The organism is Vogesella mureinivorans, assembly GCF_007644035.1.
In the GTDB taxonomy this organism is placed as follows: Bacteria; Pseudomonadota; Gammaproteobacteria; order Burkholderiales; family Chromobacteriaceae; genus Vogesella; species Vogesella mureinivorans.
This window is the reverse complement of record NZ_VMTV02000966.1, coordinates 1-56,684: the sequence shown is the minus strand read 5'-3', so window position 1 is coordinate 56,684 and position 56,684 is coordinate 1. Positions and strand designations below refer to the sequence as shown.

At 58.9% G+C, this 56,684-nt stretch carries 53 protein-coding genes and 2 tRNA genes (1 of these 55 running past the window's edge); 22 read left to right on the top strand and 33 right to left on the bottom strand.

Annotated features, from left to right (window positions below; all coding sequences use genetic code 11):
- On the top strand, positions 1-345 hold the 3' portion of the coding sequence (locus FLQ44_RS21625; RefSeq protein WP_147696016.1) for a sulfite exporter TauE/SafE family protein. The gene continues 414 nt to the left of window position 1, outside the view; 345 of the gene's 759 nt are visible here — the last part of the coding sequence; its start codon lies off the left edge, out of view; the stop codon is at positions 343-345.
- Between the two features lie 8 nt (positions 346-353).
- Here the strand turns inward: FLQ44_RS21625 and rtcR are convergent, their stop codons facing one another.
- Positions 354-1,958: an RNA repair transcriptional activator RtcR gene (gene rtcR / locus FLQ44_RS21620; RefSeq protein WP_147696015.1), complete on the bottom strand. Its 1,605-nt coding sequence runs from the start codon at positions 1,956-1,958 to the stop codon at positions 354-356.
- A 337-nt stretch (positions 1,959-2,295) separates the two neighbouring features.
- On the opposite strand from rtcR, the gene FLQ44_RS21615 reads away from it, so the two are divergent.
- The 4 genes from FLQ44_RS21615 (at position 2,296) to FLQ44_RS21600 (ending at position 4,816) form a co-directional block, all read left to right on the top strand.
- A tRNA-Arg gene (locus tag FLQ44_RS21615) sits at positions 2,296-2,360 on the top strand.
- A gap of 212 nt (positions 2,361-2,572) precedes the next feature.
- The gene (locus FLQ44_RS21610) at positions 2,573-3,721 is read left to right on the top strand and encodes a slipin family protein (protein ID WP_206209058.1); all 1,149 of its coding nucleotides are present in this window, start codon (positions 2,573-2,575) and stop codon (positions 3,719-3,721) included.
- Between the two features lie 12 nt (positions 3,722-3,733).
- Positions 3,734-3,928 (top strand): RtcB family protein, encoded by a 195-nt coding sequence (locus tag FLQ44_RS23910; protein WP_170253056.1) that lies wholly within the window; start codon positions 3,734-3,736, stop codon positions 3,926-3,928.
- A 39-nt stretch (positions 3,929-3,967) separates the two neighbouring features.
- Positions 3,968-4,816 (top strand): nucleotidyltransferase domain-containing protein, encoded by an 849-nt coding sequence (locus tag FLQ44_RS21600; protein WP_147696013.1) that lies wholly within the window; start codon positions 3,968-3,970, stop codon positions 4,814-4,816.
- 6 nt (positions 4,817-4,822) lie between these two features.
- Here FLQ44_RS21600 and FLQ44_RS21595 read toward each other — a convergent pair whose 3' ends face one another.
- The gene (locus FLQ44_RS21595; RefSeq protein WP_170253061.1) at positions 4,823-5,311 is read right to left on the bottom strand and encodes an Ivy family c-type lysozyme inhibitor; all 489 of its coding nucleotides are present in this window, start codon (positions 5,309-5,311) and stop codon (positions 4,823-4,825) included.
- A 138-nt stretch (positions 5,312-5,449) separates the two neighbouring features.
- Here FLQ44_RS21595 and FLQ44_RS21590 point away from each other — a divergent pair, with 138 nt between their 5' ends.
- The 3 genes from FLQ44_RS21590 to FLQ44_RS24655 all read left to right on the top strand — a co-directional run bounded on the left by FLQ44_RS21590 (position 5,450) and on the right by FLQ44_RS24655 (position 8,248).
- Positions 5,450-7,501 (top strand): prolyl oligopeptidase family serine peptidase, encoded by a 2,052-nt coding sequence (locus tag FLQ44_RS21590; protein ID WP_147696011.1) that lies wholly within the window; start codon positions 5,450-5,452, stop codon positions 7,499-7,501.
- Positions 7,502-7,505: 4 nt separating this feature from the next.
- A complete protein-coding gene (locus FLQ44_RS21585; RefSeq protein ID WP_147696010.1) occupies positions 7,506-8,045 on the top strand; it encodes a GNAT family N-acetyltransferase in 540 nt (179 codons plus the stop codon).
- Positions 8,046-8,119: 74 nt separating this feature from the next.
- Positions 8,120-8,248: a hypothetical protein gene (locus FLQ44_RS24655; protein ID WP_276607903.1), complete on the top strand. Its 129-nt coding sequence runs from the start codon at positions 8,120-8,122 to the stop codon at positions 8,246-8,248.
- 64 nt (positions 8,249-8,312) lie between these two features.
- Here the strand turns inward: FLQ44_RS24655 and FLQ44_RS21580 are convergent, their stop codons facing one another.
- Positions 8,313-8,657 (bottom strand): zinc ribbon domain-containing protein YjdM, encoded by a 345-nt coding sequence (locus FLQ44_RS21580; protein ID WP_017509463.1) that lies wholly within the window; start codon positions 8,655-8,657, stop codon positions 8,313-8,315.
- Between the two features lie 358 nt (positions 8,658-9,015).
- On the opposite strand from FLQ44_RS21580, the gene FLQ44_RS21575 reads away from it, so the two are divergent.
- A complete protein-coding gene (locus FLQ44_RS21575; protein ID WP_170253060.1) occupies positions 9,016-9,636 on the top strand; it encodes a BPSL1445 family SYLF domain-containing lipoprotein in 621 nt (206 codons plus the stop codon).
- A 218-nt stretch (positions 9,637-9,854) separates the two neighbouring features.
- Here FLQ44_RS21575 and FLQ44_RS21570 read toward each other — a convergent pair whose 3' ends face one another.
- Positions 9,855-10,001 carry a lmo0937 family membrane protein gene (locus FLQ44_RS21570; RefSeq protein WP_147696009.1) on the bottom strand — a complete coding sequence of 49 codons (147 nt, stop codon included), beginning with the start codon at positions 9,999-10,001 and terminating at the stop codon, positions 9,855-9,857.
- 88 nt (positions 10,002-10,089) lie between these two features.
- Positions 10,090-10,500 (bottom strand): PRC-barrel domain-containing protein, encoded by a 411-nt coding sequence (locus FLQ44_RS21565; protein WP_147696008.1) that lies wholly within the window; start codon positions 10,498-10,500, stop codon positions 10,090-10,092.
- A gap of 475 nt (positions 10,501-10,975) precedes the next feature.
- Here FLQ44_RS21565 and FLQ44_RS21560 point away from each other — a divergent pair, with 475 nt between their 5' ends.
- From FLQ44_RS21560 to FLQ44_RS21545, 4 genes are all read left to right on the top strand, one after another.
- Positions 10,976-12,562, top strand: coding sequence for a methyl-accepting chemotaxis protein (locus tag FLQ44_RS21560; protein ID WP_147696007.1), 1,587 nt, complete (start codon positions 10,976-10,978; stop codon positions 12,560-12,562).
- Positions 12,563-12,675: 113 nt separating this feature from the next.
- A complete protein-coding gene (locus FLQ44_RS21555; protein ID WP_147696006.1) occupies positions 12,676-12,990 on the top strand; it encodes a hypothetical protein in 315 nt (104 codons plus the stop codon).
- Positions 12,991-13,081: 91 nt separating this feature from the next.
- Positions 13,082-13,534 carry a disulfide bond formation protein B gene (locus tag FLQ44_RS21550; RefSeq protein ID WP_147696005.1) on the top strand — a complete coding sequence of 151 codons (453 nt, stop codon included), beginning with the start codon at positions 13,082-13,084 and terminating at the stop codon, positions 13,532-13,534.
- Positions 13,531-14,184, top strand: a complete 654-nt coding sequence (locus tag FLQ44_RS21545; RefSeq protein ID WP_147696004.1) for a DsbA family protein — start codon at positions 13,531-13,533, stop codon at positions 14,182-14,184. Before FLQ44_RS21550 ends, FLQ44_RS21545 begins: the two co-directional genes overlap by 4 nt.
- Before the next feature lie 271 nt (positions 14,185-14,455).
- Here the strand turns inward: FLQ44_RS21545 and FLQ44_RS21540 are convergent, their stop codons facing one another.
- The 18 genes from FLQ44_RS21540 to mnmG form a co-directional block, all read right to left on the bottom strand.
- The gene (locus tag FLQ44_RS21540; RefSeq protein WP_147696003.1) at positions 14,456-14,959 is read right to left on the bottom strand and encodes a hypothetical protein; all 504 of its coding nucleotides are present in this window, start codon (positions 14,957-14,959) and stop codon (positions 14,456-14,458) included.
- A 229-nt stretch (positions 14,960-15,188) separates the two neighbouring features.
- Positions 15,189-16,016 (bottom strand): TIR domain-containing protein, encoded by an 828-nt coding sequence (locus tag FLQ44_RS21535; RefSeq protein WP_170253059.1) that lies wholly within the window; start codon positions 16,014-16,016, stop codon positions 15,189-15,191.
- A gap of 477 nt (positions 16,017-16,493) precedes the next feature.
- Positions 16,494-18,323 carry a glutamine--fructose-6-phosphate transaminase (isomerizing) gene (glmS, locus tag FLQ44_RS21530; protein WP_147696001.1) on the bottom strand — a complete coding sequence of 610 codons (1,830 nt, stop codon included), beginning with the start codon at positions 18,321-18,323 and terminating at the stop codon, positions 16,494-16,496.
- Between the two features lie 15 nt (positions 18,324-18,338).
- Positions 18,339-19,115 (bottom strand): DeoR/GlpR family DNA-binding transcription regulator, encoded by a 777-nt coding sequence (locus FLQ44_RS21525; protein WP_147696000.1) that lies wholly within the window; start codon positions 19,113-19,115, stop codon positions 18,339-18,341.
- A gap of 144 nt (positions 19,116-19,259) precedes the next feature.
- Entirely contained in the window at positions 19,260-20,624 is a 1,365-nt protein-coding gene (gene glmU, locus FLQ44_RS21520) for a bifunctional UDP-N-acetylglucosamine diphosphorylase/glucosamine-1-phosphate N-acetyltransferase GlmU (RefSeq protein ID WP_147695999.1), read from the bottom strand.
- Positions 20,625-20,737: 113 nt separating this feature from the next.
- Positions 20,738-21,160, bottom strand: a complete 423-nt coding sequence (locus tag FLQ44_RS21515) for a F0F1 ATP synthase subunit epsilon (RefSeq protein ID WP_147695998.1) — start codon at positions 21,158-21,160, stop codon at positions 20,738-20,740.
- A gap of 15 nt (positions 21,161-21,175) precedes the next feature.
- Positions 21,176-22,570: a F0F1 ATP synthase subunit beta gene (gene atpD / locus FLQ44_RS21510; RefSeq protein ID WP_147695997.1), complete on the bottom strand. Its 1,395-nt coding sequence runs from the start codon at positions 22,568-22,570 to the stop codon at positions 21,176-21,178.
- Between the two features lie 42 nt (positions 22,571-22,612).
- Positions 22,613-23,479, bottom strand: coding sequence for a F0F1 ATP synthase subunit gamma (gene atpG / locus FLQ44_RS21505; RefSeq protein ID WP_017509488.1), 867 nt, complete (start codon positions 23,477-23,479; stop codon positions 22,613-22,615).
- Positions 23,480-23,522: 43 nt separating this feature from the next.
- A complete protein-coding gene (gene atpA / locus FLQ44_RS21500; protein ID WP_147695996.1) occupies positions 23,523-25,064 on the bottom strand; it encodes a F0F1 ATP synthase subunit alpha in 1,542 nt (513 codons plus the stop codon).
- A gap of 8 nt (positions 25,065-25,072) precedes the next feature.
- A complete protein-coding gene (locus FLQ44_RS21495; RefSeq protein WP_147695995.1) occupies positions 25,073-25,609 on the bottom strand; it encodes a F0F1 ATP synthase subunit delta in 537 nt (178 codons plus the stop codon).
- Positions 25,610-25,616: 7 nt separating this feature from the next.
- Positions 25,617-26,087 (bottom strand): F0F1 ATP synthase subunit B, encoded by a 471-nt coding sequence (locus tag FLQ44_RS21490; RefSeq protein ID WP_147685215.1) that lies wholly within the window; start codon positions 26,085-26,087, stop codon positions 25,617-25,619.
- 50 nt (positions 26,088-26,137) lie between these two features.
- A complete protein-coding gene (atpE, locus tag FLQ44_RS21485) occupies positions 26,138-26,425 on the bottom strand; it encodes a F0F1 ATP synthase subunit C (RefSeq protein WP_026108060.1) in 288 nt (95 codons plus the stop codon).
- 63 nt (positions 26,426-26,488) lie between these two features.
- The gene (gene atpB / locus FLQ44_RS21480) at positions 26,489-27,301 is read right to left on the bottom strand and encodes a F0F1 ATP synthase subunit A (protein ID WP_147695994.1); all 813 of its coding nucleotides are present in this window, start codon (positions 27,299-27,301) and stop codon (positions 26,489-26,491) included.
- A gap of 9 nt (positions 27,302-27,310) precedes the next feature.
- Entirely contained in the window at positions 27,311-27,673 is a 363-nt protein-coding gene (locus tag FLQ44_RS21475; protein ID WP_147695993.1) for an ATP synthase subunit I, read from the bottom strand.
- A gap of 90 nt (positions 27,674-27,763) precedes the next feature.
- The gene (locus tag FLQ44_RS21470) at positions 27,764-28,624 is read right to left on the bottom strand and encodes a ParB/RepB/Spo0J family partition protein (protein ID WP_147695992.1); all 861 of its coding nucleotides are present in this window, start codon (positions 28,622-28,624) and stop codon (positions 27,764-27,766) included.
- A gap of 1 nt (position 28,625) precedes the next feature.
- Positions 28,626-29,417 (bottom strand): ParA family protein, encoded by a 792-nt coding sequence (locus FLQ44_RS21465; RefSeq protein ID WP_147695991.1) that lies wholly within the window; start codon positions 29,415-29,417, stop codon positions 28,626-28,628.
- On the bottom strand, positions 29,414-30,043 hold the full coding sequence (rsmG, locus tag FLQ44_RS21460; RefSeq protein WP_017509497.1) for a 16S rRNA (guanine(527)-N(7))-methyltransferase RsmG: 630 nt from the start codon (positions 30,041-30,043) through the stop codon (positions 29,414-29,416). Before rsmG ends, FLQ44_RS21465 begins: the two co-directional genes overlap by 4 nt.
- A gap of 103 nt (positions 30,044-30,146) precedes the next feature.
- The gene (gene mnmG / locus FLQ44_RS21455; RefSeq protein ID WP_147695990.1) at positions 30,147-32,039 is read right to left on the bottom strand and encodes a tRNA uridine-5-carboxymethylaminomethyl(34) synthesis enzyme MnmG; all 1,893 of its coding nucleotides are present in this window, start codon (positions 32,037-32,039) and stop codon (positions 30,147-30,149) included.
- A 197-nt stretch (positions 32,040-32,236) separates the two neighbouring features.
- Here mnmG and FLQ44_RS21450 point away from each other — a divergent pair, with 197 nt between their 5' ends.
- The 3 genes from FLQ44_RS21450 (at position 32,237) to FLQ44_RS21440 (ending at position 34,705) form a co-directional block, all read left to right on the top strand.
- A complete protein-coding gene (locus FLQ44_RS21450; RefSeq protein WP_147695989.1) occupies positions 32,237-32,986 on the top strand; it encodes a GNAT family N-acetyltransferase in 750 nt (249 codons plus the stop codon).
- Between the two features lie 70 nt (positions 32,987-33,056).
- On the top strand, positions 33,057-33,758 hold the full coding sequence (gene tsaA, locus FLQ44_RS21445; RefSeq protein WP_147695988.1) for a tRNA (N6-threonylcarbamoyladenosine(37)-N6)-methyltransferase TrmO: 702 nt from the start codon (positions 33,057-33,059) through the stop codon (positions 33,756-33,758).
- A 68-nt stretch (positions 33,759-33,826) separates the two neighbouring features.
- Complete coding sequence (locus FLQ44_RS21440) at positions 33,827-34,705, top strand: Tim44 domain-containing protein (RefSeq protein WP_147695987.1); 879 nt, start codon at positions 33,827-33,829, stop codon at positions 34,703-34,705.
- 364 nt (positions 34,706-35,069) lie between these two features.
- Here FLQ44_RS21440 and FLQ44_RS21435 read toward each other — a convergent pair whose 3' ends face one another.
- Both FLQ44_RS21435 and FLQ44_RS21430 read right to left on the bottom strand, forming a co-directional pair.
- Entirely contained in the window at positions 35,070-36,983 is a 1,914-nt protein-coding gene (locus tag FLQ44_RS21435; RefSeq protein ID WP_147695986.1) for a bifunctional diguanylate cyclase/phosphodiesterase, read from the bottom strand.
- 8 nt (positions 36,984-36,991) lie between these two features.
- Positions 36,992-37,654: a transglutaminase-like cysteine peptidase gene (locus tag FLQ44_RS21430; protein ID WP_147695985.1), complete on the bottom strand. Its 663-nt coding sequence runs from the start codon at positions 37,652-37,654 to the stop codon at positions 36,992-36,994.
- Positions 37,655-37,857: 203 nt separating this feature from the next.
- Here FLQ44_RS21430 and FLQ44_RS21425 point away from each other — a divergent pair, with 203 nt between their 5' ends.
- Entirely contained in the window at positions 37,858-39,780 is a 1,923-nt protein-coding gene (locus FLQ44_RS21425; protein ID WP_206209054.1) for a TolC family outer membrane protein, read from the top strand.
- Positions 39,781-39,927: 147 nt separating this feature from the next.
- Here the strand turns inward: FLQ44_RS21425 and FLQ44_RS21420 are convergent, their stop codons facing one another.
- On the bottom strand, positions 39,928-41,559 hold the full coding sequence (locus FLQ44_RS21420; RefSeq protein ID WP_170253058.1) for a methyl-accepting chemotaxis protein: 1,632 nt from the start codon (positions 41,557-41,559) through the stop codon (positions 39,928-39,930).
- Between the two features lie 39 nt (positions 41,560-41,598).
- Entirely contained in the window at positions 41,599-42,372 is a 774-nt protein-coding gene (locus FLQ44_RS21415) for a TatD family hydrolase (RefSeq protein ID WP_147695983.1), read from the bottom strand.
- Positions 42,373-43,790: 1,418 nt separating this feature from the next.
- On the opposite strand from FLQ44_RS21415, the gene FLQ44_RS21410 reads away from it, so the two are divergent.
- On the top strand, positions 43,791-47,024 hold the full coding sequence (locus FLQ44_RS21410; RefSeq protein ID WP_147695982.1) for a phosphoribosyltransferase-like protein: 3,234 nt from the start codon (positions 43,791-43,793) through the stop codon (positions 47,022-47,024).
- A 394-nt stretch (positions 47,025-47,418) separates the two neighbouring features.
- Here the strand turns inward: FLQ44_RS21410 and FLQ44_RS23905 are convergent, their stop codons facing one another.
- The 4 genes from FLQ44_RS23905 to rsmI form a co-directional block, all read right to left on the bottom strand.
- Entirely contained in the window at positions 47,419-47,583 is a 165-nt protein-coding gene (locus FLQ44_RS23905) for a tyrosine-type recombinase/integrase (protein ID WP_170253057.1), read from the bottom strand.
- Between the two features lie 33 nt (positions 47,584-47,616).
- Entirely contained in the window at positions 47,617-47,937 is a 321-nt protein-coding gene (locus FLQ44_RS21405) for a hypothetical protein (RefSeq protein WP_147695981.1), read from the bottom strand.
- 117 nt (positions 47,938-48,054) lie between these two features.
- Positions 48,055-48,139 (bottom strand) — tRNA-Leu (locus tag FLQ44_RS21400).
- Between the two features lie 50 nt (positions 48,140-48,189).
- On the bottom strand, positions 48,190-49,062 hold the full coding sequence (gene rsmI / locus FLQ44_RS21395) for a 16S rRNA (cytidine(1402)-2'-O)-methyltransferase (protein ID WP_206209051.1): 873 nt from the start codon (positions 49,060-49,062) through the stop codon (positions 48,190-48,192).
- Positions 49,063-49,185: 123 nt separating this feature from the next.
- Here rsmI and FLQ44_RS21390 point away from each other — a divergent pair, with 123 nt between their 5' ends.
- Genes FLQ44_RS21390 through FLQ44_RS21375 form a run of 4 tightly spaced genes read left to right on the top strand, consistent with a single transcriptional unit; the run spans position 49,186 to position 51,730 of the window.
- Positions 49,186-50,193: a penicillin-binding protein activator gene (locus FLQ44_RS21390; RefSeq protein WP_147695979.1), complete on the top strand. Its 1,008-nt coding sequence runs from the start codon at positions 49,186-49,188 to the stop codon at positions 50,191-50,193.
- Positions 50,193-50,531 carry a YraN family protein gene (locus tag FLQ44_RS21385; RefSeq protein WP_147695978.1) on the top strand — a complete coding sequence of 113 codons (339 nt, stop codon included), beginning with the start codon at positions 50,193-50,195 and terminating at the stop codon, positions 50,529-50,531. The genes FLQ44_RS21390 and FLQ44_RS21385 overlap by 1 nt, the downstream gene beginning before the upstream one ends.
- Positions 50,532-50,563: 32 nt before the next feature.
- Positions 50,564-51,154: an SIS domain-containing protein gene (locus tag FLQ44_RS21380; protein ID WP_147685248.1), complete on the top strand. Its 591-nt coding sequence runs from the start codon at positions 50,564-50,566 to the stop codon at positions 51,152-51,154.
- On the top strand, positions 51,155-51,730 hold the full coding sequence (locus FLQ44_RS21375) for a BON domain-containing protein (protein WP_147695977.1): 576 nt from the start codon (positions 51,155-51,157) through the stop codon (positions 51,728-51,730).
- A 62-nt stretch (positions 51,731-51,792) separates the two neighbouring features.
- On the opposite strand, the gene FLQ44_RS21370 is transcribed toward FLQ44_RS21375, so the two are convergent.
- Together FLQ44_RS21370 and FLQ44_RS21365 are read right to left on the bottom strand one after the other, a co-directional pair.
- Positions 51,793-52,983: a sensor domain-containing phosphodiesterase gene (locus FLQ44_RS21370; protein WP_240801372.1), complete on the bottom strand. Its 1,191-nt coding sequence runs from the start codon at positions 52,981-52,983 to the stop codon at positions 51,793-51,795.
- Between the two features lie 151 nt (positions 52,984-53,134).
- A partial coding sequence (locus tag FLQ44_RS21365; RefSeq protein ID WP_147695976.1) for an Ig-like domain-containing protein occupies positions 53,135-56,684 on the bottom strand: 3,550 nt, incomplete at its 5' end.

Genomic DNA, 56,684 nt, shown 5'->3' with positions numbered 1-56,684 from the left:
CTCATAGGGCAGTTCGTGGTCAGCATCTACGGCGGTTTTTTCGGCGGCGGCATGGGCATCATGATGCTGGCGCTGTACAGCCTGTTTGCGCTGGACACCCTCACCCGCATGAACGCGCTGAAAACCTGGCTGTCGGTGCTGATATCCGGCGTAGCAGTGCTCACCTTCATCGCCGCCGGCCTGGTGCACTGGCCCGCCGCGCTGGTGATGCTGGCCGGCACCGTGCTGGGCGGCGTTGCGGGGGCGCGCCTGGCGCGCCGCCTGCCGGCACTATGGCTAAAGCGGGTGGTGGTCGCGCTGGGCAGCGTGCTCACCGCTGCGTTCTTCTGGAAGGTGTACGGCTAGGGGGCTGCTTACGGCGATAACACCGCCTTCACCCCGACCCAGTCCAGCCCGAAGCGTGCCAGATACTTGCGCAGGCGGTCGGCATCGTTGGCCGTACTGCGTGCCTGGCGCGATATAGCAAACAAGCCGCGGCCAGCCTCGGACAGGCTACCGGCATCACGGCACACCGCCAGCACTGCCTCCAGCTGCGCCTGGTCAAACAGGTCCAGCTGCGTGTCCGGCAATAGCTGCCGCCACAAAACCGGCGCAGCAGCCGCACCGCTTGCCACCGGCACTTGCCAGCCGTCACGCAGACGGGCGATTTCTTCCTCTACCTCAGCCGGCCCGATATTGCCGCCATCAGCCAGCGTGGCCATACGCGTCACCGATGCCGACAGCTCGCGAAAGTTGCCTTGCCAGCTCGCCTCGGCAGACGTGGCAAAAGCAAGGTAAGCCTCGCGCGCCTCGCGGCTGAAACGCACCCGCTCGCCGCTTTCGCTAGCATGGCGCAGCAGTTCGAATTCCAGGTTGGGCGCGATGTCTTCGCGCCGGACAGCCAGGCCAGGCAAGGTAAAACGCCACAAATTGATGCGCGCGTACAAGTCTTCGCGAAAGCGCCCGGCGGCCACCCATTGCTGCAAGTCGCGTACCGTACCGCACACCAGCTGGAAACTACTGCTGACCTCGCGGTCGCTACCGTAGGGGAAGAAGCGCTTTTCCTCGATCGCCTTCAGCAGCATGGCCTGTTCGTCCAGGCCCAGCTCGCCGATTTCATCCAGAAACAGCATGCCGCCGTCAGCACGTTTGAGCAGGCCCTCCCGTGCCTGCAGCGCACCGGTAAATGCTCCCTTCACGTGGCCGAACAGTGCCGACATCGCCCCGTCACCGCGCAGCGTGGCGCAGTTCACTTCCACCAGTGGCCCGGCCAGCTGGTGACGTGCTTTCTTCAACTGGTACAGGCGACGCGCCAGAAAGCTCTTGCCGGCACCGGTCGGCCCGCACAGCAAAACGGGCGCGCCGGAACGCGTCGCCACCCGCTCGATCTGGCCGATCATGCGGTTGAAGGCCTCGTTACGGGTGGCGATACCGCTCTTGAGCAAGGCCAGCGTGTCGTCGCGCTGACGGGCAAAGCGCTGGGCAATCTGGTCGTAACGCGACAGGTCGAGGTCGATCACCTTCACCGTACCGGCGTAGCTGTCGTCGGCGCGGCCGATGGTACTTTGCAACAGCCGCGCCGGGATATGGCGCGACTCGGCCAACAGGAACCAGCATATCTGTGCCACGTGCGTGCCTGTGGTGATGTGCAGCAGGTAGTCCTCTTGCTCGCTGTCGAACGGGTAGGTAGCGGCAAAGTCGTGCAGCGCGGCGTACACCTCCTCGAAATCCCACGGGTCACGCAGGTTGCAGGCCTCCAGCACCACCTCGGTATCGGGCGATACACGGCGGATGTCGTCGGCGGTCAGTTGCGCCAGTTTCAGGCTGTGGTTGTCGTGCAGCAGATGCAGCCGGTGTAACGGCCATTGCGGCTGGCGGCAAATACCGACGCTGGGCCGCCACTTTTTCCAGCGTGCTTCACCAAAACCGCCCTTGTCCAGCACCGTGCCCAGAAACCCGATGGCAATCTGCTTGCGCATAGCGACTATCCCAAAAGATAAACTTACTAGCCAAAAGTATCACATTTCCAATGGCATGTTCAGCACGGCGCGCGAGCAAACCCTGATGCAATAAATTATTACCCTTATAAAACAGTTATTTACAAATTCTCCTTGGCACAAGCACACCGCTGGCACGCTATTGGCAATAACCAATGCACTGCCCAACGCAGCACGGTGCCCACGGGAGGCGGTTTTTACCCGCCCCGGTGCCCGGTACCAGGCCAGCCTGTCGTGGCCGGGTATGCCGCCCGTGTTGCACGGCAGTATGGCGATGGCAGCGGTTGCCACGCCGGGTTCGACTCCCGGCATCGCCTCCTCGGTAGCTCATCTGGTAGAGCAACAGCCTCGTGCTGTCTGTAGCGGGTTCGATTCCCGTCCGAAACGCCCTCTCAAGGCGAGTGTGTCAATGCAGTACCCGAGCCGGTGCGGCCCAGCAGCCGCCACGCCGGTAGCCAGCCAGCGACCCGTTGTCGCAGCAACATCCGGGTGCAGCCCCCGCGCAGTCAGCGGCGCTGCCCACCCGTGATGCCCCTGCCGCACCTCGTCGCCCGCCCGCTACCGGCGTGCCCCCGGCTCACCCGAACAAGGAGCCCATGATGCTGAAGAAACTACTGGTGAAAAAAAACGAGCGTGGCCTGCTGCTGCGCGAAGGTGACTTTGAAGGCCTGCTGCCGCCTGGCCGCTACTACCGCTTCGACCCCTTCGGGCAACTGACGCTGGAAACCGTCAGCCTGCAGCAGGCGCGCTTCGAACACCCGCTGGCCGACTACCTGCGGCTGCACGCGCCCGAGGTGCTAGCCGCCCACTTTCACGAGGTGTCGCTGGGCGACGACGAGGCGGCGCTGCGCTACGAGCGCGACCAACTGGTAGAGATCCTGCCTCCCGGCCACAACGGCCTGTACTGGCAGGACCGTGCGCCAATGCACATCGAACGCGTCAACCTGCGTGATGCCGCCGCCCTGCCTGCCACCTTGCAGGCACGCCTGACGCAAACCCTGCTACGCGGCCGCCAGATCGCTGGTCTCAACGCCATCATGAATGCGCAGGTACCCGCCGGTTTTGTCGGCTTGCTGCGCAGCGAAGGCGACGCGTTGCAGCTACTGGCACCGGGCCGTTACTGCTACTGGCGCTTCAACCGCGACATCGCCGTAGAGCTGGTAGATACCCGGCTACAGGCGCTGGAAGTCAGCGGCCAGGAGATCCTGACCCGCGACAAAGTGAGCCTGCGGCTGAACCTGAATGCCAACTGGCAGTTCCACGACGTACTGCAAGCCTTCAGCCAACTACCCAAACCGGCCGAGCACCTGTACCGCGAGCTGCAGCTGCTGCTGCGCGCCGCCGTGGGTACCCGCACGCTGGACGAACTACTGGAAAACAAGCAGCTGCTGGACCAGGAGCTGCTACACAAGGCGCGCACCCGGCTGGCCGTGTTTGGCATCGACCTGCAGGGGCTGGGTGTGAAAGACATCATCCTGCCGGGCGACATGAAGGCGCTGCTGGCCAAGGTGGTGGAAGCCGAAAAGGCGGCGCAGGCCAATGTGATCCGCCGTCGCGAAGAAACTGGTGCCACCCGCTCGCTGCTGAATACGGCCAAGGTAATGGAAGACAACCCCATCGCGCTGCGGCTGAAAGAACTGGAAACGCTGGAACGCCTGGCAGAACGCATCGACAAGATCTCGGTGGTGGGCGGCCTGGATCAGCTGCTGAACGGCCTGGTCACCCTGCGGCCAACTTCACCATAAGACGGAAACGATATGGATACCCGACAAGACCACGCACTGCTGCAACAAGAAGGCGGCCGCCCCATCAAGATGCGGACCCGTGGCGTGCCGGTAGAGGACAGCGCGCACGCAGCATGCCGCAAGGACATCGACGCGGTGATGCTGGCGCAGCAACACCTGGTGAACCTGGTACATACGCTGCGCCAGGTGGTGTGCGTCAAAAGCTGAGCGCCGTTGCACCACCAGATCGACATACAAGGAAACATCATGTACGACTTTCCCTATCGGCATCCGCTGCCGGACAGTGTGCGCCAACGGGTAGACGCCGAACTGTCGGCGCTGGAAACACGCCACGACATCACCATCCTGTTTGCCTGCGAGTCGGGCAGCCGCGCCTGGGGCTTTGCCTCCCCGGATAGCGACTACGACGTGCGCTTCATCTACGTCCACCAACCAGACTGGTACCTGCGGGTACAGCCACAGCGCGACGTGATCGAGCTGCCGATCGATGCCGAACTGGACATCAGTGGCTGGGAGCTACGCAAGGCGCTGCGGCTGCTGGCCGGTGGCAACCCTACGCTGTTCGAATGGCTGCAGTCGCCTCTGTGCTATCGCGCCGACACCTTGTTCCGCACCGAACTGCAGGCGCTGGCCCAGCACTACCATTCGCCACTGAAAAGCCGCCATCACTACCTGGCCATGGCGCGCAACAACTTCCGGGGCTATCTGCAAGGTGAAACCGTGCGCTGGAAAAAGTACCTGTATGTGTTGCGGCCGCTGATGGCAGCTGCCTGGCTGGATAGCGGGCTAGGCATGGTGCCGATGCGTTTTGCCGACCTGGCCGCCCGCATGGTACCGGACCAGCAGGTAGCCGATGCCCTGCGCACACTGTTACAGCGCAAGATGCTGGCAAACGAGGCGGCACATGGTGCGGCGATCCCGGTGCTGGATCACTACATCCGCCAGCAACTGGAGCTCAGCACGCAGGCGCCGGCGCTGCCGCGCCCAACGCAGGACTGCCACGCACTGGATGCCCTGCTGTACCGCTTTGCCTGCCTGCCGGCGGCGCAGACCACCGCTAGCCGAAACCAGCCGTGTGCTCATCACGCCACGTGACCTTGCCTACGGCAACACCAGCGGCAGCGGTGTGCTGTCGGTAAGCTTGCCGGCCAGCGGCGAGGCGGGGTTGTTTTCGTCCTGCAGCAGCGCCTTTTGTGCGGCAGACGGGCGGCCTAGCCAGGCATCGCTACCGTCTTCACGGGTGTAGCGTGCCACCAGCTGCTGGCGGCGCGGCTGGTAGAGTACCCACAGCTGGTGCGGGCAGTTGTGCGGCTGGCACACGCTGCCACGCAGGTAGAGCTCGCGCCCTTGCTGGATGGGCAGTAGCGGCGACATCACCCCCGCGGCGACCCAACTGGGTGCCTTGTTGCCGCTGCCGCGAAACACGGCCTGCACGGCGGTGCGAAAGGCACGGTCGCCGCTGTAGACATCGCCAAAATAGGCACAGCTGGCCTGCGTCTTGCAGGTGGCAGCCTGGCGGGCGGTAACAGGCTGGGCCCATAGCGGGCTGGCGGCCAGCAGGGTGGCCAGTAACAGGGCGGTTTTTTGCACGGCATGCTCCGGTAGCAACGGGGGTGGCTGCATTATGCCAGCTGCGTGACCGTGCTGCGCGGCCCGCTTCCCTGCCCGTGCAAACTGCCGCACAATCCGCGCATTGCTGCCTTGCGGCCAACCTTTTGCTCTGCCCCGATGACCACACACACCGATGATTTCGCCTGGCTAGAAAGCCTGGACGCCCCTGCCACGCTAGACTGGGTGGCCGCCCAGAACACCGCCACCCGCACCCGCCTGGACAGCGACCCGCGCTTTGCCGGCCTGCAGGCCGAGATCCTGGCCAACCTGCGCGACACGCGGCAGATTCCGTTTTTTGCCGAGCACGACGGCTGGCTGTACAACTTTCATCAGGACGATGCCCACCCGCGCGGCATCTACCGCCGCACCACGCTGGACAGCTACCGCGCCAACGCGCAGGACTGGCAGGTGGTCATCGACATCGACCAGCTGGCCGCCGACGAAGAGGTGGACTGGTACCTGGACGGCGTGTCGCACTACACGCTGCAGCCCACCCGCGTGCTACTGAGCCTTACCCCCGGCGGCAGCGACGCCAGCGTCACCCGCGAATACGACCTGGCCGCCAGTGCCTTTGTGGCGGGCGGCTTTGCCTTCCCCTACGGCAAAAACCACGTGGCCTGGCGCGACCTGGACAACGTGTTTGTGTGCCCGGCGTGGGACGACAGCCAGCTCACCCGCGCCGGCTACCCGCGCGAGGTATGGCTGCAGGCACGCGGGCAAAGCTGGGCCGATGCGCAGCCGCTGCTGCAGCTGGACGAAGACGCCATGATGGCGGCGGCGTGGCGTTTTCTGGATGCGGCCAACCCGCTGGCCCCCGGCAGCATTACTGCGTTCGACATCGTCGAAGCCTCGGACAGCTTTTACAGCAAAACCTATTACCTGCTAAATGGCGATAGCCTGGTGGCACTACCGCTGCCGCCACGCGCCGAGATCGAGGCCTATAGCCACGGCGACCTGATCGTCAAACTGGCCGAAGACTGGCCGTTTGCCGGCCAGCACTACGCCGCCGGCAGCCTGCTGGCGGTAGCCTGCGCCGCCAACAGCGGCAAGGTTGGCCGCATCCAGCCGCTGTGTGTGCCTGGGGCGCGCCAGTCGGTAGAAATGGTAGAAGCCACGCTGGACCTGCTGGCCATTATCGTGATCGACAACGTGAAAAGCCGGCTCGACACCCTGCGCTGGGCCGATGGCGGCTGGCAGCCGCACGCCAACCCGCTGCCGCAGGGCGGCGTGGTGGAGTTTGCCGACCAGCCGTGGCACAGCAACCTGCTGTACTACAGCTACAGCGACTTCCTCACCCCCGCCGGCCTGTACCGGCTAGACCTGCTGGCTGGTGGCGAGCCCGAGGTGCTGCGCCAGCAGCCCGCCGCGTTTGACGCCAGCGGCTACGTGGCTACGCAGTACCACGCAAGCGCGCCGGACGGCACCGCCATCCCGTACTTTGTGGTGCACCGCGCCGGCCTGGCGCTGGATGGCAGCGCGCCCACGCTGCTGTACGGCTACGGTGGTTTCGAGGTACCGATGATGCCCTACTACATGGACAACTTCGGCCCGCAATGGCTGGAAAAAGGCGGCGTCTTCGCCGTAGCCAATATCCGCGGTGGCGGCGAGTTCGGCCCGGCCTGGCACCAGGCCGCGCAGGGCGTAAACCGCCAGGTGAGCTTTGACGACTTCATCGCGGTAGCCGAAGACCTGATCGCCCGTGGCATCACCAGCCCGCGCCGGCTGGGCATAGAAGGCGGCAGCAACGGCGGCCTGCTGGTGGGCGCCTGCCTCACGCAGCGCCCCGAGCTGTTCAATGCTGTGGTGTGCGAGGTGCCGCTGCTGGACATGCTGCGCTACACCGAACTGCTGGCCGGTGCCAGCTGGGTGGACGAATACGGCGACCCGGACGACCCCGCCGAGCGCGCCGCGCTGGCAGCGTACTCGCCTTACCACCACGTGCGTGGCGACGCCGCCTACCCGCTGGCGCTGTTCACCACCAGCAGCAAGGACGACCGCGTGCACCCGGCACACGCGCGCAAGATGGTGGCGCGCCTGCAGGCGCTGGGCCACGACGCACTACTGTTTGAAACCGAGGGCGGCGGCCATGGTGGCAACACCGGCCAGGCGCAAACTGCCGAAGAACTGGCGCGGGTACTGGTGTACCTGTACCGCCAACTGATGGATTAACACCATGACCCCACACACCCCGCAACTGACCCTGCGCCAGGCCGAGCCGCGCGACGCCGCCCGCTGCTACGCCATCGAAAGCAGCGCCTACGAAGGCGACGAGGCCGCCACCGCCGAAAAAATCGCACTGCGCATTGCACAGTACCCAGCCGGTTTTCTGGTGCTGGAATGCGACGGCGAGCTGGTGGGCTTCATCAACAGCGGCTGCGCGCACCAGGTGGAAATGGCCGACGAAGCGTTCAAGGAGCTGATCGGCCACGACCCGGCTGCGGCCAACGTGGTGATCATGTCGGTAGTCGTCGACCCGGCCTGGCAGGGCCATGGCTACGCCGGCCTGCTGATGCGCGCCTTTATCCAGCGTATGCAGGCCGCCGGCAAGCAGGCCATCCACCTGATGTGCAAGCCGCAGCACGTGGCGCTGTACACCCATATGGGCTACCAGTACGTGCAGCCGTCGGCCTCGCTGCACGGCGGCATGCAGTGGCACGAAATGGTGCTGCCGCTGGGCGCCGCAGGCCAGCCGCGCAACAGCACGACGCAATAAAACCGGGCCCTGGCCGGGGCAGGCCTATACTGGCCCTGACCCCGGCACCGCCGGTCGCCGCGAGAGGTGGCACCATGAAATCGCAACAACGCAGCAAGGAAGCCAAAAAGCACGCCGTGCTCAACCCGAAAGAGAAAAAGGCCGCCAAAGCCGCCAAAAAAATGGCCATGCTTCAGCCCGCCATCGTCATCATCCCGCGCTAGCACAACACGCCGGGCAATAAAAAAGCTGCCATCTGGCAGCTTTTTCGCTGATAAGGCCGCTCAATCAGGCCTTCTTCACAAACTCCGACTTCAGGCTCATCTGGCCGATGCCGTCGATCTTGCAGTCGATATCGTGGTCGCCATCCACCAGGCGGATGTTCTTTACCTTGGTACCCACTTTTACCACCAGCGAGCTGCCTTTTACTTTCAGGTCTTTGATCACGGTAACGCTATCGCCGTCTTGCAGCAGGTTACCGTTGGCGTCGCGAATCACGCGGGTTTCTTCTGCTTCCACGGCGGCGGCGCCATCCTGTGGCCACTCGTGCGCGCACTCCGGGCAAACGTAGAGGCTGCCGTCTTCGTAGGTAAATTCGGACTGACAGGCCGGGCAGTTTGGTAGAGCGCTCATGCTATTCCTTTCGGGTTTGCCTTACAGGCAAAAGGGGCATTATCCCCCGTTGGGGGCCCGCGCCGCAAATCGGGCTCATCCTCGTGCCGGTGCTGCTGGCCTGCATCGCCCCGCCGGCACGCGCGGAAATTCTGGCGCCCCGCCACGGTAAACCTGCCATGCGGCCAACCTTTTACCGGCTGCGTGTCGCGCTGCCATCACCCCAGCCGCCGGCCCGCCGCAGCCCTTTTATCGCAGTAGCGCGCAAAACCATAGCAATGTGTGCTGGCGTACCGAACAAAGCCAGCGTTTGCGGGATGCTGTCTGATCTTGCACCGCCCCGCACAAATTCTTGTACGGTTTCACCGGAGGTTTTGTCATGTTCAAACGAACTGTTTGGGTGCTCTCGCTCAGTGTTGCACTGGCCAGCTGCACCACGACCATGCCCGATTATCAGCGCAGCACCCTGTCGCAACGCGCGGCCATTCATGCCAATGTGGACGACACACTGGGCAAGCTCTACCTGCAGGCCAAAGGCTCGCGCGAACTGGTGGCCAAGGCCAAAGGGGTACTGGTGTTTCCATCGGTACTGACGGCAGGCTTTGTGGTGGGCGGTGCGTATGGCGAGGGCGAATTGCGCGTAGGCAATGCGCAGGCTGGCTATTACAAAACCATGACCGGGTCGCTGGGCTTTCAGGCCGGCGCGCAGTCCAAGGCGCTGGTCTTTCTGTTCATGACGCAGGAGGCACTGGACCACTTCCGCCAGGGTAATGGCTGGACAGCGGGTGTGGACGCCAACGTCGCCTTGCTGACCATCGGCGCAGACGGCTCGGTGAATACCGACACCGCCACCGCCCCGGTAGTCGGCTTTGTCATGACCAATGGCGGCTTGATGTTCAATGTGTCATTGCAAGGCACCAAAGTGTCGCGGCTGGACACCAACACCATGTCCTCCCCAGACGAGACCAGCACGTCTAGCGGGCATGAACACGGCAAATAGACACCACCGCGCCCGGCATAGCCTGCCACCGCCGCCCGGATAAGCCACAAGCGCATACCGGGCGGTGCGTCGTAGCTGACACCACGCCCAAGGGGGCAATCATGACCTGGCCGCACACCGCTTACACGGTAGTGCGGCCAGATCATGACTGCGTGCCTACTACGGCGGGGCTGACGGTGCTACGCCCGCTGCAGTAGGCCCAAACCAGCACCGCCCGGCTAGAGCCGCCGGCCGCGCATGATACGCAGTAATACCGCGATCAGAATCAGCACCAGCAATAAATGAATCAGCCCCCCCATGGTGTAAGAAGTCACCATGCCCAAGGCCCACAGTACAAACAGAACCACAATAATGCTTTCCAACATGATGGCACTCCTGCAAACAGGCAGGCAGTAGCGGGGCATGCCAAGACACGCGCCGGACACTGCCCTGCCAGAACCTACCCGCTAGAACCTAATCGACAGACACGTCGGTACCGTAAAAAGTATGGACGGTACTGGCCCAGGCTGGATTGGCCATGTCCGGCCACGCGTCTTTGTCAAAACCAGGGGCATTGGCAAAACGCTCTTTGGTGACATTCAATACAAAACCCTTGTTGGCAGGGTCCAGCACCAGGGCACGCCAAGGCACGGCAAACAGCTTTTCACCCATGGTCATGAAGCCGCCAAAAGCCAGCACGGCATAAGCCACCTGCCCGGTTTTGACATTCAGCATGATTTCCTTGATATCGCCCAGCACCTCACCCTGCCGATTCAGCACCGCATCACCGGTCAGCGTATGGGCACCCATCAGATAGGGGCCCGGCCCGCCGGCACCGTGGTCGGTACCGTGCGTGCCATCACTATTGCGCTGCATCTTGTTCATTACATTCTCCTTTGCCCTAGGCGCAGACCGCCTCTGCCGTAACCACGGATAGCGCTGGCTACCACTCCGGTTTACGCCAGCCGCCCGCCATGGTCTGTTCGGTTGCACACCTAAGGGCCACCGCGGCCAACCACGCGGGCAAAGCACTGCGATCCCAAGCTCAGCACCTGGCGGCATGTGGCACGCCGGGGCCACGCGCAGCCCCCCACGCATACACCCACAGCGCGCCATGGCTAGGCCGGCAGGCTGCCGCACTCACCGTGCCTGCTTAATGGCATAGGGCTAGCAAGTAGCCACCGCTTGAGTTGGCCGCATGCCTGGGCTGCATGGCCGCAGGGTGTGTTGCAGCCATGCTGTACCCGTGACGCAGGATGGCTATGCAATTTGCCTATTTATAGTTTTATTTATAATATATTGTTATCACTTCCTATAAAACAGCACGCACAAGCACGGCCAAGGCCCAAGGACACCCACCATGCGCAGCAACCTGCCCGTCACCCAGACCGAACGCTTTCTGGTGCCCAAGCGCCCCATCGTCACCAAGACCGACCTGCGCGGCATCATCACTTATGCCAACCGTGCTTTCATCGACATCAGCGGCTTTAGTGAGGCAGAGCTAGTAGGCCAGCCGCACAATATCGTGCGCCACCCCGACATGCCGCCCGAGGCTTTCGACGATATGTGGCGCACCATCAAGGCCGGCCACCCCTGGCGCGGCCTGGTCAAGAACCGTAGCAAGAACGGCGACTTCTATTGGGTAGATGCCTACGCCACGCCCATCCGCGAAAACGGCTGTATCACCGGCTACATGTCGGTACGTAACAGCCCGGACCGCCAGCAAGTTGCTGCCACCGAACAGCTATACGCTGATATCCGTGCCAAACGCGTCAGCCTGCCACCCACACGCATAGACAACGGCACCAGCCTGGACCGCCTGCTGCTGTGGCTGCTGCTACCGGCCGTATTGCTGCTACCCCTCAGCCTGTTACTACCCGATGGCGTGGCGGCGGCGGTGAGCCTGCTGCTGTCCGTATGGCTATTGGGCGGGGGGCTGTGGCTGCGGCGTCAGGCCATTGCGCCGCTGGCGCACATCCGCCAGGGCATACACCGCTTGGGCGAAGGTCATTTCGGCGAGCCGTTCCAGCCCGCAGGCTGTGCCGAGATGCGCGACATGGGCCTGGCACTGGAAAGCATGCGCATCAATACCCGCGCCGTTATCGCCGACGTGGTAGGCGGTGCCAACGATGTGGGCAGCATTGCCGCCGCCGTCAACGAGCAGGCCGCCACACTGAAAGGCCGCGGCGAGCAGGCGCTGGACGGCATCAGCCGTGTAGCGGCCGCGCTGGAGCAGCTATCGGTATCCGTCACCGAGATTTCGCACGCCACGCGCAACGGCGCTGGCCATGCCGACGAAGCCCGCCAGCTTACCCTGGCCGGCGAGCAGGCCATGCAGCAGACCGAGCAAGCCACCAGCGTGGCGATGCACGAGTTTCAGGCCTCCCATGACGCCATTGCCGTGCTGCAGCAATCTACCCAGGACATCGGCAATGTCGCGCTGGTGATCAAGGACATTGCCAACCAGACCAACCTGCTGGCCTTGAATGCGGCCATCGAAGCCGCCCGCGCAGGCGAAACCGGCCGTGGTTTTGCCGTAGTCGCCGACGAAGTGCGCAGCCTGGCAGAGCGCACCGCCGGCAACACCAAAGAAATCGAACAATCTATCAGCGTGCTGATGCAGCGCACCAGCGACGTCACGCTCAGCATCCAGCACGCCCTGGCACAAGTCAGCCAGGTCGCCACGGCCGTGCGCGGCGCCAGCGACAGCCTGGGCGCTATCCGCCAGGCCAGCCATGGCGTCTCAACCGCATCGCAAACAGTAGCCGACATGCTGCAACAGCAGTCATCCACCTCCACCGAAGTGGCGCTGAACATGGAGGCCATGAATACGCTAACCGAGCAAAACAGCCACAACATCCACCAGACCCACGCCTATGCCGAACAGCTGCACACCACGGCGGACGACTTGCGCCGCCTGGTGCAGCACTTCGAGCGCCACCTGTAAGGCATCACCCGGCCCGGAACCCTCGCCAGCACGCCGGGTCATAGCGCACGCGGCTGCACACCCTGCAGCCCAGCCTATTCCGACCAAACCGCACCCGAGCTAAGTGCCACCGCATGCGCCTTGTCCGCCTTACCTGTTTGTTACTGGCACTGATGCTGCTATCGCTACAAGCGATGAGCCTGGCCCATAGCGGCGGCAGCTGCGCCGACGCCAGCCTGCGCTGCTGCGTACAAACCTGCGCGGGCAAACACAGTGGCGAGCCGGAACAGCCTGCGTGCGGTGAAGACTGCTGCGCCCTGCACGCCAGCCCGCAGCCGGCAGGCAACGCCCCCTTGGCAGCCGCCTTCATGGCGCCTCAGCAAGGCCATGCCCCACCGGCCCTGGCCATGCGCACCATCGCGCCCCCCATCCGGCCCCCCGCCGCCTGACACCCTTGCGCCGGCCCCAGCCGGCGCCCCCATCCTCACCGTTGCCGGCACGCTGGCAGCGGTGCGTCTGCATTCCGCCCAAGGCACATTCATGACTTTTCTGACCCGTTCCACACCGGTGCGGCCAACCCCTGCGGCCTGGCTACTGGTATTTGCCGCCTGGCTACTGGCCACGCTGGCCACCCTTGGCGCCCTGTTTTTTGGCGAAGTAATGATGCTGACACCCTGCGTGCTGTGCTGGTACCAGCGCATCTTCATGTTTCCGCTGGTACTGCTGCTGCCACTGGGGCTGTTTCCCTACGACCACAAAGTAGCGCGCTACGGGCTGGCCCTGGCCGTGCCCGGCAGCCTGATTGCGTGCTTCCACCTGCTGGTGGCTGCCGGCGTCATCCCCGAGGCCATGCTGCCATGCAGCCAGGGCGTGCCGTGCTCGGTCACCGTCATCGAGTGGTTCGGCTTTGTCACCATCCCGCTGCTATCGGCCGCCGCCTTCCTCACCATTACCGCCTTACTACTGGCAACCCACTTACGAGCATGCAAATGAAACCGAAAACCCTCTTCATCGTGGCCGCCACCGTCTTGCTGTCCGGCTTTCTGGCGGCAAGCGCCTTTTACCAATCGCAGCAGCGCGAACAGGCCGCACAGCAGGCCAGCGTCAACCGCGAGGCACTGGTACGCATGCACTCGCCAGCGCTGGGCAACCCCAATGCCCCGGTGGTATTGGTCGAGTTCTTCGACCCCGCCTGCGAAACCTGCCGCGCCTTTTACCCGCTGATCAAGGACATGATGGCGGCCAACCCCGGCAAGATCCGCCTGGTACTGCGCTACGCCCCCTTCCATGCAGGGTCCGACCAACTGGTCGCCGCGCTGGAAGCCGCCCGCCGGCAAGGCAAGTACTGGGAAGCAATGGACGCCTTACTGGCCGCGCAGGATGAGCTGGCACAAAACCACAGCGTGGATAAAGAACGGATCTGGGCACCGTTGGCCGCAGTGGGGCTGGACATGGCCAAACTGAAAAGCGATATGGCAGCAGCGGACATCGCCAATGTCATCGCGCAGGACCTGGCAGATGCGCAAACCCTGCAAGTGCGCAAAACGCCGGAGTTCTTCGTCAACGGCCGTCCATTACCAAGCTTTGGCCATGCCCAGCTGCAAGCGCTGGTAGCGGAAGAAATCGCCAAAGCCAGCCGCTAAGGCCAGCAAGCGCTAACGACAAAGGCGGGCTGCCAGATGAAGCCCGCCTTTGTCTTGCCTAGCGACAAATTTGAGGTTGATGTATGCCGCAGAAGTAGGAGGCCACCTGAACGGATGCGGCCAACCTTGGGCGTACGGCTCCCCGGATGCGGCTACGCCTTATCCGGGGTTGTTTGTCTTGGCGCGGCCACTTGGTCATCCGGCAGGATGCGGCCAATCTTGGGTATCTGGCTGCACCCCGGATGCGGCTGTGCCTTATCCGGGCTACTTGCTACTTGCTAATTCTCCGCTTCATCTCAGAAGGAATGGCGAATATAGCAATTATCATTATATAGAATGCTATATTGGTTATTATGCCAAAAAAAACAAAAGAAATAACACCACGCCTAATGGCTTCGCAATTGCCATCAACATCCACCACCACAAATGGATAAAATATCACAAAGAATAAAGAAAATATTAAAATTACCAACAACTGCACAGCTGGCATTTCCGCATAACCAGCAAAGCCATCATTAACAATTGATCGCCAATTCATCATTAAGAAATAAAATGAGATTGCAACATTTAATAAAAGTGATATGTTTTTTATCCAATAAATAGATGAATTAAAAAATGCATTCACGCCATTGTCACAATAGAATATATTGTCCGTTTCAATTTCTGGGTCATATATAAATATTAAAAGCGAAACAGCCATGAGAAATGCAGATATGCATATACTTAGCATCAGCCATTTTTTAGCAGCAAACTCGATTGAAGTTTCCGTTGCCATAAATGCATTTCCCCGTTAATTATTCAGCCCGTGGCCCGGATAAGCCAACGGCGCATCCGGGGTTGTTTGTCTTGGCGCGGCCACTTGGTCATCCGACAGGGTGCGGCTAACCTTGGGTATTCGGCTGTTCCCCGGATGGGGCTGTGCCTTATCCGGGCTACTTGCTACTTGCCACTTACTAAAACCCTTCAAATATAGTCGTGCCAATTTAACTATGTCATTGGCAAAATTAGAATGGTATATCAAGATCATTGATAGCCGACTCGAGCTTTGCCATCATTGCCTTTGCCTCCAGTGCCAATTCCTTACTCCTCAAAGCTTTTGTAATTTTCGGCTGAGCTAAATTCAATGATGTTCGCATGCTTTTTAGTGTGCATTTGAGCATTTCCACATCCTTATCTGACAACTCCGAATGGCCTATTTGCGCCATTTGATTTCCAAAATCAGTTAATGTTGTGTACAATACAATCCAATGATTAGCCGAATCCTCCTCCGGCGCATTATTTGCAATCATTCGCACTGTTGATAATATTTCCTCAATCAATTCGACATCAGGCCTTCTCTCAGGGATTTTCGCTTCCACATTGATCTTCAAGGCTTCTTCAATCGCCTTATTAAACTCTGACCAGCAACGGTCAAATGTTCTATTCAGCTGTGCTTCACTGAGCGGCACTGATAAAAACTCATTAATGGAAAACAATAACTTCCGAATTTCTGACTCAGAATATGGAGTAGCCTGAAATTGGCTGAGAGGACCTTGAAGTTGTGCTGGTTCAACCTGAAACAAAAGCGGACATACACTAGACAACTTAGCGTTACTTATCGCCCCAGACTCAAACATTAGCCACGGAGAAATCATACTCTCTGGGGTTACACAAATAATACCAACTTTTGAATCTTTTAGATTCTTTTCGATCTCAGCGGACCATCGCTGCCCTTTCTCAATGTCAGGCGAATAGAATGGCTCTATAGACTGAATGACATCTGGTAACAATTGTTTGAAGGCTTCACCGATTTTCTTACCTCGCTCACCTGACCAAGAAATAAATACTTTCACTTTATTCTCCTCACTGAACTTCGTAAATTTAGTTGAGCTTGCAAGGCACGTAGTCCTGATGCTGCCAACCTCTTGCAACTGGCCCCTACCAGACACAGATGCTTTTGCACCTTATCCGGGCAATAGAAGATGGTGTTTCCTCACAGGCACCGCCCTAAGACCCAAAATTCGATGCCAACAGTATATGAAAGGCCACAACAAGTACAGCCTACTGCTCGCATCTGCGTGCAGCCCCGATAAGCGAATGGTACATCCGGCTTTGCTATACGCAGCTGGAGTACCGCGTGAGCCACAAGGGGGCTGCCAAGCGTGGGGGTCCAATGCCCCCGGATGCGGCTGCGCCTTATCCGGGCTACCGCCAGAAACGGCAATGCCTTATGTGGCGACGGGCAATGGGCGGTAGCAGCAGGCATGAAAAAAGGGGCCCAAGGCCCCTTTGCTGTTGGTACGGCAGCGTGGTGCTGCCTGCGGCCAACCTTATTCCACGGTTACCGATTTGGCCAGGTTGCGTGGTTTGTCCACGTCGGTGCCGCGCGCCAGGGCGACGTGGTAGGCCAGGATCTGCACCGGGATGGAGTGCACGATGGGGCTGAGCACGCCCACGTGGCGCGGGGTGCGGATGACGTGTACGCCGTCGGAATCGACAAAGTGGCTGTCGGCGTCGGCAAACACGAACAGCTCGCCGCCACGGGCGCGCACTTCCTGCATATTGGATTTCACTTTTTCCAGCAGCACGTCGTTGGGGGCGATCACCACCACCGGCATGTTTTCGTCTACCAGCGCCAGCGGGCCGTGCTTCAGCTCGCCGGCCGGGTAGGCTTCGGCGTGGATGTAGGAGATTTCCTTCAGTTTCAGCGCGCCTTCCAGCGCGATGGGGTAATGCAGGCCGCGGCCGAGGAACAGGGCGTCGTTCTTGGCGGCAAACTGGCTGCTCCAGGCTTTGATCTGCGGCTCCAGGTTCAGCGCGTGCTGCACGCTGCCCGGCAGGTGGCGCAGTTCGTCCAGGTATTGCGTTTCTTGTGCTGCACTGACGCGGCCGCGTACCTTGCCCAGCGTTACCGCCAGCGCAAACAGGCTAACCAGCTGGGTGGTGAAGGCCTTGGTGGAGGCCACGCCGATTTCGGCGCCGGCGCGGGTGTAGAACACCAGCTCGGACGCACGCGGGATGGCGGATTCACGCACGTTGCAGATGGACAGCGCGTGCTGGTGGCCCAGGCTCTTGGCGTATTTCAGCGCTTCCATGGTGTCCAGTGTTTCGCCGGACTGCGAGATGGTGACCACCAGGTGGTTCGGGTCGGCGTAGGCGTCGCGGTAGCGGTATTCGCTGGCGATTTCCACGTCGCACACCACACCGGCGATGCTTTCGATCCAGTATTTGGCAGTGAGGCCGGCGTAGTAGCTGGTGCCGCAGGCCAGGATCTTCACGCCGGTGAGCTGTGGCAATACGTTGGCCGCAGCGGGGCCGAACAGCTCGGGCACGAAGCCGTCGTCCAGTACCACTTCGATGGTGTCGGACAGCGCTTTGGGCTGCTCGTGGATTTCTTTTTGCATGAAGTGGCTGTACGGGCCCAGCTCCAGCGAGGCCAGCGACACGTCGGATACGTGCACTTTGCGCTCTACCGGCTGGTCGTCTTTGTCGATCAGCTTCACGCTGTCGCGGGTAAGGTGGCCGATGTCGCCCTCTTCCAGGAAGATCACACGGCGGGTGGCCGACAGCACGGCGGAGACATCGGAGGCGATGAAGTTTTCACCTTCGCCCAGGCCCACCAGCAGCGGGCAGCCCATGCGCGCGCACACCAGTTCGTCGGGCCGGTCCAGCGCGATAACGCCGATGGCGTAGGCGCCAGTGAGCTCGCGGGTGGCGCGGTGCACGGCACGGAACAGGTCTTTTTCTACCACGTAGTACTGGTGTACCAGGTGGGCGATGACTTCGGTGTCGGTTTGCGATTCGAACACGTAGCCGGCGGCTTTCAGGGCTTCGCGCTTTTCTTCGTGGTTTTCGATAATGCCGTTGTGTACCACGGCGATGAGGCCGTGCGACACGTGCGGGTGGGCGTTGTATTCGGTCACACCGCCGTGGGTGGCCCAGCGGGTGTGGCCTATGCCCAGCTCGCCTTGCACATTATCTGCCTGGGCGGCGGCTTCCATTTCGGCCACGCGGCCAACCCGGCGCACGCGGGTGATGTCGCTGCCGACGTGCACGGCGATGCCGGACGAATCGTAGCCACGGTATTCCAGGCGCTTCAGGCCTTCTACCAGCACAGGAACAATATTACGACGCGCAATCGCGCCTACGATGCCGCACATACACTTCTCCTTGTATCAAGCATGGCGAAAGGGGGCACAGATCAGCGTGACCCCTTTGGCCTGAATGGTTTCCCTGGCGTCGAGGGCCAGGGCGTCGTCGGTGATCAGGGTCTGGATGCGTGCCCACGGCAGCTCCAGGTTGGGAATGCGGCGGCCGATCTTGTCGGACTCCACCATGACCACCACTTCGCGCGAGACTTCGGCCATCACGCGCGACAGGCCCACCAGCTCGTTGAAGGTGGTGGTGCCACGCGCCAGGTCGATGCCGTCGGCGCCGATAAACAACTGGTCAAAATCGTAGGAGCGCAGTACCTGCTCGGCGATCTGGCCCTGAAACGATTCGGAATGCGGGTCCCAGGTACCGCCGGTCATCAGCAGCGTGGGCTCGTTTTCCAGCTCGCGCAGGCTGCCAGCCACGTTCAGCGAGTTGGTCATCACGATCAGGCCGCGCTTGTTGCCCAGCAGCGGGATCATGGCGCTGGTGGTGGTACCGCTATCGATAATCACGCGATTATGGTCGCGAATGCGCTCGGCAGCGGCACGGGCGATAGCCTGCTTTCGTTCCGAAACTTTTATCGGGTCACTTTCCGCCACCATTTCGGTGGGTAGCGACACGGCGCCACCGTAACGGCGCAGCAGCAGGCCGCCGGTTTCCAGCAGGGCCAGGTCTTTGCGAATGGTGACTTCCGAGGTTGCAAAACGCTGGGTGAGGTCTTCTACACTCACCTCGCCACGCTCTTGCACCAGGGCCACGATGGCGTGGCGACGCTGCTGGGTGTTACGTTTGGTCATTCAAATATTTCGGTTCGTAAGTTTTGCGAAATATTAGCAGTACGCATGGTCAATGACAAGTCGGCGATGCGCCACCGGCAGCGGCATGAAAAAACCGCCAGGGCACGGGGCGCTGGCGGTGTGGATTGGGTACAGCAAAGCAGCTTATTTCAGCTTTTGCGGGCGCTGCCAGCCAGGCACGGTCAGCTGCTTGGCGCGGGCGACGGTGAGCTGGCCGGCGGGGGCAGTTTTGGTCACGACCGAGCCTGCACCAATGGTGGCACCGGCTTCCAGCGTAACGGGGGCCACCATCAGGGTGCCGGAGCCGACAAACACGTTATCGCCGATAACGGTCTTGAACTTGTTCACGCCATCGTAATTGCAGGTTACCGAGCCAGCGCCTACGTTGACCTTGCTGCCGATTTGCGCATCGCCAATATACGTGAGGTGATTCACCTTGGAGCCTTCGCCCACGGTGGCTTTCTTGATCTCGACAAAGTTGCCCACGTGCACGTGTGCGGCCAACTCTGCGCCCGGGCGCAGGCGGGCGTAGGGGCCGATGCGGCAGGCTTCGCCCACGACGGCGTCTTCCAGGTGCGAGTACGGTGCAATGCGGGTACCGGCGGCAATGCTCACGTTTTTCAACACACAGTAGGCGCCGATTTCCACGTTATCACCCAGCGTGACCTGGCCTTCGAACACGCAGCCTACGTCGATGCTGACATCCATGCCGTGCTGTAGTTGGCCGCGGATATCGATACGGGCCGGGTCGGCCAGCATCACGCCGGCGGTCAGCAGCGCACGCGCCTGGTTTTGCTGCAGCTGGCGTTCCAGCTCGGCCAGCTGCACCTTGTTGTTCACGCCAGCGGCTTCCCAGCCAGCAGCCACGGTGACGCCCGGCACGGCCATGCCGTCGCGTACGGCCAGCTCGATCACGTCGGTAAGGTAGTACTCGCCTTGGGCGTTGCCGTTGCGCAGCTCGCCCAGCCAGCCTTCCAGCTTGTCGTTGGGCAGCACCATCATGCCGGTATTGATCTCGCGGATCGCTTTCTGCTCGGCATTGCAGTCTTTGTCTTCCACAATGGCCACAATCTCGCCTGCCGCGTTACGCACGATGCGGCCATAGCCGCTGGCGTCGGCCAGTACGTCGGTGAGCAGGCTCATGCCGTTTTGCGCCGCATCCAGCAGCTTTTGCAGGGTTTCGACAGTAGTCAGCGGTACATCGCCGTACAGCACCAGGGTGCGGCCAACCTTGGGCAGCTGCGACAGCGCCATTTTCAGTGCGTGCCCGGTGCCCAGCTGCTCGGCCTGCAGTGCCCAGGCGACGTCTTCATCACGAATCTGCTCGCGCACCTGGTCGCCGCCGTGGCCGTATACCACCACCATGTTCGATGGCTGCAGCTGGCGCGCCGTGCTGATCACACGGGCCAGCATGGGTTGGCCGCCGATGGGGTGCAGTACCTTGGGCATGGCCGAATACATACGCTTGCCTTTACCGGCAGCCAGGATGACAACGCTGAGAGATTCCATATCAAAGTGCCCGGAAATTCGTATTGGATAGGTGACTATTATGCCCTAAAGCGGGCATGAAAAAGGCTGCCACTTTCGTGGCAGCCTGTAGCTTGCATCGCACGGTTGTGCGCTTAGTGCACGCGCTTGCGGAGGTATTCCAGCGCCTTGAGCTGGGCAATCGCTGCAGCCAGGGCTGCGTGGGCTTTTGCCGTGTCCAGGTCGTCGGAAGCGTGCTTGAGGGCATCCTCAGCGGCACGTTTGGCCTCGTTGGCGCGAGCTTCATCCAGATCCTCACCGCGGATCGCCGTATCAGCCAGAACGGTGATGTGGGTCGGTTGCACTTCCATCATGCCACCCGACACCGCCACCAGTACCTCGTCCTTGGAGCCTGGCACTGTCAAACGCAGTACACCAGGCTTGATACGGGTCAGAAGCGGCACGTGACGTGGGTAAACACCGAGCTCGCCTTCCTGCGCCGGAGCCACGAGGAACTCCGCTTCGCCGGAATAGATGAGCTGTTCAGTGCTGACCACTTCCACATGCATCTTGGCCATGAGCCGTCTCCTTGATTACAGGGTCTTGGCTTTTTCGGCAGCTTCGTCGATACCGCCTACCATGTAGAACGCTTGTTCTGGCAGGTGATCGTATTCGCCGCTGAGAATTGCCTTGAAGCCCTTGATCGTTTCCTTCAGCGGAACGTATTTGCCCGGGGAACCGGTAAATACTTCAGCTACGTGGAACGGCTGGGACAGGAAACGCTGGATTTTACGCGCACGGTATACAACGAGTTTGTCTTCTTCAGACAGTTCGTCCATACCCAGAATCGCGATAATGTCACGCAGTTCCTTGTACTTCTGCAGCGTGGTCTGAACACCGCGGGCAACGGCGTAGTGCTCGTCGCCTACCACCAGCGGATCCAGCTGGCGGGAAGTGGAGTCCAGCGGATCTACCGCAGGGTAGATACCCAGCGATGCGATATCACGCGACAGAACCACAGTTGCATCCAAGTGAGCAAACGTGGTGGCCGGGGACGGGTCAGTCAAGTCATCGGCAGGTACGTATACGGCCTGGATGGAGGTAATGGAACCATCCTTGGTCGAAGTAATACGCTCTTGCAGACGGCCCATCTCTTCGGCCAGGGTAGGCTGGTAACCCACTGCGGAAGGCATACGGCCCAGCAGTGCGGATACTTCGGTACCAGCCAGGGTGTAACGGTAGATGTTATCCACGAAGAACAGAACGTCGCGGCCTTTGCCGTTTTCGTCTTTTTCGTCACGGAAATGCTCGGCCATGGTCAGACCGGTCAGCGCTACGCGCAGACGGTTGCCCGGTGGCTCGTTCATCTGGCCGTAAACCATGGCAACTTTATCCAGAACGTTCGACTCTTTCATCTCGTGATAGAAGTCGTTACCTTCACGGGTACGTTCACCAACACCGGCAAACACGGACAGACCCGAGTGAGCTTTAGCGATGTTGTTGATCAGTTCCATCATGTTTACGGTCTTGCCCACACCGGCACCACCGAACAGGCCCACTTTACCGCCTTTGGCAAACGGGCACAGCAGGTCAATAACCTTGATGCCTGTTTCCAGCAGTTCGGTAGCGGAGGACAGTTCGTCAAACTTCGGCGCAGCCTGGTGAATGGCGCGAACGTGTTCAGACGCAACAGGGCCGGCTTCATCCACCGGGTGACCCAGTACGTCCATGATACGACCCAGGGTGGCAGCGCCAACCGGTACCGAAATCGGTGCACCGGTATTGGTAATCGCCATGCCACGCTTCAGGCCGTCAGAGCTACCCATAGCAATGGTGCGCACTACGCCGTCGCCCAGCTGTTGCTGGACTTCAAGCGTCAGTTCTGCGTCAACCAGCTTCAGGGCATCATAAATCTTTGGCATGGCGTCGCGCGGGAATTCCACGTCAACCACCGGGCCAATGATTTGTACGATTTTGCCTTGGCTCATTATCGGTTCCTAACTCAATAAACTTTTACAGTCCTGCGACGGTTATACCGCAGCGGCACCAGACACGATTTCAGACAGTTCTTTGGTAATAGCTGCCTGACGCGACTTGTTATACACAAGGCGCAGTTGCTTGATGGCATTACCGGCGTTATCTGTTGCGGCCTTCATCGCTACCATACGGGCAGCTTGTTCGGACGCCATGTTTTCGGCCACAGCCTGATACACGACAGATTCCAGGTAACGCTTCACCAGGAACTCCATGACTTCCGGTGCACTTGGCTCGTACACGTAATCCCACGAGTGGGCGTGTTCGACAACCATGTGCTCTTCGGTCAGAGGCAGCAACTGTTCCAGCGCCGGCTCCTGTTTCATCGTATTGATGAAGCGGGAGTACACGATGTAAACCGCATCCAGTTCGCCTTCAGCGTACTGTTTCAACAGCACTGTAAGCGGGCCGATCAGTTTTTCCATCTTGGGCACATCGCCCAGATGAACCGCACTTGCCACAACGTTCAGCTTGGCACGCTGGCAGGCTGCCAGGCCTTTCTGGCCCAGAGCGCAGGCTTGAATTTCAACGCCTTGCTCTTGCAGCGTGTTTACCTTGGCGTAGAAGCGCTTGAGAACGTTGGCGTTCAAGCCACCGCACAAGCCCTTGTCCGAGGTAACCACAATAATGCCTGCGCGCTTGATTTCGCTGCGACGGGCAAGCAGTGGGTGCTCCAGATCCGTATTGGCCGAAGCCAGGTGCGCCATGACAGCACGCACCTTCTCGGCGTAAGGACGGGCAGCGCGCATACGCTCTTGCGTTTTGCGCATCTTGGAGGTCGACACCATTTGCATAGCGCGGGTGATCTTCTGCGTGTTTTGCACGCTTCGGATCTTGGTGAGAATCTCTTTACCGACTGCCATATCCTGAACCTTTCTTTAACTCGAGGTATCCGAAAGACCCAGATTAGAAGCTGTAGCCAGCCTTGAACGATTCGATCGCCTTGGCCAGTACTTTTTCATTGTCGGCAGACAGATCACCAGAAGCGTCGGTAGCGGTCAGCACGTCTGCGTGATTAGCGCGAACGTAAGCCAGGAACGCTGCTTCGAAAGCCAGGGCTTTCTTAACCGGTACGTCTTCGTAGTAACCCTTGTTCACAGACCACAGCGTCAGCGCCATTTCGGCGGTAGACAGGGTCGAGAACTGTTTCTGCTTCATCAGCTCGGTCACCACTTCACCGTGTTGCAGCTGCTTGCGGGTCGCCTCGTCCAGATCGGAAGCAAACTGCGAGAACGCAGCCAGTTCGCGGTACTGGGCCAGAGCCAGACGAATACCACCGCCCAGTTTCTTGATGACCTTGGTTTGTGCAGCGCCACCCACGCGGGATACCGAAATACCTGCGTTAATAGCAGGACGGATACCAGCGTTGAACAGGTCGGTTTCCAGGAAGATCTGACCGTCAGTAATGGAAATTACGTTGGTCGGAACGAAAGCGGAAACGTCACCAGCCTGGGTTTCGATGATTGGCAGAGCAGTCAGCGAACCGGTTTTGCCTTTAACAGCGCCGCCAGTCAGTTTTTCTACTTCGTCTTCGTTGATGCGGGAAGCGCGTTCCAGCAGACGGGAGTGCAGATAGAAAACATCGCCCGGGTAAGCTTCGCGGCCCGGTGGGCGGCGCAGCAGCAGGGAGATCTGACGGTAGGCTACGGCTTGTTTGGACAGATCGTCATAAACGATCAGTGCATCTTCACCGTTATCGCGGAAGAATTCGCCCATGGCGCAGCCGGAGTACGGTGCGATGAACTGCAGTGCGGCGGCTTCGGAAGCAGTAGCAGCAACCACAATGGTGTGACCCATTGCGCCGTGCTCTTCCAGCTTGCGCACTACGTTGGCGATGGACGACGCTTTCTGGCCTACGGCTACGTAGATGCAGACAACGCCGGTGTCTTTCTGGTTCACGATTGCATCGAGTGCAACAGCGGTTTTACCAGTCTGACGGTCACCAATGATCAGTTCACGCTGGCCGCGGCCAACCGGTACCATGGAGTCGATGGACTTCAGGCCGGTTTGCATTGGCTGCGAAACGGATTGACGGGCAATAACGCCCGGAGCAATCTTTTCGATCGGGGAAGTTGTGGACGCGTTGATCGGGCCTTTGCCATCGATCGGCTGACCCAGCGCGTTTACCACGCGGCCAACCAGTTCACGACCTACCGGCACTTCCAGAATGCGGCCGGTACATTTAACTTCCTGACCTTCGGAGATGTGCTCGTACTCGCCCAGGATCACGGCACCTACGGAGTCACGCTCCAGGTTCATGGCCAGGCCAAAGGTGTTGCCCGAGAACTCGAGCATTTCACCCTGCATCACGTCTGTCAGGCCATGGATACGAACGATACCGTCGGTTACGGAGATCACAGTACCTTTGGTACGGGTCTCGGCACCTTCAGCCAGGTTCTGAATCTTCGCCTTGATCAGATCGCTGATTTCAGAGGGGTTCAACTGCATGATCTCTCCTAATTCTTGAGGCTTGCTGCCATTGCCTGCAGTTTGCCGCTCACCGACGCATCAATCACGTCGTCACCAACCAGTACTCGCAGGCCACCGATCAGCTCGGGGACAACACGCACTTCAATCCGTACGGTTTTGCCGTACTTCTTGGTAAGCGTGGCGATCAGGTCAGCTTGCTGGCTTTCGTCCATCGGGTAGGCGGACTCTACTTGAGCGTCCAGCACACCTTCGGCACGGGCCTTGAGGGCTTCAAACTGTTCGGCAATTTCAGGCAGCAGCGTCAGACGACGGTTTTCGATAAGGGTAACGATGAACTGTTTGATTTCATCATTCGCCTTGTCGCCCAGTACGTCCAAAAACAACGCCTCAATCTCTTGCGCGGTATGTTTCGGGTTCGTAACGACTTGCGTTACGTCCGGGTTCGCCACCATGGCAGCCAGCCACGCGAGCGCGTCAGACCACTTGGCTTGAGACTGCTGCTCGGTGGCAAGGCTGTATACCGCTTCGGCATAGGGCCTTGCTACGGTAATGAGTTCTGCCATGAGTTAATTAAAACTCCGCTTTGATGGAGGCTAACAGATCAGCGTGCTTCGCAGCGTCGATCTCTTTACGCAGGATCTTCTCTGCGCCGGCTACGGCCAGACCAGCTACCTGCTCGCGCAGGGCTTCCTTGGCACGCAACACTTCCTGATCGATCTGGGATTTGGCTTCGGTTACCAGCTTGGCACCTTCGGTGCGAGCGGCATCCTTTGCCTCTTCCACGATCTGGTTGGCGCGCTTTTCAGCGGCCAGAATCAGCTCGGTAGCTTGTTGTTTAGCCTGACGAAGTTCGTCAGCAACACGCTTTTCAGCTGCTTCCAGATCCTGCTTGCCACGTTCTGCAGCGGCCAAGCCATCAGCAATACGCTTGGCACGCTCTTCCATCATGTTGGTAAGCGGAGGCCAAACAAACTTCATGGTGAACCATACCAGGATAGCGAAAGTGATCGCCTGGCCCAGTAGTGTTACGTTGAATTCCACGCTTGTTTTCCTCCAGTGTGGTTACGACAACAACCGTTTTCGCTTAAAAATTAAGCGCCAGCTTTCAGGGCAGCCAGAGCTGCAGACAGGAACGGGTTGTTGAAGGTGTACAGCATAGCTACACCCACACCGATCATGGAGATGGCGTCCAGCAGACCAGCGATAATGAACAGCTTGGTTTGCAGAACCGGGATCAGTTCCGGCTGGCGAGCGGAGGACTCCAGGAACTTGCCGCCCAGAATGGCGAAGCCCAGAGCGGTACCGATAGCACCAAGGCCAATGATCAGAGCTGCAGCCAGAGCGGTCATCGACTGGATCTGAGAAACGAGAGCTTCCATTTAAATCTCCTAAAGACTAATGCAAGGATGGTTTGAGAAAAGGTACGAAAAAACTGCTAAAAATTAGTGCTTCTCTACGGCCAGGCTCAGGTACACGATGGTCAGCATCATGAACACGAAAGCCTGCAGGGTAATCACCAGAATATGGAAGATTGCCCATGGTGCGCCCAGCAGCCACTGTACACCCCACGGCAGCAGTGCGATCAGGATGAAGATCAGCTCGCCGGAGTACATGTTACCGAACAGACGCAGGGACAGCGAAATCGGCTTGGCCAGCAGCTCTACCATTTGCAGGGCAAAGTTGGCAGGGGCCAGCAGGATGGTGCCTACCGGGCCACTGGCGTGGAACGGGGCGGTGAACAGTTCTTTGATCCAGCCGCCCAGACCTTTGGCGGAGATGGAGAAACCGATGATGCAGATCAGCACGGAGATGGACAGACCGAAGGTCACGTTCACGTCGGCAGACGGTACAACACGGAAGTAAACATGGTGAGGGTCGGCACCGAAGAAGGTGAAGCCGATCCACTGGGCAGCCATCGGAATCAGGTCAACCGGCAGCATGTCCATGGCGTTCATCAGGAACACCCAGCAGAAAATGGTCAGTGCCAACGGCGCGATGACCTTGCTCTTGGCGTGGAAGATTTCCTTCACCTGGGTATCGACCATCTCGACGATGGATTCGACAAACAGCTGCAGCTTGCCGGGGTTTTCCAGCTTGGCGTTGCGTGCCACGTAGGCAAACACACCGGCAAACAGGAAGCCGAGGATCAGGGAAACAGAGAAGCTGTCCACGTGCAGGCTGGAGAAACCACCTTCGTGCGAAGAGTTCCAGAATGTCAGGTGGTGCTTGATGTAATCAGTTGCGTTACTTGCCATCGCTTTGTCTCAATTTTTAATCAGAAGCCCGAACCAGTAAGCGGAAGTGGCTGCTATGTAGCCGCCAAACAGACCCGCCACCGACAAATCCTTGAAAAAAGCGAGAGCACCACCAAATAACAGAAGTGTCAGCACAAACTTGACTGCTTCTGCCTTGTAATGCGCCCGCATCAATTCTGCAGGAGAAACCCTGTGCACCGCCCCAGCGATATGCACGTAAGCCAGTGCCGGCAAGATGGCACATAGCCCGCCTATGAGTGCCGACACCGGTACATTCAGCGCGGGCCCAGCAATGACCACACTGGCCGCCACAGCCAGCAAAGTCAGTCTGACTTGCAGGCGTATTACGCGTTTTGCGTCCGGATTATTCATGTACGGCACTTAAAAAATCGGTCGATTATAGGCTTGGGGTGACGAAAGCGTCAACTTCGTTCAGTTGTCTGGATAATCGTCACCACCCGCTCAGCCAGTTGATTTTGCTTGCAGTTTTTCCAGCAGCCCGTCCAGCTCGTCCAGACTTGCATAATCGATGATGACCTTGCCTTTGCCCTTGCTGCCATGACGGAAGCTGACACTCATGCCGAGCTTATCAGACAGCATGCCTGCCAGGCGTTCGATATCGGCATCCCGCGGCGCGGCCGCAGCGGCTTTGCGGCCAACTTTAGGCTCGGCCAGGGCTTGTACGCGCTGCTCTACTTCACGCACGGATAGCTGCTCGGCCACCACCGCCTGGGCCAGTGCCATTTGCTGCAGCACCGGCAGCGGCAGTAAGGCGCGGGCATGGCCCATTTCCAGCTGGCCTTCATGCAACATGGTTTGCAGCGGCGCAGGCAGGGCCAGCAGGCGCAACAGGTTGCTGATGGCGCTACGCGAGCGGCCGAGCGCATCGGCAGCACCTTCGTGCGTCAGGCCGAATTCCTCGATCAGGCGCTTGATGCCCTTGGCTTCTTCCAGCGGGTCCAGCTGCTGGCGCTGAATATTCTCGATCAGGCCCATGGCCAGCGCCGACTGGTCGGCTACGCTGCGCACCACGGCAGGAATGTCGGTGAGCCCGGCTAGCTGGCTGGCGCGCCAGCGGCGTTCGCCGGCGATCAGCTCGTAGTCGCCCAAACCGATTTCGCGCACCACGATGGGCTGAATCAGGCCCTGGGAGCGGATGGATGCGGCCAACTCTGCCAGCGCGGTTTCGTCCATATGGCTGCGCGGCTGGTATTTGCCCGGGCGGATGCTGCTGACAGGCAGCGTGGTCAGGCGTTCGTTGTCTGATTCGACGGTGGAGAGGAGCGCGTCCAGGCCACGCCCGAGTCCTTTGAGTTTGGCCATATTATTGCTCGGTACTTGCGGTTTGCGGTTCGAGGCGGGAGATCAGCTCGGCCGCCAGGGTAAGGTAGGCTTGCGAGCCGCGGGCGGCACGGTCATACACGATGCCGGGCAAGCCGTGGCTAGGCGCCTCGGCCAGGCGAATGTTACGCGGCACGACAGTGTCGAATACCTTGCCGCCAAAGTGGCGGGCCAGCTGTTCGGACACTTGCTGCGACAGGTTGCTGCGCGCGTCGAACATGGTGCGCAGCAGGCCCATGATTTCGATACGCGGGTTCACTGCAGCACGCACTTTGCGCAGGGTATTCACCAGGTCGGTCAGCCCTTCCAGCGCGTAGTATTCGCACACCATGGGGATCAGCACGCCCTGCGCCGCCACCAGGCCGTTCAGGGTAAGCAGGTTCAGCGATGGCGGGCTGTCGATCAGCACGTAGTCGTAGTCGGCGGACACCAGCTCCAGCGCATTTTTCAGCCGCGCCTCGCGCGCCAGCTCTTGCACCAGCTCGATTTCGGCGGCGGACAGGTCGCGGTTGGCCGGCAGTACGTCGTAGCCGCCTTCTTTGGCCGGCTGGCGCACTTCCTCGATGCTGTGCTCGCCCATCAACACGTGGTACACCGACTTTTGCAAAGCATTCTTGTCGATGCCGCTGCCCATGGTGGCGTTGCCCTGCGGGTCCAGGTCGACAATCAGTACGCGCCGGCCTTGCTCTACCAGGCTGGCAGCCAGGTTCACGACGGTAGTGGTTTTACCCACCCCGCCCTTCTGGTTGGCCACAGCGATGATGCGGGCTGTCATTTTGCTACCACGCGTACCAGGTGGCGCTGTTCGGCATCCAGCCCCGGCACGTCCAGTTTTTTCACCTCGGCCACGGCAAAGTCTGCCGGCAGCTGGGCGATTTCTTCAAACGGGTAAACGCCTTTCATGGCGACAAACTGGCCGTCTGCGGCCAACAGGTGGCGCGACAGCTTCACAAATTCGGCCAGCTCGGAGAAGGCACGGCTGGTGATGCGGTCGAACTTTTCTGCCGGCTGGTAGGCTTCTACACGCTCGGTAATCACTTCCACGTTATCCAGCTTCAGCTCGATCACCGCCTGGCGCAGGAAGGTGGTTTTCTTGTGGTTGGCGTCCAGCACCACCACTTTCAGGTCGGGGCGGGCAATCGCGGTGGGGATGCCCGGCATGCCGCCACCCGAACCCACGTCCAGCATGCGCGTACCACCGGCCAGCTGCGGCACCAGGGTCAGACTGTCCAGCAAGTGGTAGCTCACCATGCGGTCTTTGTCGCGGATGGCGGTGAGGTTGTAGGTCTGGTTCCACTTGGCCAGCAGGCCCAGATAGCCTTCCAGCAAATCGATTTGTGCGTCGGACAAATCCAGGCCGATAGCGGCCAGGCCCTGGGTGAGTTCTGCGCGATGCGTCATGATGTTCGGAATAAGGTGTGTAAGTTGACCCGATTGTAACGGGTATCAAAAACAAATGCGCCCCGAAGTAGCTACCCCGGAGCGCAGTGCAACAAAAAGCGCCTTAACCTGCGCTGCGTGCTTCGCTAAAGCCGCGCTTCAGGTGCACCAGCAGCAAGGCGACGGCAGCGGGGGTAATGCCCTGGATGCGCGAGGCCTGGCCCAGGGTTTCCGGGCGGTGCTGGTTCAGCTTTTGCGACACTTCTTTGGACAAGCCTTTTACCAGCGCGTAGTCGATATCCAGCGGCAGCTTTACGTCGTCCAGCTGTTCACGCTTGGCCACTTCTTCGTTCTGGCGGTCGATGTAGCCTTGGTACTTGATCTGGATTTCCACCTGCTCGGCCACCACCTCATCCTGCACGCCCTCCCCTGCCAGCGACAGCTTCATCAGCTCGGCGTAGGCCACATTGGGGCGGCGCAGCAGGTCGGCCAGGGTGTATTCGCGCGCCAGCTTCTGGCCGACGATGGCTTCGTCTTCGCCCGGCTGCAGTTTGCCTGGTTGCACCCAGGTGCTGGTGAGGCGCTGCTTTTCTGCCTCTACCGCGTCACGTTTACGGCAGAAGGCATCCCACTGCGCATCGCCGATCAGGCCCAACTTGCGGCCAACCTCGGTCAGGCGCAGATCGGCGTTGTCTTCGCGCAGCTGCAGGCGGAACTCGGCGCGGCTGGTAAACATGCGGTACGGCTCGGACACGCCCAGCGTGGTGAGGTCGTCTACCAGTACGCCCAGGTAGGCTTCATCGCGGCGCGGGCACCAGGCGTCCTGCTCGCGGGCGTGCAGGCTAGCGTTCAGGCCGGCCAGCAGGCCCTGCGCGGCGGCTTCTTCGTAGCCGGTGGTACCGTTGATCTGGCCGGCAAAGAACAGGCCGTGGATGGCTTTGGTTTCCAGCGAGGATTTCAGGCCGCGCGGGTCGAAGTAGTCATACTCGATGGCATAGCCGGGGCGCAGGATGTGGGCGTTTTCCAGGCCACGCATGGAGCGCACGGCGGCCAGCTGGATATCGAACGGCAGGCTGGTAGAGATACCATTAGGGTAGTACTCGTGCGTGGTCAGGCCTTCCGGCTCCAGGAAAATCTGGTGGCTTTCTTTATCGGCAAAGCGGTTGATCTTGTCTTCGATGGACGGGCAGTAGCGCGGGCCCACGCCTTCGATCACGCCGGTAAACATCGGGCTGCGGTCAAAACCGCTGCGGATGATGTCGTGGGTTTGCTGGTTGGTATGCGTGATCCAGCACGGCAGCTGCTTGGGGTGCATGGCGCGGCTGCCGCGGTAGGAGAACACCGGCTCCGGCGTATCGCCCGGCTGGGCTTCCATCACCGAAAAGTCGATGGTGCGGCCATCGATGCGCGGCGGGGTACCGGTTTTCAGGCGGCCTACCGGCAGGCTGAGCTCGCGCAGGCGTTCGCCCAGCGTGGAGGCGGCCTGGTCGCCAGCGCGGCCACCGGTGTAGTTTTCCAGCCCAACGTGGATCTTGCCGGACAGGAAGGTACCGGCCGTCAACACCACGGTCTTGGCGCGGAAGGTAATGCCGATGGCGGTGATGGCACCGGCTACGCGGTCGCCCTCGATCAGCAAGTCGTCCACCGGCTGCTGGAACAGCATCAGGTTGGGCTGGTTTTCCAGCATCTCGCGAATGGCCGCCTTATACAGCACGCGGTCGGCCTGGGCGCGGGTAGCGCGTACCGCCGGCCCTTTGCTGGCGTTGAGCGTACGGAACTGGATACCACCGATATCGGTAGCCAGCGCCATGGCGCCACCCAGCGCATCCACCTCTTTCACCAGATGACCTTTGCCGATACCGCCAATAGACGGGTTGCACGACATCTGGCCCAGGGTTTCGATGTTGTGCGTGAGCAGCAGGGTCTGGCAGCCCATGCGTGCAGCGGCCAAGGCGGCCTCGGTGCCAGCGTGGCCACCGCCTACTACGATTACGTCAAAGGTCGTGGGATAGATCATAGGTATTGTGCGAAAAGATCGGTCAAACAAAACCGGCTATTGTACGCCAAAAGCGCACACTTTATAAGTCGTTGATTTTAATCACCCTGCTTGTCATGCGGGTTTCAAAAGACCGTCATCATCATGCCATGCCGGCGTCACGGCGCTGTCAAACTGGCTGCATAGCATGGTGGCACTACCTCTACCCGGAGTGCACGATGCAGCAAGGTCTCGAAACCGCTCTGCTGGCCCCTGCCAGCAAGCTGAGTGTGCGTGTGGCGCATAGCGCCAAGGATATCCGTCGCGCACAAAAGTTGCGTTATCAGGTATTTGCCCAGGAAATGGGGGCACAGCTAGCCTCTGCTGCCGAGGGCATAGACCGCGACGAATACGACCCGTATTGCGACCACCTGATTGTGGAAGACAACACCACCGGCAAGGTAGTGGGCACCTACCGCATGCTGCCGCCACACAAGGCGCGCCAGCTGCCCAGCCTGTACTCCGAGCACGAATTCGACATGAGCCGCTTGGCCGGTATTCGCGACCATATCATCGAAATTGGCCGCTCCTGCGTACACAAAGACTACCGCCGTGGTGCGGTCATTGCCCTGCTGTGGGCCGGCTTGGCCGACTACGTGCGCCAGCACGGTGGCCAGTATCTGGCCGGTTGCGCCAGCGTGAGCCTGGCCGATGGTGGCCACCAGGCAGTGAGCCTGTACCGCCTGCTGGAAAGCAAGAACCTGTCGCCAGCCGAATGGCGCGTTACCCCGCACCTGCCCTTGCCGCTGGGCGAGGTACAAGACGACAGCCAGGTACCCGTGCCGCCGCTGATCAAGGGCTATCTGCGCGCCGGTGCCTGGGTGTGCGGCGAGCCGGCGTGGGACCCGGATTTCAACTGCGCCGACTTCTTCATGCTGCTGCCGATGAGCCGTCTGGACATGCGCCATCAGCGTCACTTCGCGGGCTAACCTCTCCTGGCCCGTCCCGCCCAAGGTTGGCCGCACGCCCGTGCGGCCAACCTTTCGCTACAATCGGGGCATGAGCTACACACTGCACCCCATTGGCCTGATCAGCTCGCCGTATCAGGAAAAATTCGGCATACCACGCCAGCCAGCGCTGGCGCCCTCGGCCCCGGTTAGCCTCACCCTGCTGCCACCCTACAACCAGCCCGACTGCGTACGTGGCCTGGAGGCGTTTTCACACGTGTGGCTAACCTTTGTCTTTCACGAAACCCTGGCCCGCGGCTGGCAGCCGCTGGTGCGCCCGCCACGGCTGGGCGGCAATAACAAAGTAGGCGTATTTGCCAGCCGCGCCACGCACCGGCCCAACGGCTTGGGCCTGTCATTGGTCGAGCTCAAAAGCATCGATACGCAACAAGGTGTCACCCTGCACCTGGCCGGCGCCGACCTGCTGGACGGCACGCCGGTACTGGACATCAAACCGTACATCCCCTTTGTGGAAGCCAAGCCGGATGCACGCGGCGGCTTTGTCGATGGCCCTCCCCCGCTGCTGGCCGTGCAGTGGCAGCCCAAGGCCCGTGCTGATCTGCAGGCCTGGCAGCTGGCACCGCCATGGCTACCCGGGCTGATAGACGAGGTACTGGCACAAGACCCGCGCCCCGCCTACCAGGACGACCCGGCACGGGTCTACGGTATCCGCCTGGCGCATTGCGACGTACGCTTTGCCGTACAGGGTGATACCGTGCAGGTACTTGAAATAATCACCCCTGCCCAGAACTAAGCCTTGTTTCGCCTAGTCGAAACGCTACCTGACCATCAGAGTCAGCTCACCTACCGGAGAATGAATCAATGATTACCCGAGCGAAGACGTCCATTCTGGCCCTCTCCCTCATTGCTGTGCTGGCCACGCCGTTTGCAGAAGCCGCACGCGTGGGTAAAGGCAAGAGCGCCGGCATGCAGCGCGCCACACCAACCCAAAGCTTCCAGCAACAGAATGCTATCCCTGCCAAAACTCCAACCCAGGTTGCCCCACAGCAAAAAGGCTCTGGCGTTGGCGGCATGGTCGCCGCCGGTGCCGCAGGTGCTGCAGCAGGCTACCTGCTGGGCTCTGCCATGGGCGATGACGATGGTGGCTTCCCGTGGCTGGCCGTGATTGGCGGCTCGCTGGCCGGTTTGGCGCTGCTGTCTTTCCTGCGCCGCAGAGCAGCCAGCAAGCAGGCAGGCCATCGCGCGCCCCCGCTGCAAACGCAGCCTATGCACTTCCAGCCTTCGCCAGCAGGCGCCAACGGCATCCCGCCAATCGGCGCCGGCAATAACGCCATGGGCGGCAGTGGCCTGACCCCGCCACCGGCCTCGCTCCAGCGCCTGCCCGACGGCACCGAAGCCCCGCATTTCCTGCGCCAGGCCAAAGCCACCTTCCTGCATCTGCAGAACCTTAACTCTGCCGATAGCCTGGAAGAAGTACGCAAGTACATGACAGCAGACCTGTTCAATGCGCTGAAAGACGATATGGCTGCCAATACCGAGCCTGCCGACTTCCCGCAGCTGGACTGCCAGATCGTGGAAGCGACCGTGGAAAGCAGCCGCATGATTGCCAGCGTGCGCTTTAACGGCATGGTGAGCGAAACCGTTGGCGCCCCGGCGGTACAGTTCAGCGAAACCTGGCACTACGTAAAAGACGACAGCAGCAATGGCAAATGGCTGGTAGCAGGTATCCAGCAGAGTTAAGCCAAGGTTGGCCGCAGCAAACCAAAAGGCATCCCCGGATGCCTTTTTTCTTTTCGCCCGCGCCGGCACCACCCTGGCCTGCCTCGCCGACACACCAGCCTGCACACATCCACAAGCACGGCACGCCCCAGACAAGCAAACAGGGCGAGGTGGCTTGCCACACTCGCCCTGCTAAAGGTTGGCCGCAGCAAACAAAAAGGCATCCCGGATGCCTTTTTTCTTTTCGCCCGCGCCGGCACCACCCTGGCCTGCCTCGCCGACACACCAGCCTGCACACACCCACAAGCACGGCACGCCCCAGACAAACAAACAGGGCGAGGTGGCTTGCCACACTCGCCCTGCTAGTCGCCTATGTTGCGACCGCTTACTTCACACCCGGACCCGTCAGGCCATCAAAGCCCAACGACAGCAACATCTGCTGCTCGGCATCAGTACGTACCCCCTCCGCCACCACGCCCAGGCCAATATTGTGCGCAATATTGCACACCCCTTTCAGGAATGCCTGATTGCCCGTTTCCTGATCGATCTGCTGCACAAAGCTGCCATCGATTTTCAGATAGTCGATACCCAGGTCGTGCAGCTGGCCAATCAGGCTGAACTGCCGGCCAAAGTGTTCGATACCCACCTTGCACGGCAGGTCTGCCAACGCCAGGCACAGCATGCGGAAGCGGTCAAAACGCTGCACGATGCCCACCTCGGCCATCTCCAGCCACAGCCGGCCAGCAGCGACGCGCTGGCCACGAATTTGCTCCACCAGCTTCGCCACAAACTGGTCATCTGCCAGCGATTCGGCCGCCAGGTTCACCGCAATGCCCTGACACGCCGGCTCTGCGGCCAACTGCTGTAGCGCCAGGCTCACGGCCGCCAGGTCCAGCGCCGCCACGCGGCGCGTGCGGATCGCCATCGGCATGAACTGCCCGGCGGGCAACCAATCCTCACCCTGGCGCAAGCGCAGTGGCGCCTCTTCATGCAACAGGCCGCCACTGGCATCACGCACGGCAAAACGCACCAGTTTGAGCTGGCGGGTGCCAATGGCCTCATCCAGCACGGCACTCCAGTGGTCTGCCGTCATCGCCAGCGGCTTGTTAACATTCTCGTCTGCCAGGGTAACTTTCACACCGCCCGCTGCTTCGGACAAAGCCAGCGCATTATCGAGCCGGGACATGATGTCGCGAATGGCATCGCCATCCCGTACATCGGTTGCCGCCATGGCCAGGCACACATCATGAGAGGCAAAGCTGCCCAGCAAAGCCCCCAGTTCATCATGCAAAGCTTCCAGCCGCGGCAGCTCCGCTTGCGCACTATCCAATAACAAAGCGAAATCGGCACCGTTCAAGCGGGAAGCCAGGCTATCCAGGCCGAAGCGATCCTGATTACGCAGCACCGTACCAAACTGGCTGAGCATCTCGTCCGTTAACGGCCGCCCCAGCTTGGCATTCAGCTCGGCCAGGCCATCGATACGCATCAAAAGCAGCGTGCGCCCGTCTTTATCACGCTCCGCCAGCTCGGCACCCAGTCGCCCCATAAAAAAGCCGCGGTTAGCCAGGCTGGTCACGCTGTCAAAGTTGATCTGGCGGCGCAATGCCTCCAGCCGCCCGGCCTCCTCTTCAAACATGGCCTTTACCCGCATCACCATGGCGTTCATGGCTTGGGCCAAGCGGCCCATCTCGGGGCCATCCGGCTCTGGAATGGTGATAAAACGGCGCTGGGTAATGGACTTGGCCTGGTTCACCACCGTTAGCAGCTGCCTGCGGATGGTACTGACCCCCAGCGAGCCAATACCGCCCACCACCAAACCGGCCAGCAGCACCCAGAACGACACATTCAATGCACCACGCCACAACGACTCGTAGGCATAACCCGCTTCGCTCTCTACCTGGATATACCCGGCCTGCATCCAGCCACTGCTGACCATGGCACGCGCCGGTGCAGGCACCAGCGTAAACACATCGCGAAACCAGGCCGGCGCTTCCCCCGCACGCTGGGCATTTTGTCTCAGCACCAGCACCTTGCCTTGGGCATTCACCCAGCTGATCTGGCGAAAATGCCCTTGGTCAAATGCCGCGTTGATCAGCGTCTCCCCCATTACCGGGTCTGCCTGATTCTGTGTAATAAGCAAAGCCAGCGAGTTGGCCGCATCTGCACTCTGCGCGGCCAACTGCTGCTGTAGATAGTCACGCGCATTGAACAAGTTGGCCGTCAGGCTGCCCGCAGCCGCCAGCACCACCGCTGCGATAACCAGCATCCATAGCTGTTGAATCAGGGAAACGCGTTTCATGCCATCTCTCAGGAAATAAAGCCTTCGGTTTTCATTTTGTCGATAAGCTGGCGCCAACGGGTCAGCCTGTCCACACTAGAATTCGGATTAGGGCCGCCCCCCACCCAGATACCATCCGCGTTGAAACTGAACACAGGCTGCAAGTCTGCACGCTGCGAGGCAGGCCGGATGGTGGTGATAAGGTTATCCAGAATCAAAGGTTCTGCCGCCGGGTCGGCATAGTACGCCAGCACCATGTGCGCCTGCGTCACCGTACTGCCCGCACCGCCGATGCGGGCCTTGACGTAAGTCAGGCGCAGCTTTTGTGGTGCCACGCCCAGCTCGCGCAAGGTAAAATATTTGGCGATTGTATAATCTTCGCAATCGCCGGCACCACGCGCCATACTTTCCAGAGGTGTTGCCCAATAGTCCGGCTGCTTCCACAAATCGATATCATCAACAAACTGGTAGCGCTGGTTAAAAAACTGGTTTACATCTCGCAGCAATGTCTGTTCGTTATTTTCACGCCGGGAAGACAAAAGTAATTGTTGCCACTCTCGATATATACGTACAGCCTGGCCACCATAAAGCTGCTGCACACGCTCAAGCGGCATCTCGGCCAGAGCAAGAGCCGCCAGCACCAGACAGACCGGCAGCCACTTACAACGACTTAACACTAAAGATACGCCCATAGGATGGTTCCGCCGGATGGCAACTCATGCTTCTGTCTTAACATGCAACAAGCGTATAGCAAGCTCACGTGTTTTGCCACGTTTAGCTTGACACTTTAGCATCCACTTCCGAAAATACAGCACATAAAGCTTTTATTTAAAATACTTAGAACTACTGCTTAATAATAAACTGTTCAATTATCACAGTATCCAATGAGGCTCTCATGAACTTCCGCCCTAAACGCATCACCGGCAGTACGCTTATCGCCTTGCTGGCTCTTTCGTTACCCATGACCAGCCACGCATTGGAGCTGAAAGACACGATTGAGCAAACCTTGAAGAACAATGCGGAAGTTCGCATGAAGTGGCACACGTTCCGTGCCAGCCTGGAAGAGCGTGGCATTGCAGAAGCCGGCTTCAAACCCACGGTTGATCTAAGCTACGCCACTGCACGGGAAAAAAACAAGACCCCCACTTCTACCGGCGGCACCAGCACCAACAACTTCACTCGCCATGGCTATAACCTGGCCCTGAGCCAGAACCTGTTTGCTGGTTTCATCACCACCAACCAGGTAAAACAGCTCGACTATACCAGCCGTGCCCGCTACTTCGAATACCTGGCAGCCGCCGAGCTGCAAGGCCTCGAATCGGTACGTGCTTTTGTTGACGTGGTGCGCTACAGCAAGCTGGTCAATATCGCTGAAGAAAACTATGCCATTCACAAAGGCATCTACGAACAGATTCTGCAGCGCGTTACCCAAGGGGTTGGCCGCCGCGTGGATCTGGAGCAGATCGCTGGCCGCCTGGCGCTGGCAGAATCCAATCTGGTTAACGAGCTATCCAACCTGAATGATGTCTCCGCCCGCTATGCCCGCATTACCGGCGAAGCACCAGCCAACGAGCTGAAGCTGCCAGGGCTGAACCTGGGGCTGATCCCGCCAGCCAATGAGCTGATGGTTCTGGCTGACAAAAACAACCCGTCGCTGCAAGCTGCCCGTGCGTTTTACCGTGCAGCCGAAGCAGAAATCGATGTCCGCCGTGGTGCTTTCTCCCCCACGCTGGATCTGCGAGCCAACAAGGCCGCCACAAATAACAAGGACGGCGTAAAAGGCCGTACCAATGAACAAGCCATCGAGCTGGTCATGAATTTGAACCTGTATCGTGGCGGTGCCGACCGTGCACGCCTGGCTTCGGCCACCGAGCGCCGCGACGAAGCTGAAGCACTGGGCGTAAAAGCCTGCCGTGACATGCGACAGCAAGTCTCCATTGCGTACAACGACTCGGTACGTATCAGCAGCCAGCTGGAATCACTGCGTCAGCATCAGCTGTCCACCGAGAAAGCACGCGATGCGTATCGCAAGCAGTTCGATATCGGCCAACGTACCCTGCTGGACATGCTGGACAGCGAAAACGAGCTGTTCGAATCGCGCCGCGAGCTATTGAATGCCGAGCTGAACCAGCAGCTAGCCACTTACCGTGTACTGGGTGAGTCTGGCCGCCTGATGGAAACCATGCAGCTCAAGCCAAAAGATGATGGCGCAGAGGTGAGTACCGATCTGACCGCGCCAAGCTGCCCGACCAACTATGTCGCCCCCACCCCGCTGGATGCGAGCAAGATCCGTGCTCGCTCCTTCAATACTGGCACCGAGCTGGCCCCGGTAGTGGCAAACACCACACCCGTAGCCACCACACGCGACATTACCGTCAATATGCAAGTGCAGTTTGACTTGAATTCGGCCAAGATTCGCCCAGAAAGCCTGCCAATGCTGGATCAGCTGGCTACCACACTGCAAATGCCACAACTGGCCCAGAAGCGCTTCCTGGTAGAAGGCCATACCGATAGCACAGGCAACCCGGCGTCCAATCTGGAGCTGTCGAAAAATCGGGCACAAAGCGTACAAAACTACCTGAGCAGCCGTGGCGTGCAAGCCAGCCGCATTGATAGCGTTGGCCGTGGCGACACACAACCCCTGCCAGGCAAAGCAGCCAATGACCCGCTCAACCGCCGCGTAGCCGTGGTCATGCAGGATGCCACAGGCGCACGCCCTGCACCGGTAACGGCAACCCGCGTAGCCCCAGCCCCAGCCAAGCCGGCGAGCGCACCACTGGTACGTCGCATTACACCAGCGGCACCCGCCACCAAGTAAGCCAGTAGCAAACGCAAAGCCCGCATCCTTGATGCGGGCTTTTTGCTTGCTGGCAACCACACGCCAACTTTATCTGCCAACCTGTCTACGCCCCACGGCATACCGAGAAGCTTGCCAAGCTTGACGCCTATGATTGGACAAAAGCGCTTATACCTTGAAACGTGTAATGCTGCGATCCAGCTCCTGTGACTGCTGCTTCAGGCCACCGGACAAACTGGTAGCCTCCGCCACAGCCAAGCGTGTCTGGTCGTTCATCTGGGCAATCTGCTCCATATTCTGCGCAATATCCTGGCTAGCCATGCGCTGCTCCTGGATAGCCTGCACCATCTCGGCAACTTTCTCCTGAGCCTGGATGGAAGACTGGAATATTTGCTGCAACGACTGCGCCACCTTACCCGTTCCCTCCACGCCACTTTCTACCAATGTATTGGCCTGCTGCATGTTCTGGAACGCCTGCTGTGTATCATGCTGCACACCGGCAATGCGGCTGGAAATTTCTGTTGTCGCCTGGCTGGTGCGCTCGGCTAGCTTGCGCACCTCGTCGGCCACCACCGCAAAACCACGCCCGGTTTCCCCGGCTCGCGCCGCCTCGATGGCAGCATTTAGTGCCAACAAATTGGTCTGGTCGGCAATCTCGCGAATCACGCTCACAATATTGCCAATCTCGCTAGAACGCTGGTTCAAGCTATCAATCGTGCCGGAAGTCTGGGCAATACTCTGGGCAATATGCTGAATCTGGCTAGCCGCCGTTTGTGCCATATCGCTGCCGGCACGTGCATCGGTAGCCGTCTGGCGCGACTGCAGCTCCACCCCTTCTGCATTATCGGCCAACACACTGACACTCACCGTCAACTGCTCCACCGCTGCCGCACTGGCCGACGCAGCGTTCGACTGATTGACTGCCGCATCATGAATAGCATGACTCACACCAGACAAACGGTCCGATGCCCCCACCAGCTTGGCAGAATGCTGGTGCGATTCGCTAATCAGCTCGCGCACCGTCACAATCAGGTGATTCAGCGCCTGCCCCGTGCGGCCAAGCTCATTGCGGCCATAATCCGGAATAGCCACAGACAGATCCTTGCTACTCGCCAACTGCTCGGCCAAAAGCGTCATCTCGCCCAAAGGCCGGCGGATGGACAGCGAAATAGCCACCGCCGCCCCCATGCCGGCCAACAAAGCCAGGGCACTCAGCGCCAGTAACAAGCTGCGCGACGAAACAATCTCGGCCTGCACCCCCTGCTGGCTTGCCACCGCCTGCGCGCTGGCATTCTCAACCAGTGAACGCGTAGTACTTTCCATGCCACGCACAGCATCCTTCACCGGCTCCAGCGCCTTGTTACCCTCTTGCGGCGTAGCCAAGCCACCCGCCTCAATCTGGCTGGCCACACTCTTGAGCCCACTCTCATAACGCGCCATCGCCCCCAGCAGCGACTTGATCGCCTCCTGCTCGGCAGTGCTCGCCAAGGCGTCTGCGGACTGCAGGTGCAGGCGTACTTTCTCTGCGCTGTCCTGCCATTTATCCAGATATTCTTTTCGCTTCTCTACACTCTGGATATTCAGCAGCAAGTCTTTCTCGTAGCGCCGCAAATTACCCACCTCCGCCCGAACCGACTGAATATGGTGGCTAAATGCCAGGCTACGGTTCACCAGGTCGTCCAGGCTCCCGCCAGCCCGGCCCAGCGCCAACAAGCTGCTACCCACAATCAACAACAAAACCAGCAACATGAACGCAAAGCCCATGCTGATGCGTGCTGTTACCGTAATATTTTTCAACATCGCCATCTCCTTATTCACCCCCCTGCACCGCTACCGTCATCACACACTGGGGCGCAGCGCAGGCACCACACCACACACATTCCGATACGTCGCCTCCGCCAGCTCGGCCAACGGTATACCGCGCAGCCCGGCCAATACCTCTGCGATACGCGGCAGGTTTTCAGGCCCGTTCGGCAGCCCCTGCCCCCACTCCGGCGCCATATCCGGGCCATCTGTTTCCAGCACTAGCGCAGACAGCGGCAAATCCGCGGCCAGGCGGCGTATACGCTGCGAGCCCTGATACGTCATGGCACCGCCAAAACCCAGGCAAAAGCCCAAATCGATAAACGCCTTCGCCTGCTGGGCACTGCCATTAAACGCATGCACCAGCCCGCCACGCACCCGCACCTGGCGCAAACACTTCAGCACCCGGTCCTGCGCACGGCGCACATGCAAAATCACCGGCAAATCAAAACGACGCGCCAGCCTGAGCTGCGCCAGCAAAAGCGCCTCCTGCTGCTGCGCATCCAGCCCGGGCACGTAGAAATCCAGCCCGCACTCCCCCACGGCCACCGCCCTGCCCTGCGCCAGATACTGCTCCAGAACATGCAGGTGCTCTGCCGTGTGGCTGGCCAGATAAAGCGGGTGCAAACCCAGCGCCACATCCATGCCAAACGCTGCCGCCACCCCCAAGGCCCGCTCAAACGACCCCGCCGCCACCGCAGGCACAATGGCATGCGCCACCCCGCCAGCCCGAGCCAATGCCCAACGCTGTGCGGCATCCGCAGCAAACTCTGGTGCGTCAAAATGCAGGTGGGTATCAATTAATGGCATACGTTTGCATCAATGAATTTGGCCGCGGAGTATAAGCTAAACAGTGATAGTGTAGACCACGCACGCCATTTCTCACCTTAATATCGATAAATAATCAATTGGGCATCTATTTGTTTTACATAGATTTTACTTAATTATTTTCGAAATAAATTTTTCATAAAACCCATTATGGTTAAAACACAGCAAGACAGGCCAAAAGCCAGACAAAGCAAATAACGATTCACTGCACAGCACGCCATAGCGCCAGACACCCCCCCATACAGCCCACCCCAGGGCACCAGCACCTCAAACCGCCATACCAAGGCATGAGTCTGCCGTACCCCACCACCCAGCCCGCCCTGCGCGGGCATTTTTATTGCGGCCGGCCCCTGCGGCCAACCTTGCCACGCCATACCGGCTGCCACCTTACCTGCCCCGCCTGCCTGCTGTGCCATCGCTGCATCAGCGCTACCTAAGTTCAGATCTTTTCAACCCAGACCTATGACAATAGAAAACGGTTTATGGCAATATCACATCATAGTCAGTGGCTTTAGTGCTTTTGGGTAGCGCAGTAGTACACAGCCAAAACCATAGGTAGCGGCCAACATCCCGCTAAGTGGTTGATGGTTGAGAACAAGCCGCCCACGGTTTGCCCTGCGTTGCCCACGGTGCCATTTCTGTACCGTTTCCCTTCTTTCTTCTCTTTCTTTTAAAAAACAGAGAGATAGAGAAAGGCAGCGAGGAAAAAGAAAAACAAGCCATCCACGGAATCGGCCACAGCATGCCAAGCGCATACGCAGTTTCGCACAGGCAAAGCGTGGAAACCGTGGAGAGCCTCATGCTTTCAAAGCATTGATTTTGTTGGGTTTTGTGGAGACATCCACGAAATGCGAGAACCACCCACAAACAAACCGTGGGCACGTAAGCCTTGCCAAGCAAGGGCTTCAGGCCTTATCCACGGTTTTTGGGGAAATTTTGGTGTGTGTGGGAGTTTAGCTGCTTGTCGGCCAAAGCAGACCTCCACGGGCCTGTCCTGAATGTCCCTTTGAGGCGGTATACCGGCCGTTGCTATGACGCAACGTAGAATGTCAACTTTCTGCCACAAGGACGCATTTTGTCGATCTGAAACGCAAAATTTATGCCCCTAATTGCTGACTCAAAACCTCTGTTCGGTCCCGACTCACCTGCACAATGCTTGATTGACATGGAAAATGGCACGGCATGAATAGCCTTGTCCCGGCCGAACGTAAGTAGTAGTCACCGCGCCATGTCGCATTCGAATGCTGTCTAGGGGACTGAGAGATCAACGTGCCTGACGAAGTGCCCGCGTACGAGGTAGGCCGGCCCACTATGAGCATGCAAAAGCATGCAGCTGACGCAGAGCACCCTGAGAAGGGCATACTTCAACTAATCATTTTGCATTAAATATTGGTATCATCATGCCCGAATTGAATATGAGTAATTTCCAGAAGCACATCCATGAGATGGAGATGGCACTTTCTGCAGCAGAGATCGTAATGGAGGGACAGAAACACCTCCTAACGGCTCGAGACCATCTCGCGCAGGCCATTGCCAGTGTATGCGGGATGCCAGATGCCGCTAGCGGTGAATTTTCTAGTCTCATTGATGCAGCCACTCATACCATTAAGGGCAGACGGGAATCAGCGATACTAATCGTGCGTGCTCTTTCTGTAGAAGGATTGCTACCATTTGAAAATGATAACTTGCTCGAACGCAAGGTTGTTGCATTAGTTGAAGATGGCTTTGGGGACCAGTGCAAAAGCTTAAAGTTGACAGAGAAGCGCCAGACTTTTGAGAAGATAAATGCGTTAAAAGGGTTTCACGAGATAATCTGTACCAATTTGCAGGTGCTTAAAGAATTGCCTGCCACGCTTGCTGAGATTGATAGCGCAAAAGCAGATATTCAAAAAGCTATCAAAATGGGTTTAACCAATGCCTACCTACAACCTTACGAATGGAATACATTTAAGGTCAAGATTAATCATATTTGCGAGAAGATTGCAGAGCTTGTGACGTGCAGGGATGCAACCTATAAAACGCAATTTGATCACTTGACCGAAGCTTGTTTAGATCTTAAGAATATCACTATTCTCTCTCCTTCATTTTTAAATAGAAATTTCATCTCACCCTTCGTAGAACGAGTGAGTTCCGCACTACAAGAGCTTCAAAAAGGAGCTGTTGACCAATTTAACTGTACTATCGAGCCTCGTCGAAAACCTCCTCACTTGGCTGAAAAGCGCTACCCATTACATCAGCTTAACAAGCTACTCACAATTACAATTCCCTTGGTTAATCATGGCCCAGGTATGGCGGTTGATGTAACGGTAGAATTAGACTGTGGAAATGGCAACGCAATTATTCTTGAGAGTGAAGAAATACGACTAGGCGATATCCCCCCGGGAGAGTTTGCTGTTTCATTCAAGGCACTAGTGGTAGAGCCTGCCCGTTCGGTAGATATGGCGATGCAGTTAAATTGGAATGAGCTATTTGGAGAAACAAAATCGATTGCAGTTGATGTCCGTCTTACTGCTCAAGATGCAACTGTGGATTGGGTGCGGCTTGAGCAGATGGATCCTTATAGCCTGGAGGTTGCAGAAGGTGATAAATTTGTTGGTAGAACTGCAAAGATCCAAGCTATCGGCAATAGATTGCTGAAGGCTCAAATGAGCTCAACATATATTACAGGGCAAAAACGGATTGGCAAAACTTCATTGGCTCAAGCTGTATTGCGTTACATCAGTGCACATGCAAAAGCTCCAGCGAATTATATAGCTTTCTATCTCGAATGGGGTGAATACTGTGCAGCGGATGCGGCCGGCACTGTAAAAACCCTTGGTGAACAGATTTATACTTTTATGCGTTTTCATCTGCCGGGGGGTATTGAAGCTCCAATGCCAGTTTTTGATGGAACGCTTGCGCCTCTAAATGTGATAGCAAAGCTACTGGAGACAAACTGCCCCGAAAAGCGCTTTGTGATTGTTCTTGATGAGTTTGATGAAATCCACCCAGAGATGTATCGCTACGGGCCATTAGCCGAAGCGTTCTTTGCTAACCTTCGAACGCTAAGTGCCCGCAAAAATCTAGCCTTCATTTTGGTTGGTGGCGAAAAAATGCCATTTATCATTGGGGCGCAAGGAGATCAACTGAACAAATTTGTTCGGGAACCCCTTGATTATTTTTCTCGGAGCGACGAATGGACGGACTATGTATCATTGGTTGTTGATCCAAGCAGGGATAGCTTAAACTGGGAAGAGTCGGCTCTTAGTGAATTATTCAGTTTGACAAATGGACATCCATATTACACTAAATTATTGTGCGCCAAGATTTTCTCTACTGCAGTTGCACAAAGAGATACCGAGATAATTGTGACCGATGTGAGGCATGCGTTAAATGGTAGGGTCGCCGAGCTTGATACGAATGCATTCGCTCATTTCTGGAAAGATGGCATCAATGCGGAACGTGAAAAAGCTGAAGTAATTGAACTGAAGAGACTGCGTGTGCTTGTCGCCTTTGGCCGTGCACTAAGATCCGAAATTCCAAACAGAAGTGCAATATCAGAGCAAATCAGCAGTAGCATGCTTGATCCAAGTAATATTGGGCCAATAGTAGAGGATTTCTGCCGACGTGACATTATGCGGGAAATAAATGGCGAAATCACCATGCTTCTGCCAATTTTTCAGCGTTGGGTTAAAGATGTTGGCGTAACCAAACTAATAGCCAGTACGTTGGGAGATGATTTGGAATGCCAGTTACAGAAGGCAAATGACTCGGCCTACGTAAAAGCAGGGGAGATTGAAGAGCTCGTAAAAGAGTGGCCATTGTATAGGGGGCGTGAAGTCACAGGAGAGTCTGTAAGAGCATGGCTTGATCAGGTTGCCGAGATACAAGATCAGCGCCTACTTTTCACAATTTTACAAAATTTAAAGTTTGTGACCATGCCGCAGATTTCAGAGCTCCTTAGAAATGCACACAATCGCATAGTCGCTCGCGAAATACCTCCACTTTTACGTGAGAGTAAAACAACAAAGCGACGTGATCTGATAGTCACGTACTTGGATGGCCCTGGCAAAAGTGGTGCAACCTATGCAAAGGCATATGCAAAAGAGAATGGCCTGTTGATGGATTCTGTTATAGAACCAGGAAAAGTGCTTCGCCGCCTTAGCTCAGAAGACGAGCGGCCAAATGCATTAGTTGTCGTTGATGATTTATCTGGTACAGGTAAAACAATTGCCAGCGCTCTTGAACCGTTACTCGAAGGGGAAGTTGGGTGTTACCTATCCACTCATCAAATACCATTTTTTATTGTTATCCTATTCTCAACAGAAGAAGCTGAAGCCAACATTCAATTGGCACTTAATAATTTCTCTAAATTTAAATCATTCTTACATTCCTGCGAGATATTGACTGATGAGAATCGAGCATTCCGAGATGACGAAATTGGATTCTGGAAAGATGCACAAATGCGTGACCGAGCGAAAGCGTTGTGTAATAGATTAGGCAATGGTCTTTATAAAGAACCATTGGGGTTCGGTTCACAGTCACTGCTAATATCATTTCCTGATACTTGTCCGAATAACTGCCTCCCTGTTATTTTCGCCTCACGAACTGGGGCGAGCCAGTGGACAGCATTGTTACCACGTCCAACATCTTAAATTGGTATTTTGGCATATGCGGGACAATAAATCTCTGGAAAATATACTCGCCGACAACTTTACAAAAAAGTTAGATTTAAGCTATTCAACGGTGGAAAATGAAACTACAAAAGCAGACGCTTAACTGCCATGAGTTAATTTTCTCCTTGACTGATTTTTATCCGTGGACTAATGACTGAGTCGACAGGGCCACTGCGATACCTACCGTTGAACGCTTTCAATAACGAAGGCTTGGGTTGGGTGATAGTGGGGCTTCTCACGTCAGTGCGTTGACCTACGACTTCTGTGCAACGGTAATGGCCGGTATGTGTCCCGAACGGATGCTCCTGGCTGGTTGGATGGATGACCGCTAAGGCCGAATAACAGTCAAAGTATCGGCATATACATCTACCACTCAACCACCAACAAAATCCGCCCACCATTGCATCATCTTCCTGCGTTCGTCCAAATACTCGGCGCGGTGGTAGGCGGCACGCACCTTGTTGCGCTCGGCGTGCGCCAGCTGGCGTTCGATCACATCCGGGTCGAAATCTTCCTCGTTCAGCGTGGTAGCGGCCAACGCAGGGAAGCCATGCGGTGTGGCGGTGCCTTGCTAGCCCATGCGGCTCATGGCATAGCTCAAGATGTTTTTGCTGATCGGCTGGCTATGGTCCGTCATGGCAGGCAACAGCTGTAGGCCGTGGCCGGCCAAGGGCTGCAGCACCAGGCGGGATAGCGGCACGGGATGTGGCTGGCGCATCTTGATGCACTCGGCCGGGGTGGGCGATTTGGCGGGCGGATAAGCGCCCGCATTAGCAGGTGCATGGCGATATGCGTGGGCTGCCAGGTTGGCCGCACGCAGCCGGCAGGGGCGGTGCTCTGCCTGGTACACGGCGCGCCGCGGCCGCTTTGTGGCGGTGTCGGCCAGTGACACGGCATGGTACACATGCCACGGCAGATGCTGCCGGCCGGTGCAGGACAACAAAAAACCCGCAGAGCTTTGTGCTGTGCGGGTTTGATGAACTGCTTGGGATGCTGCTGGACTTTCTCGTGGTGCCCGGGGCCGGACTCGAACCGGCACACCTTGCGGCGGGGGATTTTGAGTCCCCTGCGTCTACCGATTTCGCCACCCGGGCGAGAAAATCAGAGAGGCGCAGTATAGACGTGCCTTGGCGGCTTGTAAATATCACTCTGTGCTTTTGAGCTTCAGCGCGCAGTCATACAGCTGTTTTTTGTTCAGGTCGTAGTGTGCGGCTACGATGCCGGCGGCCTGTTTGGTGGGCAGTACGGCAGCCAGCTCGGCCAGCAGGGACAGGGCGGCGGCGGGGAGTGCGTCGTCTTCGGTGGCAACTTGCGGGGCGGCGTCGATAATCAGCACGCACTCGCCACGCTGCTGGTTGCTGTCGCTGCGGATGCGGGCCAGCAGCTCGCCGGCGGGCAGGCGCAAGAAGGTTTCGAAGGTTTTGGTGAGCTCGCGGGCCAGTACCAGCGGGCGATCCGGGCCCAGGGTGGCCACGATGTCTTCTACGCAGTCCAGAATGCGGTGCGGTGCCTCGTAGCACACTACGGCGTAATCGGCCTGCGCCCATTGCTGTACGGTTTTGCAGCGTGCGCCTTGCTTGGGCGGCAAAAAGCCGTGAAACAGGAAGCGTGCGGTTTCCAGGCCGCTGGCAGACATGGCGCCCACTACGGCCGAGGCGCCCACAATCGGCACCACGCGCAGGCCGGCGGCCCATACGGCTTCGGCCAGGCGTGCGCCGGGGTCGGAGATGCCGGGGGTGCCGGCATCGGAAACCTGCACCACGATCTTGCCTTCTTCCAGCCAGCGAATCACGTTGGCCGCCATCTCGCGCTCGTTATGTTCGCGCAGGCTTATCAGCTTTTTGCTGATGCCGTAGGCGCTAAGCAGGCTGCCGGTCACGCGGGTATCTTCGGCCAGCACAATATCGGCGGCGTGGAACCCGGCAATGGCGCGTACGGTCACATCAGCCAAATTTCCAATGGGCGTTGCCACCACATATAATGCCCTTTCGACAAACGTTTCCCGAGCAGAATTCATCAAGTGATCAAGCGCTGTCTGCACGTTTTGGCTCCATGGTTATCCGGCTCTGCCGTCTTGTTGGCGGCAAGTGTAGCGATTGCACAATCCCCGGGCTACATACTTCAACAAAATCAGGCTTCAATGCAGCCTGTTCCCACGAAAGGTACCGCGGCCACCGCTACGCCTGCTGCGGCCAACCCCGTGGCAGTGCCCGCCAAAGTGCCAGCCAAAACCAAGGGCGTGCATCTGGGGCTGATGCTACCGGTGGACTCCAGCCAGCTGGGGGAAGCCGCACAGGTGGTGAAGGCCGGTTTTGATGCGGCGGCCAGCGCGGATGGCAGCGTGGCCACCAGTTTTGTGGCCCTGCGCGACGAAAGCGATACGGCTGCGGCTTACCAGCAGCTGGTGGCCAACGGTGCTACGTTCATCGTGGGCCCGCTTACCCGCCAGGGTGCCGCCAGGGTAGCCGCCAGCAGCAAGCTGCCCACGCTGGTACTGAATGCGCTGGATAAGGCCCCGCCAGCAGGCAGCAAGGTGTGGAGCCTGTCGGTAACAATAGAAACCGAGGCCCAGCAGATTGCCCGCATGATGCGCGACGATGGCAGCCAGCAGCCGCTGATCCTGTTTAATAACGACAACTTGTCCCAGCGTTTGCGCCAGGCATTTGCCGAAGAATGGCGTAGCCGTACCGGCAAAGTCGCGCGCGAGTTGAACGTTTCAGCCCTGGCTGCAGACCAACTGGATAACGAGCTGCGTATTGCCGACGCGGTTTTTCTGGCACTGGATAGCAAAGAAGTCGAAGCTACCCGCGCCGTGCTGAACCCGGACCTGCCCGCCTACGCTACCTCGCTGGCCAATGTACACAAGCCTGGCCCGGCGCTAACGGGCTTGCGGCTGATTGATATGCCCTGGCTGCTGATACCGAACCACCCCGAAACGCGGCAGATTGCCCGCCCGGCCAACCCGCTCAACAAAGCCACCGAGCGTTTGTACGCGCTGGGTATCGATGCCTACCGCCTGGCTGCGGCGCTGGCCAGCAATAATAACCCTGGCCAGATACGTTTGGGCGGGGTCAGTGGTGACCTGCGCATCGGCAAGGGCTGGGTCGTCCAGCGTGATTTGCCTGGCAGTATCGTTGGCGCCCAGTAATGAGCCGGGCAAGCGGCGACCTGTTTGAAGACCAGGCCTGTGCGTTTTTGCAGGCACAAGGCCTGGCCTTGGTGGCCCGCAACTGGCATTGCCGCTTTGGCGAGATAGACCTGATCATGCAGGACGGCAAATACCGGGTATTTGTCGAAGTGCGCGCCCGCAGCAGCCACCAGTATGGCGGTGCAGCGGCGAGCATCAGCCCGGCAAAATGCCGCAAATTGCAGGCGGCGGCCAACCTTTACCTGAGCCAGCACCACCTCAACAGCCCCTGCCGTTTTGACGCAGTGCTGTTTGAGGGCACCGCACCACCGGTATGGCTCAAGAACATCATCAGCTAGGCGCTGCGCCGGCTGAGTACAAAGGATAGACGATGGATTTGATCGATCGCGCCAGCGGGCATTTCCGCGAAAGCATCGCTACCCAACAGCTGGTCATGGACGAGCTGGCACCCGCCATCGCAGTAGCTGCCGAAAAAATGGTGGCCAGCCTGATGAACGAAGGCAAGATCCTGGCCTGCGGTAACGGCGGCGGCGCGGCCGTGGCCCACCATTTTGTTACCAGCATGCTGGGGCACTTCGAAAAAGAACGCCCGGGCCTGGCTGCCATGTCGCTGTCGCACGATAGCCCGGCGCTCACGGCCATTGGCAACCATTACGAGTTTGACCTGATCTACTCCAAGCAGGTACGGGCCATAGGCCACCATAACGACCTGCTGCTGGTGATTACCAGCTCCGGCCAGTCTGCCAATATCGTGGAAGCCATCTACGCTGCCCACGAGCGCGGCATGAGCGTGATTGCGCTGACCGGCAACGACGGGGGCCAGGTAGCCGAAATCCTGTCACCCGAAGACCTGCACCTGAACGTGGCGGTAACACGCACTGCCCGTATTCAGGAAATACACCTGCTGGTTATCCACGCCCTGTGCGATGCCATCGATTACATGCTGCTGGGAGGAGACTGAATGACACCCCGCCTGATAAGCCTGACCGTTGCCACCCTGATGGCGGCCAACCTGAGCGCCTGCTTCCCCCTGGTGGCTGGCGGTGTGGCCGCCAGTGCCCTGGTGGTAACCGACCGACGCACCAGTGGTACCTATGTAGAAGACCAGGGTATCGAGCTGAAAGCGGTGCGCCAGCTCAGCGAGCGTTTTGCCGGCAGCCACGTGAATGCCACCAGCTATAACCGCGCCGTTCTGCTGACCGGCGAAGCGCAAAGCGAAGCGCAGAAAGCCGATATCGAGCTGATGACACGGGGTATTCCCAATGTCAGACGTGTCTACAACCATCTGGTTGTCGCCCCGGTCACCACGCTGGCACAGCGCAACAACGACACCTGGCTTACCACCAAGGTACGTACCCGCCTGCTGGAAGGCCAGGGCTACCCGCCCAATGCCATCAAGGTTGTCACCGAGCGCGGCGTGGTTTACCTGCTAGGCCTGGTCAGCGATGCGGAAGGCGAAGCGGCCGCGCAGGTAGCGGCCAAAACCGCCGGCGTGCGCCAGGTGGTGACCCTGTTCGACCCGATTACCGCACCGTAAGCGCTATCCCAAACAAAACACCGGGCCCAGGCCCGGTGTTTTGCTGTATGCACTACCCGCGTTTACTTGGGCAGCATCACGTCCGAACACAGTACGTGCATTTGCTCGTCGATCTCGATCGCCATCGACAGGGTCACACAGGTGCGCGTGTCCGTCATGGACAGGTAGGGCTCGCTCATATACAGCACACCGGGTTGGTCAATCGCGTGCTGGAAGTAAGTACGGCGCGACCATACCGCGCCGGTGGTGTCTTCCAGCGGGGCAAAGCGCAGGCGGTTTACCTCGGACAATTCGCGCACATTCAGGTTACGGCCCAGCTGGCGGCCTTCCTGATCCAGCAAGAAGCAGCGAATCACGTCCGGCAGGTTCAGCATGGGCTGTGCGGCCAACCTGAACTCGTTACCCTGCATCAGGGCAATGGCGGTTTGCACAAAGGCCTGGCGCGATAGCTCCAGCTGGCGGCGGTTCAGCTTGCGGCGCAGCAGCTCGCGGTTCATCAGCTCGTCCCACTTGGCGTCCAGCCGCGGGGTAATCTGCTCGTCGCGGTCTGGCACCACGGCGGGCATGGCCACATAGTAGCCCTGCACCAGATCGCAGCCGGAATCCAGCGCTACCACCACATCAGATTCGCTTTCCACCCCTTCCACCACCACCAACGCACCAATTTCGTGCATTAGCCGAACCAGGCGCGACAAAAGCGTGCGTGTACGCTGCTGGTTAACCGCACTGCGCAGCAGGTGGCGGTCAAACTTGATGAAGTCCGGCTCCAGGCTGCACACGCGGTCCAGGTTGGAGTGGCCGACACCAAAATCATCAATCGCCAGCAAGCAGCCCTGCTCGCGCAGCAGCGCCACGCCTTCCAGCAGGCCGGCATCCAGCTCCAGCGCCTGCTCCAGCACCTCCAGCACAATCAGCTGCGGCGGGATGCCCGAGTCGGCAATGATCTGCTGCAGCTGCTGCACATAGTTCAGGTCGGCCAGCGTTACCGCGTCGATGTTGAGAAACAGCCAGCGCTGGGCTGCCGGTGTGCGGGCAAAGTGCTGGCAATGGGCGCGTACTACGGCCAGGTCCATAGCGGCACGGTCATCACGGCGGATATAGCGCTCGTACACCTGTGGCGGGCTCAGCGCCATGCCTTGCTCGGAGGCACGCAGCAGCGCCTCCATCCCCACGGTACGGCGGTGGGCCAGGCTATAAATGGGCTGAAAATGGGAGTCTAGCGACAAGCCATCCCGCATCGGTAAGTTTTCCACAGCAGCGCTCCAGCGAAAGATAGGGGCAGTATAGCAATTGCCGTTCCAGTGTATTGAAACTTGGCCGCATAGGGTGTCACGTTTGGTACAGGTATAGAAAAAGAGCCGGCAAGCCGGCTCTTTTGTCACACACCCCTATCACACACCCGGTTTACTGGTCGGTTTTCAGGTTGTTTTTCAACAGCTCGGTAATCACCTGCTGGTCTGTGCTACCCAGGCTGCCCAGCGCTACATCCTTCAGCAGAATGCTTTGGTCGGTCACGCTGGCTGCGTTGGCACCGTTACCGGTAAAGGCACCGCTGCTGCTGATCTGTACCAGCGTATCGTTACCACTGGCCGAGAAGTGCAGGTACTGGGTCAGGTTACCGCTGTTTTCACCCTGCAGCAGGTCGCGCAAGTCGAGCACATCGCCACCGACACCGGTCTTGAAGTCGGTGATGGTGTCTTGTGCCGGGCTACCTGCTGTACCACGGTCCGCCAGGCTCCACTGGAAGGTATCCACCCCCAGGCCACCTGTCATGGTGTCGTTACCGGCGCCGCCAATCAGGGTGTCGTTACCGGCACCGCCATCCAGCAGGTCGTTACCGCTACCGCCGCGCAGGGTATCCGTGCCATCCGCGCCATACAGCTTGTCATGGCCGGCACCACCGTCGATCACATCGTTACCGTCACGGCCCAGGATCAGGTCCGGCGCGGCAGTACCCGTCAGGGTTTCGCTGGCGGTAGTACCGATGGTGACGTTGGTCTTATCGACATACACGTTCACAGCAGACGACTGGGTATCGCCGTCGCGATCCGACACGGTGAAGTTCATGGTCTCGGTAATGCTGTTTGCTGCCAGCGTATCCGGTGCCTTGTAGGTGTAGGTACCTGCGTCCATGTCCACAATGAACTTGCCATTGTTGGCCGTGGTAATGGTCCAGGTCTTGGTGGTTGCATCAAACACGCCACCGGTCTGGGCCGTACCGTTGAACAGGTAAGCGCGACCAGCCACTTGCACCGAAGCGATATACGCGCCGCCATCGGCACCTACCTGACCGGACAACAAGCCACCGCTCACCAGCTGGCCGCCTACCGGCGCTTGTACGGTGCTACCCAGTACGCTATCGAGCTGATCAAAGCTCGATACTCGCACGCCGTCGGTATTCACCGAAGACTGGCCATCGTAGGCAATCGGGTGCAGGTAGGTGGTATCGGTAATACCCGAGCCCATGCCGATGGCAAACGATTTCACCTGGTTGCTCAGCAGGAAGTCTTTCCAGCTGGCTTCTTCGGTGGCCTGGATGCCGGAATCCACACCATCCGGCGAACCACCGTTACCGTTTTGGCTACCGGTCAGCGTGGTATCGCTACCGCTACCGAAAGTCGGCACGCCATCCGTGAAGAAATAGGCCACGTTCTGCGCATTACTCAGCTTGCCGCTGGTATTGAAGGCCGTCATGGTGGTGTTGAGCGCAGCATCGTAGTTGGTACCGCCACCGGCACTCAGTGTATCCAGATAGGTCTTGGCCTGTGCAATGGTCAGCCAGGTTGTACCCATCTGCGCCGTTTCGGCATCGCCACCAAATTTCACCAGGCTCACGCGCACATCACCAAACTCGTCGTAACGGTCGAGCAGGGTTTTCACCGAAGCAATGGCACTTTGCAGACGGGTCTGGCCACCCACACCGTCGGTTGCCGCCATCGAACCGGACACATCCAGCGTGATCAACAGGTTGGTGTTGGTCATGGCAATGTTGGCATCCTGGCTGGCAATGACAGCCGGGGCGTCGTCTTCAACATTCACCGTCAACGTACCGGTGGTAGATACACCACCTGCCGTGGCTTTCACGCCCACGCTCAGCGACAGCACGTTCTCGCCATTACCAGTGGCGTGATCTACCGGCTTCAGCAGGTTCACGGTGTACTTACCGCTGTTGTCGATAGTAATGGTTGCCACCGTCTGGCCACCCGCCGTTGCCGTCAGGGTGTTGGTGTTGTTGCCGCTCCAGCTCACGGTCTGGCCAGCACTGGTCAGTGCCGTGGTCGGTGCGGTCAGTACCACACTGCTGATGGCATCGCCATCCGGGTCAACAATCGACATGGTGCCAGTGGCAGTCTTGCTATTGGTGGTATCGCTCGGGCTGCCCGCGTTGTCTGCCAAGCCGCCGGCCAGGCCCTCTTCCGACACCGCAACCGTGGTAGCGGTAACCACTGGCGCATCCGCTACCGGGTTTACTTTCACGGTAACAGTAGCCGTATCGGTACCGCCCTTGCCATCCGACACGGTGTAGGTAAAGGTGGCATCGCCGTTGTAGTTGGCCGCAGGCGTAAACACGACCTTGCCGTTTACCAGCGCCACCGTACCATTGGTCGGGTTCTGTACCGACAGGATCTGCAGCGTATCGCCGTTCTGATCTTTGTCATTCCCCAGCAGGCTGGCAGGCTCAATGGTCAGCTGCGTGTCTTCCATGGTAATCAGCGGGCCGCTGCCATACTGCGAATTAACACCCAAGACCTGATAAGCACCGCCCTCAGGACGCAGCTCAGCCTTGAACACGGCATTGCCGCCCTGATCCCAATAGAAGATCTCGATATTCTGCTCACCACCCTGAGTGATGGTAAAGCTGGCGAACTCGCGCGTAGTCGGCGACTGGATACCGTCAAACTTGCCCACTTCCTGGCCGTTGATGCGAATCACGAAACCATCATCAGCATAAACGCGGAAGTTATAAGTACCGGGGGCCAGATTCACTTTACCGGTCATCTGCACAATGGCATCCGACGTGGTGTTGTAGTTGGCCGTAGTTTGCAGATTGCTACCACTACCACCCAGGAAGGTTGTCAGGTTGCCGGTAGTACCCAGATTATTGCTGATGGCAGTTTCGCCAAAATTCAGTGCATTGGTCTGGAATGTCGCTGTCGCGGCATTGTTCTTGGCAAAGGTCTCTACCTGGGCAATCGAGGTCAGGTTGCCACCGTCAGTCCCCTCACGATAACCCCAGTACTTGCTGGTCAGCGTGGTCATCACGTACTTGTCGTCGATCGCATCCGGTGCATTGTTCAGTGTCAGGTTATTACCCGTACCGGCATTGCCTGCCAGGTCGGTATAGCTGCCATTGCCCACAGTCACTACCGGCTGCGCCGTTCCGCTCTGCGTCATGGTGGCGGTCCAGGTCTTGCCGCCGTCAGCCGTCGCCAATGTTGCAGCATTCAGCGTGCCACCCGTAATGGCCACATCGCTGGCCGTAAAGCCGGTGACAGCCTCGCTGAAGGTAAAGGTCAGCGTTACGGTTTCACCCGGCGACAAGGTGCCATCGTTCGCAGTAATCACCAGCGACGGGGCACTGGTGTCGACGGTGTAACCCTCGGTGTCGCTGGCGGTGCTGCTGTTGCCTGCGGCATCGGTGGTGGTGACGCTGGCGTTGATGGTCTTGTCGCTATCGGCCACCAGGTCAGCGCCCGGTACGTTGATGCTGAAGGTGTTACCCGCCAGTACCTGACCGCTGAAGGTCTTGCCGTTCACGGTGAGGGTAACGGTGTCGCCTACTTTGACATCGCCGCCTACGGTGCCGCTTACCGGAATCTGCTGGCCGGCTTCGGCTGCATTGATCACGTCATCGGTGGTGATGTTGGCGTTCAGGGTGATGCTGGCGTTTGGTGCCGTTACATCAACGCTGTAACCCTCGGTGTCGGTGGCAGTGGTGCTGTTGCCGGCCGCA

What these genes read in the sequence shown, in the direction of transcription:
- rtcR (WP_147696015.1), bottom strand. Translation starts at nt 1,958, where the DNA reads ATGCGCAAGCAGATTGCCATCGGGTTTCTGGGCACGGTGCTGGACAAG.
- FLQ44_RS21610 (WP_206209058.1), top strand. Translation starts at nt 2,573, where the DNA reads ATGATGCTGAAGAAACTACTGGTGAAAAAAAACGAGCGTGGCCTGCTG.
- FLQ44_RS23910 (WP_170253056.1), top strand. Translation starts at nt 3,734, where the DNA reads ATGGATACCCGACAAGACCACGCACTGCTGCAACAAGAAGGCGGCCGC.
- FLQ44_RS21600 (WP_147696013.1), top strand. Translation starts at nt 3,968, where the DNA reads ATGTACGACTTTCCCTATCGGCATCCGCTGCCGGACAGTGTGCGCCAA.
- FLQ44_RS21590 (WP_147696011.1), top strand. Translation starts at nt 5,450, where the DNA reads ATGACCACACACACCGATGATTTCGCCTGGCTAGAAAGCCTGGACGCC.
- FLQ44_RS21585 (WP_147696010.1), top strand. Translation starts at nt 7,506, where the DNA reads ATGACCCCACACACCCCGCAACTGACCCTGCGCCAGGCCGAGCCGCGC.
- FLQ44_RS24655 (WP_276607903.1), top strand. Translation starts at nt 8,120, where the DNA reads ATGAAATCGCAACAACGCAGCAAGGAAGCCAAAAAGCACGCCGTGCTC.
- FLQ44_RS21580 (WP_017509463.1), bottom strand. Translation starts at nt 8,657, where the DNA reads ATGAGCGCTCTACCAAACTGCCCGGCCTGTCAGTCCGAATTTACCTAC.
- FLQ44_RS21575 (WP_170253060.1), top strand. Translation starts at nt 9,016, where the DNA reads ATGTTCAAACGAACTGTTTGGGTGCTCTCGCTCAGTGTTGCACTGGCC.
- FLQ44_RS21570 (WP_147696009.1), bottom strand. Translation starts at nt 10,001, where the DNA reads ATGTTGGAAAGCATTATTGTGGTTCTGTTTGTACTGTGGGCCTTGGGC.
- FLQ44_RS21565 (WP_147696008.1), bottom strand. Translation starts at nt 10,500, where the DNA reads ATGAACAAGATGCAGCGCAATAGTGATGGCACGCACGGTACCGACCAC.
- FLQ44_RS21560 (WP_147696007.1), top strand. Translation starts at nt 10,976, where the DNA reads ATGCGCAGCAACCTGCCCGTCACCCAGACCGAACGCTTTCTGGTGCCC.
- FLQ44_RS21555 (WP_147696006.1), top strand. Translation starts at nt 12,676, where the DNA reads ATGCGCCTTGTCCGCCTTACCTGTTTGTTACTGGCACTGATGCTGCTA.
- FLQ44_RS21550 (WP_147696005.1), top strand. Translation starts at nt 13,082, where the DNA reads ATGACTTTTCTGACCCGTTCCACACCGGTGCGGCCAACCCCTGCGGCC.
- FLQ44_RS21545 (WP_147696004.1), top strand. Translation starts at nt 13,531, where the DNA reads ATGAAACCGAAAACCCTCTTCATCGTGGCCGCCACCGTCTTGCTGTCC.
- FLQ44_RS21540 (WP_147696003.1), bottom strand. Translation starts at nt 14,959, where the DNA reads ATGGCAACGGAAACTTCAATCGAGTTTGCTGCTAAAAAATGGCTGATG.
- glmS (WP_147696001.1), bottom strand. Translation starts at nt 18,323, where the DNA reads ATGTGCGGCATCGTAGGCGCGATTGCGCGTCGTAATATTGTTCCTGTG.
- FLQ44_RS21525 (WP_147696000.1), bottom strand. Translation starts at nt 19,115, where the DNA reads ATGACCAAACGTAACACCCAGCAGCGTCGCCACGCCATCGTGGCCCTG.
- glmU (WP_147695999.1), bottom strand. Translation starts at nt 20,624, where the DNA reads ATGGAATCTCTCAGCGTTGTCATCCTGGCTGCCGGTAAAGGCAAGCGT.
- FLQ44_RS21515 (WP_147695998.1), bottom strand. Translation starts at nt 21,160, where the DNA reads ATGGCCAAGATGCATGTGGAAGTGGTCAGCACTGAACAGCTCATCTAT.
- atpD (WP_147695997.1), bottom strand. Translation starts at nt 22,570, where the DNA reads ATGAGCCAAGGCAAAATCGTACAAATCATTGGCCCGGTGGTTGACGTG.
- atpG (WP_017509488.1), bottom strand. Translation starts at nt 23,479, where the DNA reads ATGGCAGTCGGTAAAGAGATTCTCACCAAGATCCGAAGCGTGCAAAAC.
- atpA (WP_147695996.1), bottom strand. Translation starts at nt 25,064, where the DNA reads ATGCAGTTGAACCCCTCTGAAATCAGCGATCTGATCAAGGCGAAGATT.
- FLQ44_RS21495 (WP_147695995.1), bottom strand. Translation starts at nt 25,609, where the DNA reads ATGGCAGAACTCATTACCGTAGCAAGGCCCTATGCCGAAGCGGTATAC.
- atpE (WP_026108060.1), bottom strand. Translation starts at nt 26,425, where the DNA reads ATGGAAGCTCTCGTTTCTCAGATCCAGTCGATGACCGCTCTGGCTGCA.
- atpB (WP_147695994.1), bottom strand. Translation starts at nt 27,301, where the DNA reads ATGGCAAGTAACGCAACTGATTACATCAAGCACCACCTGACATTCTGG.
- FLQ44_RS21475 (WP_147695993.1), bottom strand. Translation starts at nt 27,673, where the DNA reads ATGAATAATCCGGACGCAAAACGCGTAATACGCCTGCAAGTCAGACTG.
- FLQ44_RS21470 (WP_147695992.1), bottom strand. Translation starts at nt 28,624, where the DNA reads ATGGCCAAACTCAAAGGACTCGGGCGTGGCCTGGACGCGCTCCTCTCC.
- FLQ44_RS21465 (WP_147695991.1), bottom strand. Translation starts at nt 29,417, where the DNA reads ATGACAGCCCGCATCATCGCTGTGGCCAACCAGAAGGGCGGGGTGGGT.
- rsmG (WP_017509497.1), bottom strand. Translation starts at nt 30,043, where the DNA reads ATGACGCATCGCGCAGAACTCACCCAGGGCCTGGCCGCTATCGGCCTG.
- mnmG (WP_147695990.1), bottom strand. Translation starts at nt 32,039, where the DNA reads ATGATCTATCCCACGACCTTTGACGTAATCGTAGTAGGCGGTGGCCAC.
- FLQ44_RS21450 (WP_147695989.1), top strand. Translation starts at nt 32,237, where the DNA reads ATGCAGCAAGGTCTCGAAACCGCTCTGCTGGCCCCTGCCAGCAAGCTG.
- tsaA (WP_147695988.1), top strand. Translation starts at nt 33,057, where the DNA reads ATGAGCTACACACTGCACCCCATTGGCCTGATCAGCTCGCCGTATCAG.
- FLQ44_RS21440 (WP_147695987.1), top strand. Translation starts at nt 33,827, where the DNA reads ATGATTACCCGAGCGAAGACGTCCATTCTGGCCCTCTCCCTCATTGCT.
- FLQ44_RS21435 (WP_147695986.1), bottom strand. Translation starts at nt 36,983, where the DNA reads ATGAAACGCGTTTCCCTGATTCAACAGCTATGGATGCTGGTTATCGCA.
- FLQ44_RS21430 (WP_147695985.1), bottom strand. Translation starts at nt 37,654, where the DNA reads ATGGGCGTATCTTTAGTGTTAAGTCGTTGTAAGTGGCTGCCGGTCTGT.
- FLQ44_RS21425 (WP_206209054.1), top strand. Translation starts at nt 37,858, where the DNA reads ATGAACTTCCGCCCTAAACGCATCACCGGCAGTACGCTTATCGCCTTG.
- FLQ44_RS21420 (WP_170253058.1), bottom strand. Translation starts at nt 41,559, where the DNA reads ATGTTGAAAAATATTACGGTAACAGCACGCATCAGCATGGGCTTTGCG.
- FLQ44_RS21415 (WP_147695983.1), bottom strand. Translation starts at nt 42,372, where the DNA reads ATGCCATTAATTGATACCCACCTGCATTTTGACGCACCAGAGTTTGCT.
- FLQ44_RS21410 (WP_147695982.1), top strand. Translation starts at nt 43,791, where the DNA reads ATGCCCGAATTGAATATGAGTAATTTCCAGAAGCACATCCATGAGATG.
- rsmI (WP_206209051.1), bottom strand. Translation starts at nt 49,062, where the DNA reads ATGAATTCTGCTCGGGAAACGTTTGTCGAAAGGGCATTATATGTGGTG.
- FLQ44_RS21390 (WP_147695979.1), top strand. Translation starts at nt 49,186, where the DNA reads ATGCAGCCTGTTCCCACGAAAGGTACCGCGGCCACCGCTACGCCTGCT.
- FLQ44_RS21385 (WP_147695978.1), top strand. Translation starts at nt 50,193, where the DNA reads ATGAGCCGGGCAAGCGGCGACCTGTTTGAAGACCAGGCCTGTGCGTTT.
- FLQ44_RS21380 (WP_147685248.1), top strand. Translation starts at nt 50,564, where the DNA reads ATGGATTTGATCGATCGCGCCAGCGGGCATTTCCGCGAAAGCATCGCT.
- FLQ44_RS21375 (WP_147695977.1), top strand. Translation starts at nt 51,155, where the DNA reads ATGACACCCCGCCTGATAAGCCTGACCGTTGCCACCCTGATGGCGGCC.